The 57671-nt window shown below is 46.1% G+C and carries 48 protein-coding genes and 1 pseudogene; 19 read left to right on the forward strand and 30 right to left on the reverse strand.

Features of this window, described 5'->3' with window-relative positions; translation table 11 throughout:
• Positions 1–7593, reverse strand: a 7593-nt coding sequence (gene srfAA, locus V6D44_RS19035) for a surfactin non-ribosomal peptide synthetase SrfAA (RefSeq protein ID WP_333516804.1), incomplete at its 3' end; no start/stop codon positions are given.
• Between the two features lie 577 nt (positions 7594–8170).
• Positions 8171–8533 carry a transcriptional activator HxlR gene (hxlR, locus tag V6D44_RS19040; RefSeq protein ID WP_087993172.1) on the reverse strand — a complete coding sequence of 121 codons (363 nt, stop codon included), beginning with the start codon at positions 8531–8533 and terminating at the stop codon, positions 8171–8173.
• Positions 8534–8763: 230 nt separating this feature from the next.
• On the opposite strand from hxlR, the gene hxlA reads away from it, so the two are divergent.
• The 5 genes from hxlA to V6D44_RS19065 all read left to right on the forward strand — a co-directional run bounded on the left by hxlA (position 8764) and on the right by V6D44_RS19065 (position 12845).
• The gene (gene hxlA / locus V6D44_RS19045; protein ID WP_087993171.1) at positions 8764–9396 is read left to right on the forward strand and encodes a 3-hexulose-6-phosphate synthase; all 633 of its coding nucleotides are present in this window, start codon (positions 8764–8766) and stop codon (positions 9394–9396) included.
• A gap of 4 nt (positions 9397–9400) precedes the next feature.
• The gene (gene hxlB / locus V6D44_RS19050) at positions 9401–9958 is read left to right on the forward strand and encodes a 6-phospho-3-hexuloisomerase (protein ID WP_087993170.1); all 558 of its coding nucleotides are present in this window, start codon (positions 9401–9403) and stop codon (positions 9956–9958) included.
• A 113-nt stretch (positions 9959–10071) separates the two neighbouring features.
• Positions 10072–11796 (forward strand): methyl-accepting chemotaxis protein TlpC, encoded by a 1725-nt coding sequence (gene tlpC / locus V6D44_RS19055; protein WP_333516805.1) that lies wholly within the window; start codon positions 10072–10074, stop codon positions 11794–11796.
• A gap of 173 nt (positions 11797–11969) precedes the next feature.
• Entirely contained in the window at positions 11970–12419 is a 450-nt protein-coding gene (nucA, locus tag V6D44_RS19060) for a DNA-entry nuclease (protein WP_141113425.1), read from the forward strand.
• Positions 12420–12446: 27 nt separating this feature from the next.
• Positions 12447–12845, forward strand: a complete 399-nt coding sequence (locus tag V6D44_RS19065; protein WP_087993168.1) for a competence protein ComJ — start codon at positions 12447–12449, stop codon at positions 12843–12845.
• Positions 12846–12881: 36 nt separating this feature from the next.
• On the opposite strand, the gene bglC is transcribed toward V6D44_RS19065, so the two are convergent.
• The 7 genes and pseudogenes from bglC to V6D44_RS19100 all read right to left on the reverse strand — a co-directional run bounded on the left by bglC (position 12882) and on the right by V6D44_RS19100 (position 17141).
• The gene (gene bglC, locus V6D44_RS19070; RefSeq protein ID WP_087993167.1) at positions 12882–14315 is read right to left on the reverse strand and encodes a 6-phospho-beta-glucosidase; all 1434 of its coding nucleotides are present in this window, start codon (positions 14313–14315) and stop codon (positions 12882–12884) included.
• A 72-nt stretch (positions 14316–14387) separates the two neighbouring features.
• Entirely contained in the window at positions 14388–15116 is a 729-nt protein-coding gene (locus tag V6D44_RS19075; RefSeq protein WP_333516806.1) for an AAA family ATPase, read from the reverse strand.
• A gap of 19 nt (positions 15117–15135) precedes the next feature.
• Positions 15136–15477, reverse strand: coding sequence for a DUF3147 family protein (locus tag V6D44_RS19080; protein WP_333516807.1), 342 nt, complete (start codon positions 15475–15477; stop codon positions 15136–15138).
• On the reverse strand, positions 15465–15887 hold the full coding sequence (locus V6D44_RS19085) for a MarR family winged helix-turn-helix transcriptional regulator (RefSeq protein ID WP_333516828.1): 423 nt from the start codon (positions 15885–15887) through the stop codon (positions 15465–15467). Before V6D44_RS19085 ends, V6D44_RS19080 begins: the two co-directional genes overlap by 13 nt.
• A gap of 135 nt (positions 15888–16022) precedes the next feature.
• Complete coding sequence (locus V6D44_RS19090) at positions 16023–16355, reverse strand: YckD family protein (RefSeq protein ID WP_087993163.1); 333 nt, start codon at positions 16353–16355, stop codon at positions 16023–16025.
• A gap of 82 nt (positions 16356–16437) precedes the next feature.
• Positions 16438–16893: pseudogene (locus tag V6D44_RS19095) on the reverse strand (RDD family protein).
• A gap of 20 nt (positions 16894–16913) precedes the next feature.
• A complete protein-coding gene (locus tag V6D44_RS19100) occupies positions 16914–17141 on the reverse strand; it encodes a hypothetical protein (RefSeq protein ID WP_087993162.1) in 228 nt (75 codons plus the stop codon).
• A gap of 166 nt (positions 17142–17307) precedes the next feature.
• On the opposite strand from V6D44_RS19100, the gene V6D44_RS19105 reads away from it, so the two are divergent.
• On the forward strand, positions 17308–18171 hold the full coding sequence (locus V6D44_RS19105) for a transporter substrate-binding domain-containing protein (RefSeq protein ID WP_087993161.1): 864 nt from the start codon (positions 17308–17310) through the stop codon (positions 18169–18171).
• 9 nt (positions 18172–18180) lie between these two features.
• Positions 18181–18861: an amino acid ABC transporter permease gene (locus V6D44_RS19110; RefSeq protein WP_087993160.1), complete on the forward strand. Its 681-nt coding sequence runs from the start codon at positions 18181–18183 to the stop codon at positions 18859–18861.
• Positions 18862–19088: 227 nt separating this feature from the next.
• On the opposite strand, the gene zinU is transcribed toward V6D44_RS19110, so the two are convergent.
• From zinU to V6D44_RS19135, 5 genes are all read right to left on the reverse strand, one after another.
• Positions 19089–20282 (reverse strand): zinc metallochaperone ZinU, encoded by a 1194-nt coding sequence (gene zinU, locus V6D44_RS19115; protein WP_202328831.1) that lies wholly within the window; start codon positions 20280–20282, stop codon positions 19089–19091.
• A gap of 36 nt (positions 20283–20318) precedes the next feature.
• Complete coding sequence (locus V6D44_RS19120; protein ID WP_333516808.1) at positions 20319–21491, reverse strand: NAD(P)-binding domain-containing protein; 1173 nt, start codon at positions 21489–21491, stop codon at positions 20319–20321.
• A gap of 83 nt (positions 21492–21574) precedes the next feature.
• Positions 21575–22192 (reverse strand): L,D-transpeptidase, encoded by a 618-nt coding sequence (locus V6D44_RS19125; protein WP_253268810.1) that lies wholly within the window; start codon positions 22190–22192, stop codon positions 21575–21577.
• On the reverse strand, positions 22189–23103 hold the full coding sequence (folE2, locus tag V6D44_RS19130; protein WP_087993156.1) for a GTP cyclohydrolase FolE2: 915 nt from the start codon (positions 23101–23103) through the stop codon (positions 22189–22191). The genes V6D44_RS19125 and folE2 overlap by 4 nt, the downstream gene beginning before the upstream one ends.
• 112 nt (positions 23104–23215) lie before the next feature.
• On the reverse strand, positions 23216–24421 hold the full coding sequence (locus V6D44_RS19135; RefSeq protein WP_253268809.1) for an MFS transporter: 1206 nt from the start codon (positions 24419–24421) through the stop codon (positions 23216–23218).
• Positions 24422–24601: 180 nt separating this feature from the next.
• On the opposite strand from V6D44_RS19135, the gene nirB reads away from it, so the two are divergent.
• The 5 genes from nirB (at position 24602) to cobA (ending at position 33457) form a co-directional block, all read left to right on the forward strand.
• Entirely contained in the window at positions 24602–26917 is a 2316-nt protein-coding gene (nirB, locus tag V6D44_RS19140; RefSeq protein ID WP_333516809.1) for a nitrite reductase large subunit NirB, read from the forward strand.
• Positions 26918–26923: 6 nt separating this feature from the next.
• On the forward strand, positions 26924–29056 hold the full coding sequence (gene nasC, locus V6D44_RS19145) for an assimilatory nitrate reductase catalytic subunit NasC (protein WP_333516810.1): 2133 nt from the start codon (positions 26924–26926) through the stop codon (positions 29054–29056).
• Between the two features lie 120 nt (positions 29057–29176).
• Positions 29177–31594: an NADPH-nitrite reductase gene (gene nasD, locus V6D44_RS19150; RefSeq protein WP_333516811.1), complete on the forward strand. Its 2418-nt coding sequence runs from the start codon at positions 29177–29179 to the stop codon at positions 31592–31594.
• Between the two features lie 32 nt (positions 31595–31626).
• Positions 31627–31947, forward strand: coding sequence for a nitrite reductase small subunit NirD (gene nirD, locus V6D44_RS19155; RefSeq protein ID WP_087993151.1), 321 nt, complete (start codon positions 31627–31629; stop codon positions 31945–31947).
• 64 nt (positions 31948–32011) lie between these two features.
• Positions 32012–33457 carry a uroporphyrinogen-III C-methyltransferase gene (gene cobA / locus V6D44_RS19160; RefSeq protein ID WP_202328824.1) on the forward strand — a complete coding sequence of 482 codons (1446 nt, stop codon included), beginning with the start codon at positions 32012–32014 and terminating at the stop codon, positions 33455–33457.
• A gap of 29 nt (positions 33458–33486) precedes the next feature.
• On the opposite strand, the gene V6D44_RS19165 is transcribed toward cobA, so the two are convergent.
• A complete protein-coding gene (locus tag V6D44_RS19165; RefSeq protein ID WP_333516812.1) occupies positions 33487–34500 on the reverse strand; it encodes an NAD(P)/FAD-dependent oxidoreductase in 1014 nt (337 codons plus the stop codon).
• Positions 34501–34664: 164 nt separating this feature from the next.
• Here V6D44_RS19165 and V6D44_RS19170 point away from each other — a divergent pair, with 164 nt between their 5' ends.
• The 3 genes from V6D44_RS19170 to V6D44_RS19180 all read left to right on the forward strand — a co-directional run bounded on the left by V6D44_RS19170 (position 34665) and on the right by V6D44_RS19180 (position 37350).
• Entirely contained in the window at positions 34665–35519 is an 855-nt protein-coding gene (locus V6D44_RS19170) for an alpha/beta fold hydrolase (RefSeq protein WP_087993148.1), read from the forward strand.
• A gap of 96 nt (positions 35520–35615) precedes the next feature.
• Complete coding sequence (locus tag V6D44_RS19175; protein ID WP_202328820.1) at positions 35616–36500, forward strand: permease; 885 nt, start codon at positions 35616–35618, stop codon at positions 36498–36500.
• Between the two features lie 4 nt (positions 36501–36504).
• Positions 36505–37350, forward strand: a complete 846-nt coding sequence (locus tag V6D44_RS19180) for a TIGR03943 family putative permease subunit (RefSeq protein ID WP_333516813.1) — start codon at positions 36505–36507, stop codon at positions 37348–37350.
• A gap of 36 nt (positions 37351–37386) precedes the next feature.
• Here the strand turns inward: V6D44_RS19180 and putR are convergent, their stop codons facing one another.
• The 7 genes from putR to V6D44_RS19215 all read right to left on the reverse strand — a co-directional run bounded on the left by putR (position 37387) and on the right by V6D44_RS19215 (position 45843).
• Complete coding sequence (putR, locus tag V6D44_RS19185) at positions 37387–38622, reverse strand: proline utilization transcriptional regulator PutR (protein ID WP_087993146.1); 1236 nt, start codon at positions 38620–38622, stop codon at positions 37387–37389.
• A gap of 155 nt (positions 38623–38777) precedes the next feature.
• A complete protein-coding gene (gene putP / locus V6D44_RS19190) occupies positions 38778–40232 on the reverse strand; it encodes a sodium/proline symporter PutP (RefSeq protein WP_087993145.1) in 1455 nt (484 codons plus the stop codon).
• 91 nt (positions 40233–40323) lie between these two features.
• A complete protein-coding gene (gene pruA, locus V6D44_RS19195) occupies positions 40324–41871 on the reverse strand; it encodes an L-glutamate gamma-semialdehyde dehydrogenase (RefSeq protein WP_148962934.1) in 1548 nt (515 codons plus the stop codon).
• Positions 41872–41887: 16 nt separating this feature from the next.
• On the reverse strand, positions 41888–42799 hold the full coding sequence (gene putB, locus V6D44_RS19200) for a proline dehydrogenase PutB (RefSeq protein WP_087993185.1): 912 nt from the start codon (positions 42797–42799) through the stop codon (positions 41888–41890).
• A gap of 187 nt (positions 42800–42986) precedes the next feature.
• Entirely contained in the window at positions 42987–43769 is a 783-nt protein-coding gene (locus V6D44_RS19205; RefSeq protein ID WP_333516814.1) for a nucleotidyltransferase domain-containing protein, read from the reverse strand.
• 83 nt (positions 43770–43852) lie between these two features.
• On the reverse strand, positions 43853–44809 hold the full coding sequence (gene cah / locus V6D44_RS19210) for a cephalosporin C deacetylase (protein WP_333516815.1): 957 nt from the start codon (positions 44807–44809) through the stop codon (positions 43853–43855).
• A 59-nt stretch (positions 44810–44868) separates the two neighbouring features.
• Positions 44869–45843 (reverse strand): LysR family transcriptional regulator, encoded by a 975-nt coding sequence (locus V6D44_RS19215; RefSeq protein ID WP_087993142.1) that lies wholly within the window; start codon positions 45841–45843, stop codon positions 44869–44871.
• 115 nt (positions 45844–45958) lie between these two features.
• Here V6D44_RS19215 and V6D44_RS19220 point away from each other — a divergent pair, with 115 nt between their 5' ends.
• On the forward strand, positions 45959–46717 hold the full coding sequence (locus V6D44_RS19220; RefSeq protein ID WP_333516816.1) for a class I SAM-dependent methyltransferase: 759 nt from the start codon (positions 45959–45961) through the stop codon (positions 46715–46717).
• A 24-nt stretch (positions 46718–46741) separates the two neighbouring features.
• Here V6D44_RS19220 and V6D44_RS19225 read toward each other — a convergent pair whose 3' ends face one another.
• A complete protein-coding gene (locus tag V6D44_RS19225; protein WP_087993140.1) occupies positions 46742–47302 on the reverse strand; it encodes a shikimate kinase in 561 nt (186 codons plus the stop codon).
• A 268-nt stretch (positions 47303–47570) separates the two neighbouring features.
• Between V6D44_RS19225 and tmrB the strand changes: the two genes are divergently transcribed.
• Entirely contained in the window at positions 47571–48164 is a 594-nt protein-coding gene (gene tmrB, locus V6D44_RS19230; protein ID WP_087993139.1) for a tunicamycin resistance ATP-binding TmrB, read from the forward strand.
• A 50-nt stretch (positions 48165–48214) separates the two neighbouring features.
• On the opposite strand, the gene nadE is transcribed toward tmrB, so the two are convergent.
• Entirely contained in the window at positions 48215–49033 is an 819-nt protein-coding gene (gene nadE, locus V6D44_RS19235) for an ammonia-dependent NAD(+) synthetase (protein ID WP_333516817.1), read from the reverse strand.
• A gap of 128 nt (positions 49034–49161) precedes the next feature.
• Complete coding sequence (locus V6D44_RS19240) at positions 49162–49758, reverse strand: DUF1989 domain-containing protein (protein ID WP_202328810.1); 597 nt, start codon at positions 49756–49758, stop codon at positions 49162–49164.
• A 127-nt stretch (positions 49759–49885) separates the two neighbouring features.
• Here V6D44_RS19240 and V6D44_RS19245 point away from each other — a divergent pair, with 127 nt between their 5' ends.
• Entirely contained in the window at positions 49886–51226 is a 1341-nt protein-coding gene (locus V6D44_RS19245) for an amino acid permease (protein WP_087993136.1), read from the forward strand.
• A 1-nt stretch (position 51227) separates the two neighbouring features.
• Here V6D44_RS19245 and V6D44_RS19250 read toward each other — a convergent pair whose 3' ends face one another.
• The 3 genes from V6D44_RS19250 to V6D44_RS19260 all read right to left on the reverse strand — a co-directional run bounded on the left by V6D44_RS19250 (position 51228) and on the right by V6D44_RS19260 (position 53225).
• The gene (locus V6D44_RS19250; protein ID WP_333516829.1) at positions 51228–51977 is read right to left on the reverse strand and encodes a YqcI/YcgG family protein; all 750 of its coding nucleotides are present in this window, start codon (positions 51975–51977) and stop codon (positions 51228–51230) included.
• An 80-nt stretch (positions 51978–52057) separates the two neighbouring features.
• Positions 52058–52687 (reverse strand): LysE family translocator, encoded by a 630-nt coding sequence (locus V6D44_RS19255; RefSeq protein ID WP_010331361.1) that lies wholly within the window; start codon positions 52685–52687, stop codon positions 52058–52060.
• Between the two features lie 73 nt (positions 52688–52760).
• Positions 52761–53225, reverse strand: a complete 465-nt coding sequence (locus V6D44_RS19260; protein ID WP_087993135.1) for a MarR family transcriptional regulator — start codon at positions 53223–53225, stop codon at positions 52761–52763.
• Between the two features lie 112 nt (positions 53226–53337).
• Here V6D44_RS19260 and bmr3 point away from each other — a divergent pair, with 112 nt between their 5' ends.
• Positions 53338–54876: a multidrug efflux MFS transporter Bmr3 gene (gene bmr3 / locus V6D44_RS19265; RefSeq protein ID WP_333516818.1), complete on the forward strand. Its 1539-nt coding sequence runs from the start codon at positions 53338–53340 to the stop codon at positions 54874–54876.
• A gap of 43 nt (positions 54877–54919) precedes the next feature.
• Here the strand turns inward: bmr3 and V6D44_RS19270 are convergent, their stop codons facing one another.
• Both V6D44_RS19270 and V6D44_RS19275 read right to left on the reverse strand, forming a co-directional pair.
• Positions 54920–56545, reverse strand: coding sequence for an L-lactate permease (locus V6D44_RS19270; RefSeq protein ID WP_333516819.1), 1626 nt, complete (start codon positions 56543–56545; stop codon positions 54920–54922).
• 31 nt (positions 56546–56576) lie between these two features.
• Positions 56577–57542 (reverse strand): L-lactate dehydrogenase, encoded by a 966-nt coding sequence (locus tag V6D44_RS19275; RefSeq protein WP_202328804.1) that lies wholly within the window; start codon positions 57540–57542, stop codon positions 56577–56579.
• Between the last annotated feature and the right edge of the window lie 129 nt (positions 57543–57671).

A 57671-nucleotide genomic window follows, 5' to 3' on the forward strand; every position in this document is an offset into this window, starting at 1 on the left:
GAGAAGCGTTTGTTTTTCTGTTTCGGTGACGAGTGACAGGCTGGAAAGCGGCTGGTTCGGGTTGTCGGTGACCGCGTCTAGAAGCTGCATCCAGTATCGCTTCCATCGTTCGATTGTTTCCGGCTTAAACAACGCTGTATTGTATTCAAATACGAACGTAAGCCCTCCGTCCGTTTCATCAGCCGTCAGCGTGATATCAAACTTGGCCGTTTTCCGTTCAAACGGATGAGGCTCAAGCTGAATCCCTTTCATCGTCAGATCCTTGATGTTCGCATTTTGCATTGAAAATACGGCGTCGAATAGCGGATTTCTGCTCGTGTCACGCTGAACCTGCAAGTTTCCGATCAGGTCCTCAAGCGGGTAATCCTGCGCATCAAAAGCATTGAGCGCGGTTTCTTTCACTTCACTGAGATAGTCAGCAAACGTCTTTTCACCCTTCGGATACGTACGCAGCGCCAATGTATTGACGAACATTCCGATAACGCGGCTGACGTCTGTTTGAGAGCGCCCGGCTACAGGTGAACCGACGATAATATCGTGCTGACCGCTTAGCTTCGATAAAAACGCACTGTATGAAGCCAGAAGCACCATGTACAGCGTGGAATCCGTTTCTTTTGCAAGTCTGCGCAGAGCATCAGCTTTTCCTGCTTCTAATGAAAATGCAATGCGGTCTCCCTCAAATGTTTGAACGGCAGGCCTGCTGCAGTCAGTCGGAAGCGTCAGCACTGGCAGCTCTCCGTTCAGCTCCTTCAGCCAATGATCCTCTTGCTTCTTGTAAAGCTCGGACTGAATGAACTGCTGCTGCCACACGGCATAATCCTTATATTGAATGCTGAGCGGCTCAAGGGTTTCTCCGTCGTACAGCTTCGAAAGCTCCTCAATCAGCACGCCTACAGACGCTCCGTCTGAAATAATATGGTGCATATCAAACAGCAGCAGATGCTCAGTTTCGGAAAGCTTGATCAGCCCCATTCTGAACAGCGGAAGCCGATCGATTTGGAAAGGCTTGATAAATTCAGAAACGATCCGCTCTGTCTCTTCTTCTGCGGCTTCGAAATAGGCCATCTCACATTCAGCTTCTTCCCAGATCCGCTGCACCGTTTCTCCATTTTTTATTTCAAACGTGGTTCTAAAGGCTTCATGACGCTGCATCAACTGCTGCATGACGCTGTTAAGCCTTTCAACATCAAGCTCACCTGCAAGGCGCAGAACCGCAGGCATGTTATAGCTCGTTTGCGCTCCTTCAAGCTGTTGGAGCACGTACATCCGTTTTTGCGGTGAAGAAACAGGATACGTATCTTGTTTCTTTGCCGGGCTGATGCTGATGGCCGCCCCTTTTTCAGAAGAGACAATCACCTGTGCTAAGCCCTCAACCGTCGGTGACTGGAAGAGATCTTTGAGTGACAGCTCAACACCCAGTTCCTGATGAACCAGGGCAAGCATCTTCATGCCTGCTAATGAATGTCCGCCGATATCAAAGAATTGGTCATAAACGCCGACCTTTTCAGCCTGAAGCACCTGCTCCCAAATGTTTGCGACTTTTTGTTCCGTTTCATTTCGAGGCGCTACATATGACACACCTCTTGAGACGCTGGCATCAGGAAGCGACAGCGCTCTCCGGTCGATTTTTCCGTTTCCGGTCAGCGGCAGCTCGTCCATTTGAATAAACACCGCAGGAACCATGTAAGCCGGCAGATCCTTCGCCGCATGCTCTCTCAGCTCTTGAGATGAGATTTCTCCCTCTGCGACAAAATACGCGCAGAGCAGCTTGTCTCCCGCTCCTTGATCAACAGCAAGCACGACAGTCTCCTGCACGCGATCGTGGGTTTGCAGCTGATGTTCGATTTCCCCAAGCTCGATGCGCTGTCCGCGAATTTTCACCTGATGGTCGATCCGCCCGATAAATTCGATGTCGCCATTCGGCAGCCATCTGGCAAGGTCACCTGTTTTATACATGCGTTCGCCGGATGTAAACGGATGTGGAACGAACTTCTCCTCAGTCAGTTCGGGACGGTTGTAATAGCCTTTCACGAGGCCTTCGCCGCTGACGCAAAGCTCCCCGGCGATCCCGGCAGGCTGCGCGTGTCCCGCCCGGTCAAGGATGTATACTTCCGTATTGCTGACCGGTTTTCCAATCGGTACAGACAGCGTGTGCTCCTCCAATTCATTAACCGGATGATATGTCGCGAAAACCGTGCTTTCAGACGGTCCGTACATGTGAAGGAGCTTGCCTTTTCCAACCGTTTGCAAAGCCTTTCTTACATGCTCAACCGAAGCCCGCTCCCCGCCAAACATAATCTTGCGCAGCGTTGACAAGCACGCCGGATTCATGTCGACAAGCAGGTGGAACAAAGCCGTTGTAATCATGAGAATGCTGATGTTCTCCCGCTCAATGACACGAGACAGGCGAGCCATATCCAGAACGGTTTCTTTCGGTATCAGCACAAGCTTGGCTCCGTTTAACAAAGAACCGAACATATCAAACATAAACGCGTCAAACACGTAATTGGAAAGCCCGAGAATCGTATCCTGTTCTGTAATACTGAGATAATTCGTTTCCTTCACCGTGCGCAGAATATTGGCATGTGTCACGATATTTCCCTTTGGTGTCCCTGTCGTTCCTGACGTATACGTCAGGTTGGCCATTGCCGTTGACTGAAGAGGCAGTGCGAGATTTTGCGCATCAGCATGATAGCTTTCTTCCTCATCTGCAAGTACGATAACGCCGCCAAATTCGGCTTCTTCTGCTAAAGCCTTTAATTTTTTCTGGGTGAGAAGCACCTTCGCTCCGCTGTCGCGGAAGAAATGCTGCATCCGCTGAACCGGATGTTCCGGATCAATCGGAACATAAGCCGAGCCAGCTTTTAAAACCGCGAGAATCGACACAATCATGTCCATTGACCGCTCGCATAAGACAGCCGCTGTTCTTCCTTCTCCCGCTCCACAAGAAAGAATTCCGCGGGCTAAACGATTGGCCCGTTCATTCAGCTCACGATAAGTGAGTGATTCGCCTTCATATTGAAGTGCAGGATAGTTTGGCGTTTTCGCTGCTTGCTCTTCAAACAGCTGAACAATCGTTTTGTCTTTCGGATAAAGTGTTCTTCCCGGGTTAAACTGCTGAATTTGCGAAGCAGCCTCCTCTTCAGAAAGAAGCTTGTATTCAGATATCTGTTTCTCAGGCTCAGCCGCGGCATCTTCAAGCACACGCGCAAAATGGTTGAGCAGCCTTTCAGCCGTGCTTTGTTTAAACAGCTTCGTGCTGTAGTCCAAATCAAGCTCAATGCCTTCATCCGTTTCTCTCGCCTGTACCGTCAAATCAAATTTGGCAATCTTGAAGTTGGTCTCATGAACAGACAAGGCCAGATCGCCGACAGACGGAATGCCCTCTGTCGCATTTTGAAGGCTGAACATCGTGTCAAACAGCGGATGTCTGCTTACATCACGCGGAATGTTCAAGTCTTCTACAAGCCACTCAAACGGATAGTCCTGATGAGAAAAGGCATCCAGCACCTGTTTACGGACACGCGTGATCAAATGGGTAAACGTCTCGTCCTGCTTCACTTCACTGCGTATCGCGAGCGTATTGACGAACATCCCGACAATGCCCTCTGTATCAGAGTGGTTTCTGCCCGCTGACGGCGTTCCGACAATGATGTCATCCTGTCCCGTATACTTTGACAAAAGCGTATAGTAAGCGGACAGCATCACCATATACAGCGTGGCGCCATTTTGTTCAGCCAAACGATTTAAACGATCCTTTAATCCCGCATCCAGCTTGATTGACACCCGATCCCCTTCAAAACTTTGAACAGGCGGTCTCGGATAATCGGAAAGCAGCTGAAGCACCGGAAGCTCGCCCGCAAAGACTTCCTTCCAATACGCCCCGTCCTTCCGGTATCCTTCAGCAGCCTGGCCGCTTTGCCACACGGCGTAGTCCTTATACTGAAGACGAAGTTCAGGAAGCTGTTCGCCTTTGTATATCCGTGCTAACTCCTCCAAAATAATGCCGATGGACACACCGTCAGAAATCAAATGATGCATGTCAAACAGAAGCATATGACGGTTCTCTTCAAGCTCCATCAAGCCGATTCTGAACAGCGGCGCTTTCGCCAGATCAAATCTCCGTACGAATGAAGTCATTATTGCCTCTTCGGATCGGCCGCCTCTTTCAATCACCTCGATGTTGAAATCGACGCTGTCATGAATTTTCTGACTCGGCGTGCTGTTTTCAAGAACAAATGATGTCCTCAAAGACTCGTGGCGGCGGATTAACCCCTGAAATGCGCGCTCCAGCTTTTGAACCTCTAAAGGTCCTTCCAAAATCGCTGCCGCCGGCATGTTGTAACCGACACCCGCATCCTCAAACTGGCTGACGATATAAGTTCGCTGCTGTGCCAACGAAAGCGGATAATGCTCCTGTTTTTCCGCAGGTTTAATCGCTGAAAATGTCCGGCTTTCTCTGTGTTCGGCTTCCTCTGCAAGAGCCGCAATCGTCGGATGCTCAAACAAGTATTGAAGCGGAATGTCAGCGCCTGTTTCCTTATGAATCTTTGTTAAAAGCGTCATGGCCTTCAATGAATGGCCGCCCGTTTCAAAGAAATTGTCAAAGATCCCCGCCTTCTCAACATTCAGCACGTCCTGCCAAATGGCTGCGATTGCGTTCTCCGTCTCATTGCGCGGCGCCGTATAGGCCGTGCTGCTGACCGCCTTCACCTCTAGTGCAAACAGCTGGCGGCGGTCGACTTTGCCGCTTGGCGTGAGCGGGATTTCTGTCATTTCAGTAAAGTAAGCCGGCACCATATAGTCAGGAAGCTGTCTGGCCGCATGTTCCCGCAGGCTGGCCGGAGCAAATTTGCTGCCAGGCTTCTGCACAACATATGCGGAAACCTCAAGATTTCCCTGTTCGTCAGGACGTGCCAAAACAACGGCTTTCGCAACGTCTGGCGCCTGCTGAATCACAGCCTCAATTTCCCCAAGTTCAATCCGGTATCCGCGGACTTTTACTTGGTCATCCTCTCTTCCTAAGTATTCGATTGTTCCATCTGGCAGCCAGCGCACCACGTCTCCGGTCCGGTACATGCGATCGCTTGGGACAAATGGATCTTGTAAAAACTTTTCAGCCGTCAATTCAGGCAAATGCAAATAGCCTCGGCCGACACCATCGCCAGCGATGTAAAGCTCGCCCGCCACGCCTTCCGGCTGCAGCCGGCCTTTTTGGTCTAAAATATATAAGCGGTTATTCCCCAGCGCTTTCCCGATCGGCACATACGCTGATTGAACAGCACTCTCCGGGATAACCGGATGAACGGACGCGTCAACACACGTTTCAGTCGGCCCGTACACATTGGTCAAACACGGCGACGCGCCTGCTTCTTTAAACAGCTTTAGCAGCTTGTCCGCAACAACAGACGATAGGCCCTCTCCTCCGATCAGCATATGCTTCAGTTTGAGGCCGCTGAGATCGCCCGCCGCTATCAGCATTTGCAGGTGGGCCGGTGTCCCGTCCGTTGCCTCAATGTTGTGCCTGCGATAATACGCGGCAAGCGCAGACCCGTTCGTCACTGTTTTCTTCGGTACGATGTAAAGAGTCTGTCCCAAAAGAAGCGACGCGAAAATCTGCTTCACTGACGCATCAAAGTGGAACGGCGCAAGCAATGCCATCCGCAGCGTTTGGCTGCCGTTTTGGTAAATCGTCTGCTGCAAAGATTCAACCAAGTGATGGACCTGGCGATGCTCGATCATAACGCCTTTCGGACGTCCGGTTGTTCCCGATGTGTAAATAATGTAGGCAAGGTTCCGTGCGTTTATATCAGCAGCCGGAATTTCGTCTGCACCTTCCGCAATCGCCTGATCAAAATCAATCAGCTCAGCATCAGTTGCAGGAGCCGCAATCCCCGATTCAGTCAGGATGACATCCGGCCCGCAGTCCTCCAAAATATATTGCACGCGTTCCGCCGGAAATCCGGGATCAATTGGCACATAGGCTCCGCCGGCCTTTAAAATCCCCATGATAGACGTAATCATCCGTTCAGAGCGTTCAATCAGAACCGCGACAGGTCTGTCCGGGCCAACCCCTTTCTGTTTCAGCACATTGGCGATGCGTGCAGATTGTTCATGTAACGTTCGATAGGACAATGTTCGATCTTCAAAAACAACAGCCGGGTGATCAGAAAGCAGTTCAGCCTGTTCTTGGAACAGCTCTGGAATCGTCATGCCCTTGCGATAGCTGACAGGTTCACCGCCGGCCCTCGCAAAGAGCTTCTCTTTTTCCGCTTCAGAAATCAGCGTTAATTCATCAATTGTATGATCTGGATGCGATAACGCATTCTCGAGCATCGTAATCATGCGTTCACAAACAATGTTGATTTCTTCACGTGAAAACAAATCAGTGCGGTAATCAAAATCAATGGTAAGCTTCCCAGTATCCCATCGATCCTTTACATGAATCGAAACATCATTTAATCCGCTTCCGCTGAAAATCGGTTCAGTCAAAAAGGCAAGTTCTTCTTCTTTCTGCCACTGCATCACCTGATATTCAAGAGAAACCGTAAACAGCTTGGTCAGAGAGCTCTTTGTTTCACGCAAATCGTTGATCAGGAGGTTATACGGGTACTTTTGGTGACGAAGTGTTTTCATGAGATCCTTCATCCGGTCTTTGACAAAGTCTAAGAACGCCTGCCCGCCGTCAATGTTTGTCCGGAGCGGAACTGTGGAAACAAACATGCCAAGCATCTGCTTCTCTTTCGCATTTGTCCGGTTGCCCATAAAGGTTCCCGTCACGACATCATTCTGGCCGCTGACTCTGTACAAATAGGCGGCAAGCACCGATTGAAACACTGAAAGAACACTGACCTTGTTTGCCTCACAAAACGATAGGATCTGCTGATGAAGCGCTTCAGGCACATCCTTAGAGAACCTCTCAGCATCTAAACTCCCTCCACCGGAAGCATTCCCTTTTAGAGAAACAAGTTCAGGCACCGTTTCAAATTGCTTGTTCCAAAACGCCTTGTCCTTTTCAAACCGCTTTGATTGAGCATAATCCTGTTCAGATAAAACATGATCGATAAATGAATGCGAGATTCCTTCGTTTGTTTCTGAGCGGCCCGCTAATTCTAAATAAATGCGCATAATCGCATTTCCAAGAATATTCATAGAAATCCCATCAGAAATCACATGATGAACATTTACGTAAAACCACACTTCATTTTCCTTGATGGTGAAGGTGGAAAAACGGAATAAGTCACACTCGTACAGCGGCAAAGGCTTTTTTGTTTCCTCCCGGCTCCATTGTGAAATAAACTCTATCGCATTCGAATCTCCAGTGGTGTCAGTATGTTTTATATCAACAGGCCGATACTCGCTTATATATTGAACAGGCTCCCCATTTTCATCGAGCCGCAAACGAAGGCGCATGGCGTGATTTCTGCGGATAAACTCTTGAATCGCCTGCTCAACCAGCACCCAGTCAACCTTTTCAGTTGAAACCAGCTTACCAATCCCCGCAAGATTTGAAATACTTGTATGAGGATAAAATTTTTCTGTATACCAAATTCGTTTTTGCGCATCCGTTAAAGGGTAAAAAGTTATTTCCATATTGTCATACCTCCCCTAATCTTCAATAAGCAGTGAACATGTGCAGCGTATTTCCCTTTCTTAACCATATAAGCGTTTAATTCTTATGAACTAACAGCCGAAAAAGCCCAAAGTACTACGCTTAAAAAGCAGTGCATCCAAACAAAAAACAGATTGCCGCTATCAAAACGGCTGCCATCAATCATCTTTGCAGTGTTTAACACAAGCGGATAAAGACCGCAAAACCCTTCATCCTAACCCGAAACATTTTTGGCTATTTATTCATTGTTTTCAATATTTTTTTACATTGCTACCGTTCACTTTAAATGAAAAAAATGTTTTTATCACCGAAAAATAGGTGAAAAGTTTCATGCGGGATACCGAAAGATTCCAGTTTATTTACTGGGATATTTTTGCGTGATGCCGCAACAATTTCCACTTAACATTATTTACAGAAAAATAAAAATTCTTAAAACGTATTGCTCCTTTCAATTTCTTTATTTTGCCGAAAGTCATTTACAATTATTTACATCACATCTGTTACCGCGCAAAAACCGAAAAACAGGCAAAAAAAAAAGACACCCCTGCGAAGAGCGCCTTACAATGATTCCTTAATGACATTTTTATCGATATCAATCAATTCCATATAACCTTTCCCCCACTCATACATCGCATCAAGAATAGGCATCAGGCTTTCTCCTTGCGGGGTCAAGGAATATTCAACCTTCGGCGGGACAACCGGATACACTTCTCTGTGAACAATCATATCCTGCTCAAGCTCTCTCAGCTGATTCACGAGGATCTTCTGTGTAATATCAGGAATCAAAGCTTTTAATTCATTGAACCGTTTTGTACCTTCTTTTCCTAAATGCCACAAAATGAGCATTTTCCATTTACCGCCGATCACTGCAAGCGTTAATTCCTTCTCACAGTTAAACTTTTTGTCGTCCATCCGGCTCAAAAGTAATCCCCCCTTAGCATACTTTTTATATGTTAGATACGTATCATCACTTACTTACTTTTTTGCAGACTCCTTTTTATTATACTCACTCATAAAACCAAGCGAAAGTAATCTGATTGCCTCTTCTCATAGTATCCTCCAAGTAACTAGTTGACTTTAAAGTGCCTACTTCTCATCAAAAGAGAGAACCTATAGAATGAAAAATAATTCGAAAAGGGAGTGGATCAACAATGGAATTACAGCTAGCATTAGACCTCGTAAATATCCCGGAAGCCATCGAGCTCGTCAAAGAAGTGGAACAATACATCGACGTGGTAGAGATCGGAACACCGGTTGTCATTAATGAAGGCCTCAGAGCCGTTAAAGAAGTAAAAGAGGCATTTCCGCAATTGAAGGTTCTAGCAGACCTAAAAATCATGGATGCCGGCGGATACGAGATCATGAAAGCGTCGGAAGCAGGCGCTGACATCATCACCGTTTTAGGGGCTACAGACGATGCAACAATTAAAGGAGCAGTAGAAGAAGCTAAAAAACAGAAGAAGAAAATCTTAGTGGACATGATTAACGTAAAAGATATTGAATCCCGTGCGAAAGAAATTGACGCACTCGGTGTTGACTACATCTGCGTCCACACTGGATATGATCTTCAAGCAGAGGGCAAAAACTCTTTCGAAGAATTAACGACTATCAAAAATACCGTTAAAAACGCAAAAACCGCAATTGCGGGCGGCATCAAAATTGATACATTGCCAGAAGTGGTCAAACAAAAGCCTGACCTTGTCATTGTTGGGGGCGGAATTACAAGCGCAGCCGATAAAGCGGAAACAGCTTCAAAAATGAAGCAGCTTATTGCCCAAGGATAATGATATGAAAACGACTGAATACGTAACGGAAATTCTTAACGAGTTACACCGTTCAGCGGCTTATATTTCTGATGAAGAAGCAGATCAGCTTGCCGATCACATTCTCTCTTCCAATCAAATTTTCACTGCGGGAGCGGGGCGGTCTGGCCTGATGGCAAAATCCTTCGCAATGAGATTGAGGCACATGGGCTTCAACGCTCATATCGTCGGTGAGATTCTCACTCCCCCGCTTCGCAAAGGAGATCTCGTCATTATCGGTTCAGGATCAGGCGAGACAAAGAGCCTGATCCATACAGCAGCAAAAGCAAAAAGCTTACACGGGGCTGTTGCCGCTTTAACCATCAATCCGGAATCAAGCATTGGCAAACAAGCGGATCTCATCGTTAAAATGCCCGGTTCTCCTAAAGACCGGTCAAACGGAAGCGATAAAACCATTCAGCCAATGGGTTCATTATTTGAGCAAACTTTACTGCTATTCTATGATGCAGTGATTTTAAAACTCATGGAGAAAAAAGGACTCAATTCTGAAACCATGTTCACTTACCACGCAAACCTAGAATAGTGTTACACAACCGGCCTGGCGATCAGGCCGGTTTTTATATTTTCTAAAAATAAACCTATAGATCCAAAAACCCGATAAGTAATATGACCCACAAATCATAAAAAGGAGGAATTATGTTGATAAAACAACTAAAGCTTAAGCTCGGAACTAAAATTCTCTGTCTCGTTTTCGTGATTATTCTTTTGTTTTCGATATCAGTCGGTACTGTAATGCTTAAGGACATTACAGACAGCATGAAACAAATGGCGACTGAAAAAGCGAAAGGCGATCTCGCTTTAAGCAGCGTTTATATTGATGATATCATTTCAGGGGACTGGCATGTAAAAAACAATGAGCTTTATAAAGGGCAAACACTAATCAACGGAAATGAAGATATCGTTGATCTGCTTGGCGAAAAAACAGGTGATACCGTTACTATTTTCCAAGGAAATACTCGTGTTGCAACCAATGTCATGAAGAACGGCGAAAGAGCTGTTGGCACTCAGGCTTCTAATGAAGTTACTGACGCTGTTTTAAAGAATGGAAAACGATTCTACGGACAAGCAGACGTAGCAGGCTCTTCTTATCAGACGGCATACATGCCTTTAAAAGATCAAAACGGGAATATCATCGGCATGCTGTATACAGGAGCCAATCAAAGCATTTTAGCATCACTTACGCAATCACTCTTCACTCAATTCGTTATCGTTCTTGTTATCGTCATTATTGTATCAGTCATCCTTGTCCTGCTTTTCACCAGAAGGATCAATAAGCGGCTGAACACTTTAAAATTCGCCTTTGAAAGCGCCGGAAACGGAGATATGACAATAGAGGTGTCAGACCGATCCGGTGACGAGCTATCAGAACTCAGCGTCTATTACAATAAGATGAGAATGAAACTGAACGATACCATCCAGACTGTGCAGCAATCAGCCCTTCAGCTTGCATCCGCCTCTCAGCAGCTCTCAGCCGGAGCAGAGGAAACAAATCAAGCTTCAGAAAAGATCACAGAGGCTGTACAGCACATTGCAAACGGGGCTCAGCATCAGATCAACCGAATTGAAAACAGTGAAAGCTCACTAAAACAAGCTTCAGCAGACATCCGGGATATTTCTTCAAATACGGCTGCAATCGCTGACAAAGGACAGCTTGCGCAAACAAAAGCCGACATTGGGCAAAAGGAAATTCTAAATGTACAGGCACAAATGGATGCGATTCACCATTCGATTCAGAAAAGCGGAGAAATCATACAGCAGCTGGACGGCCGCTCTAAACAAATTGAACACATTTTATCCGTCATCACCCAAATTGCCGATCAGACAAACCTCCTTGCGCTAAATGCAGCGATTGAAGCTGCCAGAGCCGGTGAACATGGCAAAGGCTTTGCAGTTGTTGCCGATGAAGTACGTAAATTAGCGGAAGAATCTCAACAATCTGCGGGACAGATTTCAAAACTGGTTACAGAAATACAAAATGATATGAACCTATCTGCTAGATCTGTTGAGCATGTGAAAACAGAGGCTGCAGAAGGTGTCACTATGATTCAGCGCACCAGAGATGCATTTAAGGAAATTGGAGCCGCAACAGGTGAAATCAGCGCCGAGATTAGTGATTTATCAGCATCGGTATCAAACATTTCAGCCAGTGCGCATAGCATAAACGATTCCTTTGCAGCCAATACGGTCGACATAAAAGAATCTACAGAAAATACCCGGCAGGCGGCTGCACTAACAGAAGAGCAATTTGCTGCAATGGAAGAGATTACTGCCGCTTCTGAAACGCTATCCCAATTAGCTGAGGAGCTTACCGGTATCATAAGCCAATTTAAAATGATTGATCAACCTGAAAACGGCCGATGACTCAGTATCATTATTGTAAATTAGAAACAGCATATTACTAAAAACAAATATTTCGACCTGCTAAAATTACAATTTCAGCAATAAAATAAGTGTAAAACAAAATTTTTCAACCTTTACACCAAACGCTTTCTGGATTACTCTTGGGTCAGTTTTAAAGTTGCTAAAAGCGGGAGGTGAACATCACGATGGACATCATAAAAACTTTACTTCTCGTCATCGTCGTCATAGCAGCTGCAGCTGTCGGCCTGATAAAGGGGGACTTTTTCCCAACTGATCAAAAAACGTCTCAAACGAAAGAATATGACGAAACAATCGCCCTCCCTTCTGACCGTTATCCCGAAACGGCCAAACATATTAAGGATGCGATAAATGAGGGGCACTCAGATGTGTGCACCATCGACAGAGACGGAGCTGAAGAACGCCGCGAGCAATCATTAAAAGACGTACCTCCTAAAACGGGGTATGACAGAGATGAATGGCCAATGGCCATGTGCAAAGAAGGCGGTGAGGGGGCTTCTGTAGAATATATTTCCCCCGCTGACAACCGCGGTGCAGGCTCTTGGGTTGGGCATCAGCTTACCGATTATCCCGACGGCACAAAGGTTTTATTCGCAATTCAGTAAATATGTTAAAAGAGGAGGAACAGCACATTGATCAAGTCATGGAAGCCGCAAGAACTGTCGATTTCATATCATCAATTTACTGTATTTCAAAAGGATTCTGCACCTCCTGTAATGGATTGGACTGACGAAGCCATTGAAAAAGGATATGCTTCGGCGGACGGAGCCATTTCCTTTGAAGCGCAGAGAAATGCAAAGGCCTTTATTCTTTTGCGTCTTAACAGTTCAGAAACTGTAGACTCCTACGAAAAAAAAGTGACTGTTCCCTTTCATGTCACAGAGAACGGAATTCAAATTGAAAGTATTATGTCTAAAAGGCTGTCCTTTGATCTTCCTAAAGGAGACTATCAATTGACATGCTGGACTGTACCGGCTGAGAGGTCAGATTTTCATGCCGACACTTATATTATTGATGCTGTTTCTGTGTAATGAAAAAGCCCTGAGAGAATGACTCTCAGGGACTCTTTATAAACTTTCTCCATTCGTCTTAATCAAATTCTGGTACCAATAAAAGCTTTTTTTCTTCAAGCGTTTTAAATCATGTGTATGTTCTTCATCGCGATTGACATAAACGAATCCGTATCTTTTTTGGTAGCCGTTCAGCCAGCTTAACAGATCAGTAAATGACCAGCTGCAATAGCCGATCACATCGACACCGTCGCTGATGGCTTGTCTGCATTGCTCAAGATGCGAACGCAAATAATCGATTCGATAATCATCCAGCACAGTACCGTCTTCAACCTTATCAAACTCACCTAAACCGTTTTCTGTGATAAACACTGGAAGCTGATAACGGCTTGTAATGCGGCGAAGGCCGGTACGCAATCCAATTGGGTCAATTGTCCAATCCCAGTTGCTCGTTGTCAGGTGCGGATTTTTTTTCGTTTTGAATACCCCGGGTATCCCTGTTTCCTGATTGGTCCCCTTTTGGCCTGTTGTATTCATTTTCCCTTCAGACACACCATCAAGCGGATTTCGTTCATAGGTGATGGTCTGATAATAATTGACACCTATAAAATCAGGCGTCCCTTTCGCAAGCAGCTCCATATCTCCCGCTTCGATTGTTGGTGCCCAGCCCTGTTTTTCTAAATAACGGAAAGGAATTTGCGGGTAGGTTCCCCAGCTGTACATATCCAGCCACCAATTGTTCATAAATTCTTCAGCATTTTCAAATGCCAGTATATCCTCTGGATGGCTTGATAGAGGATAAGCTGGCGAATAAGCAAAGCTCGGACCAATTTTGCCTTCAGGAACATATTCCCTAAAAGATTCAATGGCTTTCGCATTTGCCAGAAACGCAATGTGGTTTGCTTCGTAAAAACGTTTTCTGTCTTTCACTCCAGGCGGATGCATGGCTGTAATAAAGCCGTGATTAAAATTGTAGTTCTGTTCGTTTAACGTAACCCAGTATTTCACTCTGTCTCTATAGTGCTTATAAAGAGTAATACAGTAGTTATTAAAGTCCTCTATGATGTTTCTTGATTCAAAACCGCCATACTCGTCCATAAGCGCCTGAGGCAAATCCCAGTGATATAAAGTCAGAACCGGCTCGATGTTATGAGAAAGCAATTCATCAATCAAATGATCATAAAACGCTAGGCCCGCTTCATTGATCTCCCCTTTTCCTTTTGGAAAAATCCGCGGCCAGCTGACGGAAAATCGATACGCTTTTAAGCCCATCTCAGCCATCAGAGCGACATCTTCTTTATAACGGTGATAATGGTCAACCGCAATATCGCCGTTGGTTCCTTTAAACGTTTTGCCCGGTATTTTTGTAAACACGTCCCAAACAGAAGGGCCTTTGCCTTCTTCGTTCCAAGCGCCTTCAATCTGGTACGCTGCAGAAGCAGAGCCCCACAAAAAATGTTTCGGAAAAGATTCTGGATGCTGGTGGATCATAGTGTTTATCACTCCTGAACTATTTGATAAACCTATCATAGGTTATGAAACGCGTTTCATATCAACTCGATGTTAATCGCGGAACAGCTCAGCCAATATTTTTTCTCTTTGTCCAAGAAAATATCGTGTTAATTGAACATGTTCTGTATTCTCATACTCTGTATGATGTATTCTTCCACCATCAAAGCTTAAAATATTAGCATTGGGATATCCCAACAGGATCGGAGAGTGAGTCGCAATGATCATCTGTACATTTCCACCCTTCACCAAATCATATACAACTCTCAAAAAAGCGAGCTGCCTAGCCGGAGAAAGTGCCGCTTCCGGCTCATCTAAAAGATAAATCGATTTTTCTTTAAAACGATGACGGAATAGAGACATAAAAGACTCTCCATGTGATTGCTTGTGCAGCGGCCGCCCTCCATAAGAACGGTATGGCTGCGGAGCATCTTTTTCCATCTCATCAAGATGAAGAGAAAGATGATAAAACGATTCAGCTCTTAAAAAGAAGCCATTTGTTACCTTTGGAAGCCAAGATAAGCGTATGTGATCTCCTAAAAGAGAGTCTGACTCCTGTAATTCATAGAGATTATTTCGGCTTCCTCCCGCTGTATTGAATTCACACTTATCCGCTATCGCTTCAAGCAAAGTAGATTTACCAGATCCATTTTCCCCCACAAAAAAAGTCACTTGGCTAGTAAATAAAACTTCATTTAATTGACTTATAGCCGGGATAGAAAAAGGAAATCTGTCAAAGTCCGAAATCTTATCTCGAAGAAGAGTAACCTTTTTTAAAAACATGGCATCTCCTTTCTATCACTCAGTTACATAATATATTGAGAAAAATCTTCTGTATCCATAAAAACACAACCCATCCTAGTATTCCAACGCATAACGCTAACCAGAACGGCACATGTATTTTCAGCAAAATCGCCAAAATAGCGAGTAAACAAACTGTAGCAGGGATTCCAGTAAGCACACCCGATGCAAATTGACTTAATTGAGCTGTTTTTCCCCCCTGTACTTGCATCCAAAAAAGACTTAATAAACTGACCAAGGGTAAAGCGGCAATAATCCCTCCATAGGTCGGATGTCTTTTTGATATTTCAGTAACAAAACCGATAATCAACGCTGAGATGATTACTTTGCTTAAAACTGCCATTGTTTAGCTTCCTTACTTAAAAGTTCAAAGGCCTGTTCAAGTAATTCCTTTTCTGATGTGCTCATTCGTTCAATGATTTCTTTTAACTTCTCTTTATCTAGCTGTGTATGCTGTTCAAGAACAGACCTTCCTTCTTGTGTTAAGAAAACTAAAACCTTTCGTTCATCTTGGTGACTTCGCCGTTTAGCTACAAATCCCTTTTGAATTAAACGTTTAGTATGCTCTGACGCTGTATTATGAGAGACAGACAAGTATTCAGCCAAAGCACCTATTGTTGATTCGCCTTGCTTTTCAATATGCTGCATAAGACGTATTGCTTGGTGAGAAATATTTTCTTTATGTTTGTAATGTAATAAATAATAAATATCTGTCCACTGCTGATTTAGTTTAGCTATGAAATCCATTTCCATCATATACACCCCTTTATATCGCATTATACGATATAACTGATAAGTACGATACTACTTTCTACAATTACACCTATTGATTACTAGCAGCTTTTTTACAATAAAAAAGCATCCAATTCCCATTGGATGCTTACCGTCTTAATGTCTTTTTTCAAATTTATGCGGATGGGGGTGAGCCTTTGGAACAAAGCCGTTTTGTTTCATCATTTCAAAGTGTTTGTCCATGTGATTTTTGATGTGTTCTCCTCTTTCTTTAGGCAGGACACCGTATTGTACGTACTTTGAAATAACGTCTTTGCGCTTTTTGAGTATGTCTGCTTCGAGCTGTTCAATTTCTTTCTTTTCCTGTTCTGTCAGTTTGACATTTGCGGGTGGCTGCTGCTGTTTTTCAGCCGCTTCAGCTGTACCGGACAAAGAAATGACAGCCACAGCGATGAACATTGTGATGATGTTGTTTTTCATTCGTTTCATCCAATTTATTCCTCCAATCCTATTTTTCATATGTTTTGCTGCATTGCATTTTTTATGCATCCAAAATAAAAAGAGCGAACCATTATTCGCTCTTTCCGATCTGTTCGTCCAGTATAAAGTTCTTCTTCACCCGGTGCCGCGTAAGTGACATACGTTCCCGAGATTAAATCATGCAGTGTCCGTTTGTCTTCTCGCACGCCGATCAGAATCAGGCTGGCGATCAAGCCGAGTCCGAAGGTTAAGGTGTAAACCAGGCCGGCAACAATAATCCGCAAAAACATCGTTAGAAGGCTGACTTGTGATCCGTCTTTTTTTACGATTCTGATACCGCAGATTCTTTTTCCGATAAGGTAGCCGTTCCAAAACACAGGCAGCAAAATAGAGTACAGCAGAACAATCAAGCTGATGAACATGCTGTCGTTCGGGTCTTTTCCTGTAATCAGCCAATAGATCAGCAAAAGAGGCACCGAGACAATCATATAATCCAGCAATGAAGCTCCAGTCTGATCCAGAATCCTGCTGGTTTGTAAATATTCAATTTGACTCCCCATTATGTCTTCAATATGACTTTGATGTTCCATCTTCTTTCTTGTCGACTATAACATATGCCTTAGGAGCATCAGCAAGATTTAACTTTATCCGGGAGACCGATTTCATACTTCTTCCCCATGTCATACAGCAGTGGCAGCAGATGAATGACGGATGCCCGGCACATCGGTGCGGATACGTATAATGGCCTGAGATCAGCTCAACATGCTCTTTCCCTTGGTATGTCAATGCATTCATCCTTGAACAACTCCTTTTTTATCCCCCTTCCTTTCATCACCGCATTTAAACGCCAAAACGCTTTTGTATACACAATTCGAACTTTTTGAAAACGTCATCAACATATTGCAACCCTCTATGTTCAATGCTATCTTTTTAGTTGATTAACAGATTGGGGGAAACAAAGGTGAAATCATTCATGCAATCAAAAGCCGTTATATTCAGTTTCACAATGGCTTTCTTTCTTATATTGGCAGCTTGTTCCGGCAAAAATGAAGCCGATTCCAAGGATACAGGCTGGGATCAGATTAAAGACAAAGGGAAGATCGTTGTCGCTACATCCGGTACGCTTTATCCCACTTCTTATCACGAAACCGATTCTGGTTCCGATAAGCTGACGGGCTACGAGGTTGAAGTTGTTCGCGAAGCGGCAAAACGCTTGGAACTGAAGGTTGAATTTAAGGAGATGGGCATTGACGGGATGCTGACAGCTGTCAACAGCGGCCAGGTTGACGCAGCCGCAAATGACATCGACGTAACGAAAGACCGAGAGAAGAAGTTTGCGTTTTCCACTCCATATAAATATTCATATGGCACAGCAATTGTCCGAAAAGACGATTTATCAGGGATTAAAACCCTTAAGGATTTAAAAGGGAAGAAAGCGGCTGGCGCGGCTACAACTGTCTACATGGATGTAGCGAGAAAATACGGCGCCAAAGAAGTGATATATGATAATGCGACCAACGAGCAGTATTTAAAAGATGTTGCCAACGGACGCACTGATGTCATTTTAAACGACTATTACCTGCAGACACTTGCGCTCGCAGCATTCCCGGATCTCAACATTACGATCCACCCGGACATCAAGTACATGCCGAATCAACAGGCGCTTGTCATGAAAAAAAGCAATGCGGCACTTCAGAAAAAGATGAACGAAACACTGAAAGAGATGAGCAAAGATGGCACTTTGACTAAGCTCTCGAAACAATTCTTCAATAAAGCAGATGTATCAAAGAAACTGGATGTCGACGTTCAGGACGTTGATTTGTAATCGGACGCCATGATAAATAGTATTCAGTGGGAATATATTTTCAACACGAAGCTGGCGATTGAATCGTTTCCTTATGTCATACAAGGCATTGGATACACGCTGCTCATCTCTTTTGTGAGCATGTTTGCGGGAACGGCGATCGGCCTGTTCATATCACTCGCCAGAATGTCTACACTTGGCTTGTTAAGATGGCCGGCGAAGCTCTATATCTCCTTTATGCGAGGCGTTCCGATCTTGGTCATCTTGTTTATCCTTTATTTTGGATTTCCTTATATCGGCATTGAATTTTCCGCTGTTACGGCCGCTTTAATCGGCTTTAGCCTTAACAGCGCCGCCTACATTGCGGAAATTAACCGTTCAGCCATTTCATCCGTTGAAAAAGGACAGTGGGAAGCCGCATCCTCGCTCGGCCTTTCCTATTGGCAGACGATGAGGGGCATTATTTTGCCGCAATCGATCCGTATTGCGCTGCCTCCGCTTGCCAATGTATTGCTTGACTTAATCAAAGCGTCCTCTCTCGCTGCGATGATCACAGTGCCGGAATTGCTCCAGCATGCGAAAATCATCGGCGGCAGAGAGTTTGATTACATGACCATGTATATTCTGACCGCTCTCATCTATTGGGCCATCTGCTCAGCAGCGGCAGCTTTTCAAAATATCCTTGAGAAGAAATACGCTCATTATGTTTAAACAAACGTTTCATTAAAAAAAGCCGCTCCGCAGGAGACGGCTTTCAGATTATTGACAAAATCCTAAAACGGTTTTCGTTTTAGGATTTTGTTTTCTTTTCAGACCCTTGAAGTCGGTGACAGCGGCGTTTGAGCAGGACGCTCCAGCATTTAGACGCTGATCTTTTTTAATGTGAGCACCGGCGCGCAGGCTTGACAACGAATGCGGGGGTTGCCAACACGCTGTTTCTATTGATTCAGCTTCCACTTGAACGGGTCCTCAAACAGCGACCAATCTGAATCAAATTCATATTCAGTCAACAGGCATTGATCAAGCTCTTTCGTAATCTCTTCTTCATCCAAATCTGTTCCGATCAACACTAGCTGTGTCAGTCGGTCACCGAATTCCGGATCCCAGTCCTCCAGAATTTCCGGTTCCTGCTGTTTGACTTGCTCCTGTTCCAGCTTAGGCAGCGCCGCCACCCAATAGGATACAGGCTCAATCGTAACGGACGGCCCGGCTTGCGACATCAGCAAAGCAAGGTTGTTATGAGATGCACACCAGACGATTCCTTTGGCGCGAACCACGTTCTTTGGCATTTGATCCATCCAGCGATAAAACCGTGTGGAATGAAACGGTAAACGTCTCTTATACACAAATGAAGAGATGCCGTACTCTTCTGTTTCCGGGGTATGTTCCGCATGACCCGCAGTCAGCTCTTGAATCCAGCCGGCCGATCCGCTCGCTTCCTCAAAGTTAAATAATCCTGTATGCAAAATCTCCTGCGGTTTTACATTTCCTTTGACGGATCGAATGAATTTTGCCCTAGGCTGCAGTGTGCGAAGAACTTTTTCAAGCTGCTCGAGCTCTTGCTCGCTGACCAAATCACATTTATTTAAGATCAGAACATCACAAAACTCGACTTGGTCGATCAAGAGGTCGGCAATTTCTCTTTCATCCCCTTCTCCCAATGCTTCTTTGCGGTCCAGCAGGCTATCGCCTGACTGGTAATCATGCCAAAAACGGTTGGCATCAACCACTGTCACCATCGTATCCAGCTGACAGAATTTTGTAAGGTCGATTCCCATCTCTTCATCGATATAAGAAAAAGTCTGGGCCACCGGAATCGGTTCGCTGATTCCCGTTGATTCGATGACGATATAATCAAACCGCCCTTCCTTCGCCAGCTTCTCGACTTCAATTAATAAATCTTCGCGAAGCGTACAGCAAATACAGCCGTTTGACATTTCCACAAGCTTTTCATCTGTTCTGGAAAGGCCTCCTTCCTGCTTAACCAAACCCGCGTCAATGTTCACCTCGCTCATATCGTTGACGATGACTGCTATTTTTAAGCCTTCGCGATTTTGCAAAATGCTGTTCAGCAATGTTGTTTTTCCCGCTCCAAGATAACCGCTCAGTACGGTAACCGGAATTTTTTTCATGGTAATGTCCTCCTTATAAAATAGAATGATTACGATTTAAATTGTATGCTTCGCCGTATGTGCAATGGTGTAAGCAGCTTTTCGCGCTCCGGAAATATTTCTCGCTGTCGGCCCGATTTCTAATTCAGCCAAGGCTCCCATTACGTATAATCCTTTTCCCCATTGCAAATCCTGGCCGACAATCGGAAAACCGCAGCCTGCATACGGCAATTGCTCCGCTTCCGCCGCTCTCTGTACCCACTCGAACCGGCTGATGTCCGAAGTAAAACCTGTTGCCAGTGCGATACGCTCATATTCGTATAGCGATTCGCTGTTCTTACCGTGTATCTGTATCTTACCGTCAACTGTTTTTTGGCAAGAATCAATGTCATCCTGAATAACTTTTACTCTGCCCTCTTCCCTATAGACAGCAAGCGTTCTTGAAATGTCCTTTGGAAAAGAGCCGCGATGTCTCGCGCTTGTGATCCATTGCCTTCTCTTTTGATAGTCTGACGTTTTACTGAATGCTTTCATATATTTCGGACCAAGCCAGCCCGGATCACTGTCAAAGTCATAGATTCGGAACGGATGCCTCACTAGCATCGTGACATCATGCCCGTCATCCGCGAGTTTTATGGCGTAATGAGCCGCCGTTATCCCTCCACCCACAATTGCGATTTGCACACTTTCATCCCTAACATCATACACGTCTCTGTCAAACACATGATAAATGCCGTCATTCTGAAATGGTTTTGCCCACTCCGGCCAAGAAGGCTGATGAGAAAAACTCATGGCTAAAACCACTCGTTCCCCCGTGAGTGTTCCAGCGGCATCTGTCTCCGCTTCCCATAACCCATTTTTCCTTCTCAAATTTGTCACCATGCCTGTTTTCCACGCTCGATCAATATGTAACTCGTCCAGCACAGTCTCGCAGTGCTCATTGAAGAGCGACAGCGAGGGCCTCTTATATCTACCGAAAAACACTTCCGGCCATTGGCTTTTATCCGCATACATTTGCAGGCTGAACGGCTCTGTGTCTACGTGATGAACCGAAGGAGAGCGCAAATATTTCATCTGAATGCGGGCTGTGTTTCGTTTCCAGCATTCAAGAGGCCGTTCATGAGGATCAATGATGGCAAGATCCTCAATTGTTGCCTTTCCGCTTTTCACCAGATGCACAGCCAAGGTTGAGCCTTGGATGCCACCGCCAATGATCAGCCATTTATACATGAGAGAATCCCCTCTTTCCAAAACGTAATTGTTACGATTTAAATCGTATGTTCTTTTTTCATTTTTGTCAACCACCTTTCCATTCAGCTGATCACAACTTTCGTATGGCCAGGGATGTTTTCATATATCCATTTCGCATCCGGGATGGTCAGCCTGATACAACCATGAGATGCTTTCGTTCCTAGTTTTTCAGCTTCTTTTTCAATGACTTTTTTATCCTTTGTCATTGGCACGCTGTGAAATAAAAATTCGCCATGGTTTTTCCATGAGACCCAGTATTCCGCGCCTTCCTGATATCCTTCGGAGAAAAACCATTCTCCCCGTTCAGGTTCGATATGAAAGGTGCCCTTTGGCGTAGCGTCATCCTTTGTTTGATCAAGTCCTGACGAGACAATCATTGTATATAGGGTTTTGCTTTCTTCTTTGATGTAAGCCTTCTGCTTTTTCACATCCACATCAATCCAGACATGCTTCTGCTTGATATCCGGGTATTCACCGCCTGAAGGCTTTGTCCAATCAATGCTTGTTTTTTCTGTTTTTTGATCGGACGTTGCGTGCTCTTCCATTTTCTTCTTATCAGCGCTTACTTGTTCTTCCGTTTTCTTTGTATCGGCACTTGCGTGTTCTTCCGCATGGCCAGAGCAGGCTGACAGCAGGCAGGCCGGCATCAGGACCGCAGCAATGAATAATGAGAGTTTCATATTTGATCCACCTGTTTCGAAAAACGCAGCTTCGCATAGGCATCGTGGAGATGGATCGATTCTTCATTGCGGCATTCAATCTCAAAGGCTGACACCCATTCAAGCTCATACAAATCAGCGGCAATCAGCCGGGCGAGATCCTCAACAAATCTCGGGTTTTCATACGCCGTTTCCGTTACGGCTTTTTCATCAGGGCGCTTCAGCACCGGATACAGTCTCGCGGAGGCATTTGATTCCGCGGCGTCAAGCAAATCGGCTTTAAAATCGCTTGGCAGCGATGCAGCCTGATGAATATCAACCCAAATGCTGACTGTTCCCCTCTGATTATGAGCACTGTATTCACTGATTTCCTTGGAACAGGGGCAAAGGGTCGTTACTTTCGCTGAGATGCCGGCACGCTGTTCAAACGGCTGATCTTCTTGATAGGTGACAGACATCAATATGTCAGCATGCATCAGGCCCGATTTCTCAAGCTTCGGACTTTTCCGTTCGAAAAACCATGGAAACCTCACTTCGACTGAAGCTGATGACTGACCCATATTTTCTGCAAGCTCTTTCGTAAATTGCTGAAGAGAGCAAAATGAGAGAACCCAGCCGTTTTGATGATAGACTTGCAGCAGCTCTGTTAACCGGCTCATGTTGATTCCCTTTTGATTTCTCCGCAAATCACAAGTCATTGTAAAGTTCGCAGCCGTTGTTTGCTCAGCAGGCGCCATGGCAGAAGTGATTGTGACCGGATGGGACACATTAGCGACACCTACATGCTGAATGTCAAAAAAATAATCCTTCCTGATATTTTGCAAATCCTTCATTTTCTCTTTTTCTACAGGTTTTTCGCCTTTCATCGGACTGACCGACCCAAAGTATTGAAGACGCTCCGGTTTTTCCGGCAGCAGCGTGTGTTGATTCAATCAGAAAACCCCTCTCAACAAATCGTAATAATTACTATTTATTTTGATCGGTTCAGCGATTAAAATCAAGAGAAAATAAAAAAGACACGCACAAATGCGTATCCGTGAAAATCTAAACATCCGCCGGGCTGCTTTCCGCGCTCCAGCTTTTTCTCCAGTAATAGCCTGCGGCAAGCACGAGCGCAAACGCCAGCAGTGCGATACAGGAAAATGTAATAAATCCGATAGCATATGAGCCTGTCATCTGTTTTAGCGACCCTAAGATGTTCGGCAGGAAAAAACCTCCTATGCCGCCGGCCGCGCCGACGATTCCCGTCACCATGCCGATTTCTTTGCGGAAGCGCTGCGGCACGAGCTGGAATACTGCCCCGTTGCCCATTCCGAGCCCCATCATGCCGACAAACAAAAGAACGATGACCATCGAAAGAGACGGCAGGCTGCTGACCCCGGCCATGCACAGGGCCACGACGACAAACAAGACAGAAAGCACTTTTGTGCCGCCGACACGATCTGAAATCCAGCCCCCGACAGGCCGGAAAAAACTCCCCGCCGCCACACATAATGTAACAAAATCGCCCGCGTGAATTTTTGACAGCTGGTATTGATCGACGAAGAAAATAGATAAAAAGCTTGATAGTCCGACAAATCCCCCGAATGTGACGCTGTACAGCAGGCAGAAAAACCATGTTTCCTTCTGCCCGAACACATGCAGGTAGTTTTTGAGCGGCTGCGGCGCCGGCTGTGCAGGAGAATCCTTTGCAATGGATACAAAAAGAATAAAGACGATCAGCAAAGGAATAAGCGCAATTCCCATGACAATGTGCCAGCCGAACTGCTCCGCAAGACGCGGGCCAAACAGGGTTGCAAACAAAGTGCCGCTGTTCCCCGCGCCAGCAATCCCCATCGCAAGCCCCTGCAAATGAGGCGGATACCACCGGCTTGCCATAGGCAGCGCAACGGCAAAGCTTGCCCCCGCCACGCCAAGCAGAATCCCGATGGCATACAGCTCAGGCAGCGAACGGCCGCCAAATGTCCCCCACAGCAGCGGAATCATTGTCACCAGCATCCCGACCACTGCCGTTTTTTTCGGTCCGATTCTATCCGTTAAAATACCGAGAAGGATACGAAACACAGATCCTGCTAAAATCGGCACGGCCACCACAAGCCCTTTCTCAAAAGGAGACAGGCCAAAATCCTGAGAAATATAAACCCCCAGTGCCCCAAGCATAACCCATATCATAAAACTCACATCAAAGTATAAAAAGGAACAGAGTAAAGTGAGTGGATGACCGCTAGTTTTCAGTTCCGACAGCTTCATAAGATTCCCCTTTCTTGACCCTCGATTATTTTAAATTTTCTGAATTAAGGATATATGAGCATTTTTTTCTAGAAAAGACATGTGTAAGCTTTTGTGACACGTTTAATGCGTTAACAAAGCATTTTGACATAATTTTTAATAAGAGAAAACTTACACGCTGCAATAAAGGAGGTCTGGTACATGAAGAAACAAAGACTGGTGTTGGCAGGAAACGGAATGGCCGGCATCCGCTGTATTGAAGAAGTCTTAAAGCTGAATCGCCAAATGTTTGAGATTGTCATTTTCGGAAGCGAACCGCATCCCAACTACAATCGGATTCTCTTATCCTCTGTTTTGCAGGGGGAGGCGTCACTCGATGACATTACACTGAACAGCAAGGATTGGTACGCCAAGCACGGGATTACCCTTTACGCGGGCGAAACGGTTGTTCAAATTGATACAGATCAGCAGCGGGTCATCACGGATCGCAAACGAACCCTTTCTTATGACAAACTCATTCTGGCAACAGGCTCCTTCCCCCATATTCTCCCCATTCCCGGGGCGGACAAAGAAGGCGTCTATGGATTTCGGACAATAGAAGACTGCCAAGCGTTGATGAGCATGGCCGAACACCATCAAAAAGCAGCGGTGATCGGAGCCGGCTTATTAGGGCTGGAAGCTGCAGTCGGGTTAAAGCATCTCGGCATGGATGTCAGCGTCATTCACCACTCCTCCGCCATCATGCAAAAACAGCTCGATCACACCGCGTCGCGGCTGCTGCAGACGGAGCTGGAACGGAAAGGCTTAACCTTTCTTTTGGAGAAAGAAACCGTATCTATTTCTGGTGCCGCGCGGGCAGACGGCGTCCGTTTTAAAGACGGCTCTTCACTGAAAGCAGACTTGATTGTGATGGCGGCTGGCGTGAGGCCGAATATTGAATTGGCTGTATCCGCCGGAATCAAAGTGAACCGCGGGATCATCGTGAATGACTGCATGCAGACGAGCGAACCGAATGTGTTTGCAATCGGGGAATGCGCCGAGCATAACGGAACGGTGTACGGCTTGGCGGCACCCCTTTATGAACAGGGAAACGTTCTCGCCAAACATATTTGCGGCGTTCCGTGCGAAGGATATCAAGGCTCATCACCATCTGCCGCTTTAAAAATAGCCGGAATTGATGTGTGGTCAGCCGGAAAAGTTCACGAAGATGAACGCACGACGAGTATTAACATCTACGATGAACAAGCAGGCATCTATAAAAAAGCACTCTTTGAGGATGACAAACCGGCCGGCGTTATTTTGTTCGGAGACACACGTGACAAGCAGCGGCTTCTCGACAGCCTGCTCAAACAACGAGATATCTCCATTGTCAAAAAGCAGATCATCGAACCGGAGAAAACCGGCAGATTATTTGAATCCATGCCCTCCAGTGAAACGATTTGCCAATGCAGCTCAGTGACGAAAGGCGCGATTGAAGAAGCGGTGCACACGAAAGGCTTAACAACTGTTGAGGATGTCAAACACTGCACCAAAGCATCCGGCTCCTGCGGAGGATGCAAGCCGCTTGTTGAAGACTTTTTGAGGTACATGGCCAGCGGCGAATATACAGAGCCCGCCGATACACCTGCATTTTGCGCATGCACCGATTTGACGGAAGACGAAATCATTGCTGAGCTTCAGCGCAGACCATTCACTGATCCTGCAGAAGCGATGAGCCAGCTTGGCTGGAAAACGAAAAACGGATGCCGCAAATGTGTCCCGGCGATTCAATACTATCTGGAAAAGCTGCATGCCGGTTTTGTTCAGCCGGAATCATCCTCAGAAGACACATGCATCCTCATACCGCAAATGTACGGCGGGATGACAAACGCGGAGCAGCTAAGAAACATCGCCGACATCATCGAAGCATACAGCATCCCTGACGTATCCATCACTCACAGCCAAAGACTGAAGCTTTCCGGGATCAAGCCGGCGGAGCTCCCGAACATTAAAAAAGATCTGAAAATGCCCGTTTGCACCCATGAACACCGTCGCGCGCTGCAAAGTGTCAAAGCATGTACATGCGGGCAAAACCGGTCGATTCAGCAGCTGGCAGCCCAGATTGAAAGACATCTTGAGATGCTTTCCATGCCCGCTTCCATGTCTATCAGCTTATCATGTGAAACAGACTGCACCGATGCCGCCATACAAGATGTCGGGGCGATTCGAACGCAAGCTGGCTGGGACATTTACATCGGCGGCGTCCGGGGAACTCATGCCCGTTCCGGAGCTCTGTTTTGTGTGACAGACAACGCAGACAGCACTGCCGGCATGATCAAAGGACTGGTTCAGTATTACCGTGAAACGGCTCATTACTTAGAAGCTGTTCATCAGTGGATGGACCGTCTCGGGATCGTTCATATCAGAGAAGTGCTATTTGAAGAGGACCTTGGGACACAGCTTCTGGAAAACCTCCAAACAGACCTGTCACTGATTCAAAACCCGCCTATACAGGCTGGCGCACATAAGAAAGGATGAGGCATTTTGACTGAACGACTGCTTAGATATTTCCGTGATAAACAGCAAGACATCCAATCAGAAAAAACGTATGACACCCAATGCCCGTTTTGCAGTATGCAGTGCAAAATGCAGCTCGTGGAACAAACCATCGTCACGCGGAAAAAGTACACAGCGATCGGGATTGATAACCCTACGACACAGGGCCGGTTATGCCTGAAGGGCATGAACGCCCACCAGCATGCCTTGAACTCCTCCCGCATCACCCGGCCGCTGCTGAAGAAAAACGGCGAATTTCTGCCTGTTTCCTGGGAAGAAGCACTGAATCACATCAAAGACCAAGTGACGATGATCCAAGCAGAACACGGCCATGACGCCCTGGCTGTATACGGAAGCGCCTCAATTACGAATGAAGAGGCGTATTTGTTAGGGAAGTTCGCACGGGTTGGCTTACAGACAAAATACATCGACTACAATGGGAGGCTATGTATGTCCGCCGCTTCAACCGCAGCCAATCAAACATTCGGTGCGGACAGAGGTTTAACGAATCCCTTATCAGACATCCCCCACACCCGTGTGATCATTCTGGCCGGCACCAATATCGCGGAATGCCAGCCTACGATGATGCCGTATTTTGAAAAAGCGAAAGAAAACGGCGCTTACATCATTGCCATTGATCCCCGTGAAACACCGACAACAAAAATCGCCGATCTTCATCTGAAAATCAAACCCGGCACAGACGCCGCCCTTGCCAACGGTCTCGTCAAAATCATCATCGACGAACAGCTCGTAAACGAAAATTTCATTCGATCACGAACAAACGGTTTCGAGGAGCTGAGGAAGCATACTAACGCGTTGAGCCTGAATGATATCGCCGAACAGACGAGTGTCCCGCTGGCGCACATGCGAAAAGCCGCTGTAAAGTTTGCGAAAGAAACGTCCGGCATGCTGTTTACAGCCCGCGGGATTGAACAGCAAACCGATGGAACAGCGGCTGTAAAGGGCTTTTTAAACATGGTGCTGATCACAGGAAAAATCGGCAAACCTTATTCGGGCTACGGAGCGATCACCGGACAAGGCAACGGACAAGGCGCAAGAGAGCATGGCCAAAAAGCCGATCAGCTTCCGGGCTACCGTTCTATCGAAAATGAACAACACCGTGCGCATATTGCGAAAGTGTGGGGAATTCATCAGGATGAACTCCCGCGAAAAGGTGTCTCGGCCTATGAAATGATAGAAAAAATCAATGACGGCGACATCAAAGGACTGTTCCTTATGTGCTCCAACCCTGCTGTCTCCAGCCCAAATGCAAATTTCGTAAAAAAAGCTCTGAGAAAACTGACATTCTTTGTTGCGATCGATTTGTTTATGTCTGAGACTGCGGCATACGCAGATGTGATTTTGCCCGCCTCCTCTTATTTAGAAGATGAGGGAACCATGACAAATGTCGAAGGCCGCGTGACATTAAGAGAAGCAACCCGGCCATGTCCCGGTGAAACAAAGCATGATTGGCAGATTATTTGTGACATCGCATCCGCTCTCGGGAAAGGCCGCTACTTTTCTTACACGTCAGCTAAGGATATTTTTAATGAATTGAGAGAAGCGAGCCGAGGCGGGATTGCCGATTATTCAGGCATCACATATGACAGGCTCAGACGTGAAGGCGGCATTCATTGGCCATGTCCGGAACCTGATCACCCCGGAACAGGACGCTTGTTTGCGGACTCATTTGCCCATCCGGATCAAAAAGCGGCACTAAGTGTGATTCCAAACGAACCGGCCGTTCCAAAAGAGAAGCCGACAGCCGATTATCCGCTTTATTTAACGACAGGCCGAGTCATGTCTCATTACTTAACAGGCGTTCAAACGAGAAAAAGCGCCGCCCTTGCCGCGAGACATTTTGAATCATTTATGGAAATACACCCGCAAACTGCGGCATCCTTCCATATCGAAGACCGTGTGCTCGTAAAAATAGAATCACCGCGGGGAAGCATCACCGTCCGCAGCAAATTATCGGAACAAATCAGAAAAGACACCGTTTTTGTTCCCATCCACTGGGCAGACGCTCAAAATGTGAATGATTTAATCGGCGAAGCCTTAGATCCAGCCTGTAAAATGCCCGGTTTTAAAGTATGCGCCGTCCGAATCAGACCTTTTTAAATTTTTCATAAAATTTTTAGAACTTTTCGTATATTTTGTTACATTTTATAACATGTATCTTAAATATTCCTTTTCGCTGTGCTACGCTAGAAAAAACATTGATAAGGAGCGGATCATCTGATGGGAAAAAAACAACTAGTTCTTGTTGGAAACGGAATGGCCGGGGTAAGGGCCATTGAAGAGATACTGAGTGTTGCAAAAGACGAGTTTCAGATCATAATTTTCGGTGCCGAACCGCATCCCAATTACAACCGAATCCTTTTGTCAAAAGTGCTTCAAGGCGATACCGACATTAAAGATATTACGTTAAATGATTGGGACTGGTATGAAGAAAACAATATTCAATTGTATACAAATGAAACAGTCATCAAGGTGGACCCGGAAAACAAAACGGTCATCACAGATGCAGACAGAATCCAGCCTTATGACGAATTGATTCTGGCGACAGGCTCTGTCCCTTTTATCCTTCCGATTCCGGGCGCAGACAAAAAAGGCGTCACCGCTTTCCGGGACATAAAAGATACAGACACGATGCTCGCCGCGTCAAAACAATATAAAAAAGCAGCCGTCATCGGAGGAGGCCTGCTCGGTTTAGAAGCCGCCCGCGGACTGCTGAATCTCGGCATGGAGGTATCCGTCATCCACCTCGCGCCATTCCTGATGGAACGACAGCTTGACGCAGCTGCGGGACGCCTGCTGCAAAACGAGCTAGAAAAACAAGGAATGACATTCTTGCTTGAAAAACAAACCGAAGAGATTATCGGTGATGGCCGTGTTGAAGGCCTCCGCTTTACAGACGGCACAAGCATTGAAGCAGATTTAGTCGTCATGGCCGTAGGCATCCGCCCGAATACAGCGCTCGGAGCCGAAAGCGGCATTCCGGTGAACCGCGGAATCATCGTCAACGATTATATGGAAACTGAAATCCCGCACATTTATGCGGTCGGCGAATGCGCTGAGCATCGGGGGATCGCATACGGGCTCGTGGCGCCGCTCTATGAACAGGCAAAAGTGCTGGCGAAGCATATGTGCGACATCGAAACAAAACCGTATGAAGGCTCCGTTCTCTCCACTCAGTTAAAGGTATCAGGCGTCGAGGTCTTCTCTGCCGGTGACTTTGATGAATCAGAGGAGAAAAAAGCAGTTAAAGTCTTCGATGAGCAGGACGGCATCTATAAAAAAATCGTCCTGAGGGGCAATCAAATTGTCGGTGCTGTTTTATTCGGCGACAGCAGCGAAGGCAATCGCCTGTTTTCTATGATTCAAAAAGAAGCCGACATCACTGAAACCTCTAAAATATCAATCTTACAGCCTCTCAACCAAGAAGCAGGCACAAGCATTACCGCGGCGATGAGCGACGATGAAATCATCTGCGGCTGTAACGGCGTGTCAAAAGGTACGATTATTCAAGCCATACAGGAAAAAGGTTGCTCGTCAACGGACGAGATCAAAGCATGCACCGGTGCATCCCGTTCATGCGGAGGCTGTAAACCACTCGTAGAAGAAATCCTCCAGCATACACTCGGATCAGACTTTGATGCGTCAGCGCAAAAAGAAGCGATTTGCGGCTGCACGACATTGTCGAGAGATGAAATCGTAGAAGAAATTAAAGCCAAAGGGCTGTCACATACAAGAGAAATCATGAACGTACTCGGCTGGAAAACGCCAGAAGGCTGTTCCAAATGCCGGCCGGCTTTGAACTACTACTTAGGCATGATCAATCCAACCAAATACGAAGATGACCGGACTTCCCGCTTTGTTAACGAACGAATGCACGCCAATATTCAAAAAGACGGAACATATTCAGTCGTGCCCCGGATGTACGGCGGCGTGACCAACTCCACAGATTTGCGTAAGATTGCCGATGTCGTCGACAAATATGAGATCCCGCTCGTTAAAATGACCGGCGGCCAGCGAATTGATCTCATCGGCGTGAAAAAAGAAGACCTTCCGAGGGTATGGAAAGATCTCGATATGCCGTCAGGCTACGCGTACGGGAAAACGCTCCGCACAGTAAAAACGTGCGTAGGCGAGCAATTCTGCCGCTTCGGCACGCAAGACTCCATGGCACTGGGCATTGCGCTTGAGAAAAAATTCGAAGGGCTGAACACGCCTCATAAAGTGAAAATGGCCGTGTCTGCCTGCCCGCGAAACTGTGCGGAATCCGGCATTAAGGACCTTGGCGTTGTCGGCATTGATGGAGGCTGGGAGCTTTATGTCGGCGGAAACGGCGGAACTCATTTACGTGCCGGCGATTTGCTGATGAAGGTGAAAACAAATGAAGAAGTCTTAGAATACGCAGGCGCTTATCTGCAATACTACCGCGAAACCGCAAACTATCTGGAGCGTACATCCGCATGGCTTGAGCGCGTCGGTTTATCCCATGTCCAATCCGTGTTAAACGATCCGGAAAAACGGCAGGAGCTGAACGACCGAATGAATGAAACACTCTCTGTCCACAAGGATCCGTGGAAGGGCTTTTTGGAAAATAAACAAACCTCTAAAGAATTATTTGAAAACGTCGTGACCACATCATAATGACAAAAAACAAACATGAAGGAGGAATGAACATGGTAAACAAAGGCGCAACAAAAGTATGGATCGGAAAAATTGAAGAATTGCCTGAACAATTAGGCAAAACAGTGTATATTGAAGATAAGGAACTCGCGGTTTTTAAGCTTTCAAACGGAAGCGTCCGTGCCATCGAAAACCGCTGTCCGCACAAGGGCGGCGTTCTGGCGGAAGGTATCGTCAGCGGCGAATATGTTTTTTGCCCGATGCACGACTGGAAAATCTCCTTAGAAGATGGAACCGTCCAAGCACCGGATCACGGATGCGTCAAAACATACGAAACGCTGATCGAAGGAGAACATGTTTATCTCGTATATTGATCAAAAGACCGGATCACTTTTCAAGTGATCCTTCATTTTTACAGTGACGGAAGGATGACATGACATGAAGAACGGAATCGTATATTTCGTGGGAGCAGGCCCCGGCGATCCGGGGCTGCTCACCATCAAAGGGAAACAGGCGCTGGAGAAAGCAGATGTTATTTTATATGACCGGCTCGCCAACCCGAAGCTGCTCGAATTCGCATCACCAGCCTGCCAATTTATTTATTGCGGAAAACTGCCAGACCGCCATTTTATGAAACAAAGAGAAATTAATGCCCTGCTGGTTGAAAAAGCATCAAAAGGATTAACCGTCGTCCGTTTGAAAGGCGGAGATCCGAGCGTATTCGGCAGAGTCGGTGAGGAAGCAGAAGCTCTCTATGAGCACGGCATCCGCTATGAAATGGTGCCGGGTATCACCTCCGGAATTGCAGCGCCGTTATATGCGGGCATCCCCGTCACGCATCGGGATTTCGCATCATCTTTTGCCATGATTACAGCACATGATAAATCATTAAAAGGAACGCCGAATCTCGATTGGGAAGGGCTTGCCAGAAGCGTTCAAACCCTTGTCTTTTACATGGGCGTTAAGAATTTGTCTTATATTTGCCAGCAGCTCATTGCGTACGGAAAATCTCCTTCCGTTCCTGTCATTGTGGTCCAATGGGGAACGTGGGGCCGCCAGCGGAGTGTGAAAGGCTCGCTTGTGAACATTCAGCAGAAAATACAGGAACACCAGATCACAAACCCTGCGATTATCGTCATCGGGGATATCGTCAATTTTCAAACACACAGCTGGTTTGAGAGCAAACCGCTCATCGGCCAGCACATGATGGTCGTCACTCATGGCAATGATGAAGACCAGCTTGCAGACAAGCTGCGTGCTTCCGGTGCCGATGTCATCGAGTGGCCGAAATGGCGGACCGAAAACATGCCTGTCAATGAAGAGATTCTTCGAAAGATCGGCACCTTTGAAGACATTGTTTTCACATCGCGCCGTGCGGTTTGTGAATTTTTCCAAGCGCTGGCATCCAAGAAAATCGACGTACGCCAGCTGACAGCCCGACTGAGTGCGGCATCTGAACAGGCAGTGACAGAGCTTGAAAAACGGGGCTTTCTCGTCTCCGCCACTCAGCCTGATTCAGAAAAACGTCTTGTTGTCGGGAGCCGCCATTCAGTGGAAAACGTGCAGAAGCATGAGTCCTGTACGTTTTATATCACCCATGAAAACGTCATAGATGACCGGTTCACCCACATGATTCAGCGAACCATCAGTGAATCTCCGCTGCATATGGTCATTTGCCCGAGCAAGCCGTCCGTTCAGCAATTGATCAGCGCAGGCGAACAAATTGGTATTTCGCCGGAGCCATCAGCTAACCGACCTCCTATCGTCTGCATAGGCGATGACTCAACTGCCGATGCTTATGGATTCACAGCGGTCCAAGAGCAGGATGAATTATTTGCTTTAATTCAAAATCAACAGGCGGAAAAAAAGCTCATTCACAGCTAATTGCGGCAGCCCTTTTCTTAAGGGCTGTTTTATTTATGCACCAATTTTTTGTGATGGGTTGAATACATCGCCATATTCTCGGCCTTAGGGTCCAAATATGCCTTCGCGCTGTTGACCGCTGTCGGGCCTTCCGTAAAGCCGCCGGCAATCAATCTCAGCTTGCTTTCATAAAAAGCCGCGTCACCCGCCACAAACACACCCGGAAGATTCGTCCGCATATGTCTGTCAGCTTTCACCCTGCCTTCTTCAATCTCCAGCCCCCACTCCTTCATCGGTCCGAGATCAATTTTGAAGCCATGATTAACGATCAGCTCGTCAACCTCTATGTTTTCCATCTGGCCAGATGACTCAGTATGACAAATCGTCACGTTTTGGATACGCTCCTCATCGCCGCTCAGCTGCTCCAGACAATAAGGAGTGAGCACCTGCACCGATGATTGCTTCATCTTCGTCACGCTGCTTTCCATTCCGCCGAATTCCTCACGCCGGTGAACGACAGTCACAGAAGCCGCAATCGGTTCCAGCTCATTAGCCCAATCGACCGCAGTATCTCCGCCGCCTGAAATCACGACCCGCTTCCCTTTAAACGCATCAAGCTTCTCCACTCCATAATGAAGATTTTTGCCCGCGTACCGGGTTGCATCCTCACTGTCAAACTCATTGACCTCAAGCGTTCCCATGCCGACAGCTAAAATCACGGTACGTGTATAATGCTTTTCTCCTTCAGAGCTTGTCAGCGCAATGGTGCCGTCTTCCAAGCGTTCAAATCCGGTCACACGCTGATTCAGCACGATGTCAGGATCAAACGTCGCCGCCTGCTCCTTCAGCTGCTCGATCAGCTGCTTTCCCGCAATCCCCGGTATTCCGCCGATATCCCGAATGATTTTCTCAGGAAAGAATAAAGATACCTTCCCTCCGAGCCGCGGCAAAAATTCGATTACTTTCGTTTTCAGCTCCCGCATCCCGCAGTAAAAAGCCGTAAACAGCCCGATCGGCCCTCCGCCTATAATTGTGACGTCATACACCTGTTGATTCTCAGCCATCCGTCCTGCCTCCCGTTCACATCTATATCAAAATCGTTTTAATTGAGAATGAATATCAATAAAAAGTATATCATATTTCACGAGCCTGTGTTTATTCATTTCTGCTCCTTGTGATAAATTGTTGAAAACCCTATAATAGGCAGAAAAACAATTGGGAGAAACAGATGAAAAGACGAGTTGAAACGATCACTTTCGAAGGACATACACTAGAATATTCTGTTACAGGCAAGGGAGCTCCCATTCTTGTCATGCATGGCGGGCATTCAAATTGTTATGAGGAATTCGGGTACACGGCGCTGATTGAGCATGGGTATTCCATCATCACGCCTTCAAGGCCCGGTTACGGACGAACGTCAAAAGAGATTGGAAAAAGTCTTGCTGACGCCTGTCGTTTCTATGTAAAACTATTAAGTCATTTACAAATCGACAGTGTCCATGTCATAGCCATCTCAGCAGGAGGGCCGAGCGGCATAAGCTTTGCCTCACAATATCCGGAAAGGGTGAACACTCTGACCCTGCAATCCGCGGTCACCAAAGAATGGCTCACTCCAAAAGACATTGAATATAAAATGGGGAGAATCCTCTTCCGCCCGCCGTTGGAAAAGCGGATATGGAAGCTGATTTCTTATTTGAATAACGCCTTCCCGCGTTTGATGTTTCAAGCCATGAGCCCGCAATTCAGCACGCTTTCGTTTCAGCGAATCAAGTCCATGATGGATGAAAAAGACATAGAAGCATTTCGGAAAATGAACAGCCGGCAGCGCTCCGGTGACGGATTTCTGCTAGACTTGTCACAAACCGCCGCTATCTCTTCAAAGGAGCTGCAGGCCATCCCGTGCCCCGTACTGATTATGCAGAGTGTTTATGATGGATTTATCAACAAGTCACATGCACATTATGCAAAAAAACACATTCCTGACGCTGCTCTCCATTTGCTTCACTCATGGGGGCACCTGATCTGGCTCGGGAAAGAAGCTGCTGAAACAGATAGAATCATACTCGAATTTTTAGAATCCTAAACAAAGTGAAACAATTTTTCCTCCTCCTCCGTCAAACAAGCAGTGCCTTTTTTCTGATATGATAAAAGGCAGCTTAACATGAGCGGAGGTTTTATTGTGACAGCACAATCATCTTTTCTTCAGCTGAATTCTATTTTTATCAGCATTTTAATAGAAGCCATTCCGTTTATTCTGATCGGCGTCATCCTTTCCGGAATCATTCAAATGTTTGTTTCTGAAGAAATGATTGCAAGGATCATGCCAAAGAACCGCTTTCTCGCCGTTTTATTTGGTGCGCTAGCCGGCGTATTATTTCCCGCCTGCGAGTGCGGCATTATCCCGATTACAAGGCGGCTTCTGCTAAAGGGGGTTCCTCTGCATGCGGGCGTTGCTTTCATGCTGACCGCGCCGATCATCAATCCTATCGTCTTATTTTCTACTTTTATTGCGTTCGGGAACAGATGGAGCGTTGTCTTTTATCGGGGCGGACTGGCGCTCGCGGTATCGGTGATCATTGGGATTATCTTATCCTATCAATTTAAAGATAACCAGCTTTTAAAGCCTCATGAACCCGGGCATCACCACCATCATCACCACACCCTGCTGCAAAAGCTGGGAGGGACCTTGCGTCATGCCATTGAAGAATTTTTCTCCGTGGGGAAATATTTAATTATCGGCGCCTTTATCGCAGCCGCTATGCAGACGTATGTCAAAACATCCACTCTGCTTGCGATCGGGCAGAATGATATATCCTCTTCCCTTGTGATGATGGGGCTGGCGTTTGTCTTGTCGCTCTGTTCAGAAGTTGATGCGTTCATCGCGTCTTCCTTCAGCAGCACATTTTCATTAGGATCGTTAATCGCCTTTCTCGTCTTTGGTGCGATGGTGGATATTAAGAATCTATTGATGATGCTTGCGGCCTTCAAAAAACGATTTGTTTTCCTGCTGATTACGTACATTGTCGTGCTCGTCTTAGCGGGATCACTACTGGTAAAGGGGTGATTGGATGTTTCGTCTATTGGTGCTGATGGGATTTACGTTTTTCTTTTATCATCTGCATGCCTCAGGAAATCTTACAAAATATATCAATATGAAATATGCCTATCTTTCCTTTATTGCGATCTTCCTGCTGGCCATACTGACAGCCGTTCAAGCATATGTATTTATCAAGTCGCCTGAAAAAGGCGGGCATAATCATGATTGCGGATGCGGCCATGATCACGAGCATGAACAAAACAAGCCATTTTATCAGCGTTATTTGATTTATGTTGTTTTTCTTTTCCCTTTGGTGTCGGGTATTTTCTTCCCGATTGCGACGCTTGACTCATCCATTGTCAAAACAAAAGGGTTCTCGTTTAAGGCGATGGAGAGCGGAGACCATTACTCGCAAACACAGTATTTGCGGCCTGATGCCAGCCTTTACTACGCGCAAGACAGCTATGATAAACAGATGAAACAACTGTTTAAGAAATATTCCAGCAAGAAAGAGATTTCGCTGACCGATGAAGATTTCCTAAAAGGCATGGAAACCATATATAACTATCCTGGCGAATTTCTCGGACGGACGATTGAATTTCATGGATTTGCGTATAAAGGAAATGCGATTAACAAAAACCAGCTGTTCGTGTTGAGGTTTGGCGTCATTCACTGTATCGCTGATTCCGGCGTTTACGGGATGCTTGTGGAGTTTCCGAAGGACATCAACATCGAGGATGATGAATGGATTCATATTAAGGGCACGCTGGCCTCAGAATATTATCAGCCTTTCAAATCAACGCTTCCTGTTCTGAAAGTGACCGACTGGAACACCATTAAAAAGCCTGATGATCCTTACGTTTACAGAGGATTTTAAGTGAAGACGAAACCAGTACACGGACTGGTTTCTTTTTTATTTCTTTTTCATCAGCATCAAATCGAGATAGAGCTGGCATCGTGTCCTAAAATCGCTTAAATTTATCGACGTCATTTCAGTAATCTGTTTGATGCGGTAATTCAATGTATTCTGGTGAATAAACAGCTGTTCTGCTGCTGGTTTTGTTTTGCAGTTGTTGAGAAGATAGATTTCCAGCGTTTTCAGCAGCTCGGTGCTGCTTTCTTGGTCTTTTGCTTTTAATAAAGCCAAATCCTTATTCTCGTATTTTAAAAATTTATTTTTCTGTTCAATGCTTTCTAAATAACGGTAAATGCCGAGTTTTGCATATTCATATGGAATGTTTTCCTGATTGCCGGTGATTTCCGCGGCTTTGATCACTTCAAGCGCTTCTGTGTAGCTCTTGCCAAGCTTTAAAAGGTGATCATATTCGTTTCCGATACCGATATAAATAGGGGTGGGAATTCTTTGAAAGTGAAAATGTGTTAACAGCTTGTTAATAAATTCAGAAGCTGCCGAGGAGACGGAGCTTTTTTGGGAAAAACTCGCTACGACGATGACAATATTTGAATCAATCGTTAAGACATGACTGACTTTATCCCGTAAATTTAGGTACGACCTGATATTTTCCTTTAAATCCTCAACCGCTTCCCCATCCCCATTCGCGGCGTGCAGGATGACAACTGAAAACATGGAAGGCAGCACGGTGTTAATCCTTTCGGCTTCCCGTTTGAGTTCCTTCTCAGAGGTAAATTGCTGATAGATCGCCCGTTTGACAAGATCTTCTGCTTTTTCTTCCTTTTCCTGTTTCAGCTTGTTCGTTTTATAAATGATTTTCCCGACATGGAAAGAGGTCTCATACAAAAAGTCGAGTTCTTCTTCCGTCAGATTTTGGTCCAGCTCCTGAACCCAGATGTAGCCCATGACATCCCCTTTGTGTTTCGCACTCACGACCACTCTCTGGTTTAACCCAATGCTTTCAATTTTATTGACGCGAAAAGGCTCAGGTTCTGTTTTCAGTTTTTCAATGACTCCATCCTTCAGAAATCTCTCAAAAATCTGAACCGGGCATTTTTTTGAAAAAATAGTCTGCTGGTTGGCAGAATCAAAATGGTTAATATAGTAAGAATTATAGGCTAACAAAAAGAAATCTGCGCTTTCCAGTATGACTGGTTTTTGCAGTTCATAACTGATGAAGTCAATCAGCTTATCGACATCTGAAAATGAAAAAACTCTCTCTAAAAGCTCTTCCATACCTTTTTCTCCTATACTTTTTTTTACTTTAATCATATCCATACGGGGTCTATTTGTATAGAAAAAAAATACGTTTGTTTCCAAAAGAAAAAAACGGCCCGTTTAAAAGGAGAAAAGAGGAAAAAGGGACAGCCCCTTCCTCCTCCTTTCGATCTTTATTGTGACATTGTATCTTGGTAGTCTTTAAACTGGTCTGCGACAGCTTGTGACGGAGCCTGCGTCAATATACTGACGATAAAGACAGATAATAGGCTCGCAGCAAAACCAGGTATGATTTCATACAGAAAATCCGAAAGACCGGCATTCGCCCAAATGATTACAGTTGCTGCTCCCACAATCATGCCGGCGAGTGCCCCCCATTTAGTCATTCGTTTCCAAAACAGACTGAGCAGTACAACCGGCCCGAATGATGCGCCGAAGCCAGCCCACGCGTAGCTAACCAATCCAAGGATCGTATTATTTTTCTCCCAAGCTAGGAATAACGCGATGACAGAAATCACAAGCACAGCCAAACGGCCCAAAAACACCAGCTCTTTATCAGAGGCTGAGCGCCTGAACATCGACTTATACAAATCTTCTACCAAAGAGCTTGATGTCACAAGCAGCTGGGAAGAAATTGTACTCATAATCGCGGCCAAAATAGCTGATATCAGAAAACCTGTAATAATCGGATGGAACAAAATATTCCCTAATTGAATAAAGATCGTCTCTGGGTCCTTCAGTGTCATGCCATTCTGATGGTAATAAGCGATTCCGCCCAAACCGGTCAGCACAGCGCCGACTGCCGACAACATCATCCAGCCCATTCCGATTCTGCGCGCTTTTTTGATCTCTTTGACAGACGTTATTGCCATAAAACGCACAATGATATGCGGCTGTCCAAAGTATCCCAAACCCCATGCAAACAAAGAAATAATGCCAAGGACGCTTGTTCCTTTGAAAATATTAAACATATCTGGATCAACAGACCGGATTTCAGTAACTGCTTCACTTGTTCCTCCCGTGTGGAAAAACGTAACGATCGGAACAAGAATGAGTGCGGCAAACATAATGATCCCCTGAACAAAATCTGTCCAGCTGACTGCCAAAAAGCCGCCAAACAGAGTATATGCCACAACAACACCAGTCACAACCCACAAGCCTGTATGATATTCCATCCCCAAAATACTGTTGAATAAAACACCGCCGGATACCATTCCAGACGAAACATAAAATGTGAAGAAGACTAAAATCACAATCCCTGAAAACAATCTAAGAAGCTTTGTTTGATCTCCGAAGCGGTTTTCTAGGAATCCGGGAATTGTGATGGAATTCCCCGCTTGTTCCGTATAGGTTCTCAGCCGCGGCGCGACGTAGAGCCAGTTCGCCCATGCTCCAAGACAAAGTCCGAACGCAATCCACACACCGCTCAGACCCGTTGAAAACATAGCGCCCGGGAGCCCCATCAGCAGCCAGCCGCTCATATCGGCAGCGCCGGCACTGAGAGCGGTTACGGCCGGTCCCAAAGAGCGTCCTCCCAGCATGTAATCCGTCAGATTCGACGTACGCTTGTAAGCAAAGTAGCCGATCAGCAGCATCCCCGCCATATAAATACAAATCGAAATAATCAGCTGTGTGTTTTCTATGGCACTTCCTCCTCTTTTTTATGGTATATGGATGAAATGGACATCCCCGCAGGGAGGATGCCCATTTAGTCCCGCTTTAGAACATTTCACTGATCGTTTTAGCCTGCATGTGCAGTGCCAAGTAATCCGGCCCGCCTGCTTTTGAATCCGTTCCGGACATTTTGAAGCCGCCGAACGGATGGTAGCCGACGATAGCGCCTGTACAGTTGCGGTTGAAGTACAGGTTTCCGACATGGAATTCCTGTTTCGCACGCTCGATGTTTTTGCGGTCGTTTGTAATAACAGCGCCTGTCAAACCGTACTCAGTATTGTTTGCCACTTCTAAAGCTTCATCAAAGTTTGACACTTTAGAAAATGCAACGACAGGCCCAAAAATTTCTTCCTGCATGAGTCTTGCTTTCGGATCAAGGTCAGCGAAGATCGTCGGTTTGATGAAGTATCCTTTTGAATCGTCACCAGTGCCGCCGCTTACTAAACGTCCTTCCTGTTTTCCGATCTCAATATAGCTCATAATTTTATCATAAGAACCTTGGTCAATGACAGGCCCCATATAAACATCCGCACTGTCAGGTTTTGCTGTCACTTTAGATTCCGTAATTTCAATGACACGCTTCAATACTTGATCATACACTTTTTCATGGACAACTGCACGTGAACCTGCAGAACATTTTTGTCCCGCAAAGCCGAACGCTGACTGGAAGATCGATTGTGCAGCAAGTTCAACATCTGCATCTTCACAAACGACAACTGTATCTTTTCCGCCCATTTCAGCAATAACACGTTTTAAGTGCTGCTGGCCCGGCTGGACTTTCGACGCGCGTTCGAAAATTCTCGTACCAACTTCTCTTGATCCCGTAAATGTGATAAGGCTAGTTTTCGGATGGTCAACAAGGTAGTCACCGACTTCCGCCCCGCTGCCAGGAACGAAGTTGACTACACCTTTCGGCAATCCAGACTCTTCAAGCACTTCAACGAATTTTGCAGCAATGACAGGTGTCGCGCTCGCAGGTTTAAGAACAACTGTATTTCCAGTAACGATCGGCGCCACTGTCGTGCCAGCCATGATCGCAAACAAGAAGTTCCAAGGCGGAATAACAACTGTTACACCAGTCGGCGTGTATACATATTGGTTTTTCTCGCCTTCACGGCTGTTGACAGGTTTGCCTTTTGCCAGTTCGATCATTTGGCGTGCATAATATTCCATAAAGTCGATCGCTTCAGCCGTATCAGCATCTGCCTCGTTCCATGGCTTCCCTGCCTCTTTTACAAGCAAAGCGGAGAATTCATGTTTTCTTCTGCGGACTTTGGCAGCAGCGCGGAAAAGGACAGCCGCTCTTTCTTCCGGAGACGTGTATCTCCAATCCTCGAATGCTTTCGCAGCCGCTTCAATTGCTTGCTCAGCGTGCTCTTGAGAAGCTTTTGACACTCTGCCGACGACTTCTTCTTTATCAGCCGGGTTGATCGAAACGATTTTCGCTTCTGTTTCCACTCTCTCGCCGTTAATGACAAGCGGATAGTCTTTTCCTAAATATTCGCTTACCGTCGCAAGCGCTTTTTTAAACTCTTCTACATTGTTTTGATCCTGGAAATTTGTAAATGGCTCGTGTTTGTAAGGTGTTGTCATGATAATCTCTCCTTTTTTACTTCTTTGTCATTCCTTTGAGAGCAAATGCAATGTTTGACGGACGTTCTGCAAGGCGTCTCATAAAGTAGCCGTACCAATCTTCGCCGTATGGCAGGTAGACTCTCATGTTATAACCTTCTTTTACGAGGCTGAGCTGGGTTTGCGACCGCATGCCGTACAGCATCTGAAATTCAAACTTGTCATTGGCGATGCCATTTTCTTTGGCAAGCTGCTTTGTATAGTCGATCATTTTGTCGTCATGTGTGGCAATCGCTGTATAGTGACCGTTTAAGAGCTGCTTTCGGATGATTTTTTTATAATTTTCATCGACATCGCTTTTCTCCGGGAAAGCTACTTTTTGTGATTCTTTATAAGCTCCTTTTACAAGGCGAAGGAACGGGTTTAAAGAATCCAAATCGTCAATATCACTTTCCGTTCGGTACAGATAGGCTTGCAGCACTGTGCTCACATACTCGTATTTCCTTCTGAAATCCTTGAAAACATCAAGTGTTTTCTGGCATCTGACTTCATCTTCCATGTCGATGGTGACCATGATTTTATGCTTCTCGGCCGTCTGAAGGATTTTCGTCATATTTTCATACACCAGATCCATATCTATATCGAGACCTAAAGACGTCATTTTTAAAGAAACTTGTGAGTTCAGCTGCTGATCCGCAATCGTCGCAATGGTTTGAATGCACTCTTCCGTACGCTCCCGCGCGACCTCTGCGCTGTCTACAAACTCTCCTAAATGATCGACAGTAACTGACAAGCCTTGGCTGTTAAGCTGTCGAATCGTCGGGATTGAACTGTTAAAATCATTCCCTCCGATAATTTTACCCGCTGCTACCCGGCTTCCCCAGTTCTTTGCCATTTTATTGAGAAAGCCGCTTTTGGATAAAAATAAGAAAAAATCTCTTGTGATCACTTCCAACCTCAACACCCCGCAATCTAAGAAGTATTTGTATGAGTTAATTGTAAATGGACAAAACCCACGTTCACAATATTCTCAAAATACAAAGATTCTGATTATTTTTGTGGATTTACCACAATCAGATAGTTAGAAAGTCGGGGAATCGTGTCGAATAAAGGGGAAAAGGAAGCGACAAAAAACATCAGCTTCCTCCATCCTTCCATACTTCTTCAACCGTATTCAAAAGCAAACGATTCAGTTCAGGTGTCATATCCTTTTGTTCTGCTTTCAGCGTTTTTGCTGCTTCCATGATTCTTTCGATTTCCGTTTCAATAAACTGATGAATAACATGAATTCGCGCTTCAAGATCAAGCTCTTCGCCTCTTCTTTTCCGTTCAAGCAAGGTTTCCATTTCTGCCTTCAGCTCAGAATCAGTAACAAGTTCATTCATCAAAACAGTAAAATCCATTGGCGGAATGGTTCCGTGCTTTTCAATCCATTTGCAAGCCAAGATAGGCCGAAGCACGTAGAAATACTTTTTGATTTTGACCTCTTGCCCTTGAAGGTAATCCTTGACGTTCCTTTTCGCCATATTGATATAGTGATACACGCTGGCTTCGGGCTTAAACGCCTCCGTCCGCAGCTTTCTTAGCTGCTCTGCGGTTGTAAATGCTTCGTAATACACAATGTCTGAGGACAGCCATTCAAGGAGCGGCGGGTTTGATTTTTTGAAGAGGCGCAGCGTCTTTCTCAGCTCCCAGCCGCTGATATCCAGCAAATCGTGAATCGGTTCCTCAATGACATCACGCTCCTGCTCAATTGAAAAATACCATTCCTTTTTCGGCACATAAATAAAGCGGACATCGTAATCACTGTCCTGGGACGGGAATCCCCAGGCGCGGCTTCCTGATTCAACGGCATATACGATTTTGACTCCGTATGACTGCTCGATTCGTTTTAATTCATCAATGATCCTTTGTTTCATATCTATTCGTCTCCAGTCTGGTTTCATTCCGGCAGTTTGCAGAAAAAAACCGCCTGATGATGTGCGGCGGCTTTTCATATTTATCAGCCTTTCAGATGCTGCTTAAAGAAAGCAAGTTTTTCCGTTTGAAAGGCAGGGATATATTCATGCCCGAAGTAGCGGTACACCTTCAGCTCTTTCTCTGTCTCCAAGTGATTGTAGGCGGCAAACACGGTGGACGGCGGGGTGACCTTGTCAATCAGGCCGATCGACATCAGGACAGGCACCTTTACTCGGTCAGCAAGATTCATAATATCGAAATATGAAAGTGTCTTCATCGCCTGCTCTTCTGTTTCCGGGCTGCCATTTCTTCTGAAGAAGGAATTGATTTCAAGGTACGGCTGTTCAAGCGCCACATCAATGGCCCGTTCAAAGTTGCTTAAATAAGGATAATCGGCAGCCGCGGCTTTCGGAATGTCTGACAGAGCTGCTGCGGCAATTGTTAAGCCGCCGCCTTGGCTTCCGCCTGTCACACCTATTCTAGTTTCGTCGACTTCGTCAAAACTGCTGATGACTTCAAGCGCGCGGACGGCGTCCAAATAAACGCCGCGGTAATAGTATGTATCTTTATCAAGAATACCTTTCGTCATCCAGCCTAAAGCGTGACCATGCGGAGAAATACTCGTATCCTCGCTGCTCTGCTGCCCGCGGACAAGCATGCCGAATGCCGCGTATCCGTGAAGCGCCCAATTCACCATTTCATGAATCTCACCGTCATAGCTTGCGTTGTAGCCGTGATATTTGACGATCGCCGGATGCGGGCCTTCCTTGTCAGGCACCGCGTACCATCCGGCAATGCGGGCATTTCCATAGCTTTTATATGTGAGGCGGTACACCTTAACCCCCTCAGCAGGATAATCAACCGGCTGTAAATCAGGTGCCGCTTGGACTTTTGCAAGTTCATTCAAAGACGATTTCCAAAACTCAGAAAAATCTTTCGGTGCTGTTTTTTCAGGCTTATACGCTTGCAATTGGTCGAGCGGCATATCGAATAGTTGCATTTCCGATTATTCCCCTTTGTTTTATTAGTTTTAGTTTGTATTCTATACTACCACGTTTTCTAAATATTTTCACTTTTGTTTTCCAAACAGCCTTCATCAAACGTTTGTTTAAGATTTTCCCGGCTCATTTCCATAAAAGCCTGAGCTGTCAGACTGACATATCGGTTCTTTAAAAATACAAAGACAAGGGTTCGGGATGGCGCTGATTGAATAGATAAATAGATTACACCCGGGTCCTTATCCCTTCTGACCATATTCGGCGCCATTGTCACACCTAAGCCGTTTGCCACAAGAGATTGCGCGGTTTCAATATGGCTCGTCTTAAAGGCAGTATTCGGCTTAAAGCCGCTTTCCGCACAGAGATCGAGAACTGTCCTTCGAAAACCGAAGCCTTCTTTTAACAGAATAAAAGGCACGTGCCTCGCCATTTCAAGGGGCACGGACGGCTGGCGGCCCTCCTCTCCTTCCAGCGCTTTCTCAATCAGCGCGGTCATTTCCGGAGGCATCCACCTTTGTTTTTCCTTAGGCACCGCGAGAACAATCGGTTCCGTGAGCAAGGGTGTAATGGCGAGCCGTTCATCCTCGATCGGCAAGGACAAAACAGAAAGGTCAACCTCTCCCTTTGCCGTCATTTCCTCTAATGAAGCAGGGTCTTTTTCAACAAGCTGAACCTCTACATGAGGATAGCGCGCCAAAAACTGCTTCAGCAGAGGCGGAAAGAGATATCTCCCCGTGACAGCGGGAATCCCGATGGAAAGCTTATGCCCAAGCCCCTGCGACCGCTCCTGCATCTCCCGGAGCAAATCATCTCTGGAACGAATGATGTCCTCGGCTTTTTCAATGAAACGCCGGCCGTGGGGTGTCAGGGTAACAGAGCCGTGGGATCTGTGGAAAAGGGTAAGCCCAAGCTCAGCCTCAAGCTTTTTGATTTGCTGGCTGAGAGATGGCTGAGCGATATGAAGATGCTCCGCCGCCTTTGTAAAGCTTTGGCGCCGGGCGATTTCCGCTGCGTATTCCATCACTTTAATATCCATTTCAGCCTCCATAGGTTAAACCTATCGTTTTTATCATTTTTATATCTTGGACGAATCATAACAGAAATTGCTAACATAATCCATATCATCAAACAGAAAAAAGGAGCTGGTTGACATGACAAATGAAACGCCGTTTTCGAAAAACGCCGAGATGTATCGGGATGAGAAGGTATTTGCCGAGGGGGAAGATTTGGGTATTATGATCAAAACGGCGCAATGCCGGGCTGATGATCGGGTGCTGGATATCGGAGCGGGTGCCGGCCATACGGCGCTGGCATTTTCCCCATATGTACAGGAGTGCGTCGGCATTGATGCGACGATAGAAATGGTAGAGGTTGCGGCCTCCTTTGCGCAGGAAAAAGGAGCGGGAAACGTACGCTTTCAGCAAGGAACGGCGGAATCGCTCCCTTTCCCTGACGACTCATTTGATATCATCACCTGTCGATACGCGGCCCACCATTTTTCAGATGTCCGTAAAGCCGTCAGCGAAGTTGCACGTGTGTTGAAAAAGGGCGGGCGTTTCCTCTTGGTCGACCATTACGCGCCTGAAGATCTCGTTCTTGATGAGTTTGTCAATCACCTGAACCGGCTCCGAGACCCTTCCCACGTGCGGGAAAGTTCATTATCAGAATGGCAGTCAATGTTCACCGCTCATCAGCTGGGCTATCAAGAAGTCCAAAAGTGGAACTTGCCGATTCAATACGAAAGCTGGATTAAACGGGGCGGAACCCCTGCCGATCGAGAAAAACAGATTATCAGCCATTTACATCAGGCATCAGACGAAGCAAGTGACACGTTCTGTATCAAATTGAATCAAAACGGACAGCCCGACTCCTTTTGCTTAAAAGCGATTTTGATTCAAGGCGTAAAATAAAAAGCCGTGCGCTCCGCACGGCTTTTACATTGGCTGATAAAGATCCCAGCCGATTTTCAATGTCTCCGCAATATAATCGGCGACCTCTTCAGGAGAAAGGTTGTCTGTTGCGACTTTTGAATTGTGTTTGTCGTAAATGGCTTTTCTTTCGTTAAACAGCTGTTCCATGTCATCCATTGAACGGTTGTGCAGCACAGGGCGGTTCTCGATCAATAAGTCCGCTCGCTGCTTCCAGTTCTCCCATGACAGGTCTAGATGAAGCACGAGACAGTTTTCCAGACAGCACGTTCTGATTTCCTCTTGTTTAAATGACCCGCCCCCCAGAGATACGATTTTGAATCGTTTATGATGGCAAATGTCTAAAATATATTCCTTCTCCGTTTTCCGAAAAAAATCTTCACCCTTTTTCTCAAACATCTCAGGGATCGACATATTGAAATCTTTTTCAATCTCTTGGTCTATATCGATAAAATCTCTATATAATTTTTTAGCGACCAATTGGCCGATTGTCGTTTTTCCTACACCCATGAATCCGATCAGGACGATATTTCTTTCTCTTACTGGGATGGCTCGTTTAGCGTTCATCTTCGGCGAAATCCTCCTAAGGAATGAAATTTTATATTCATTATATGCTTATTTTACGAATATTTATATAGATACCGGCTTGCCCGTCCTTTTGGCGGCGCTTTTGCCTGAATGACATTCATTGTACAACATTTTTACAGATATTTTAATACGTCGACGCAAAAAAGCATTAAAATCTTTCAAACTCACTGCTTTTATTGTTTTTCCTGCTGACTCTTCGTTCGAAGGGCCTTTTTTTTGTATCATAAGTGAGAAGGGGGAAATGGAGATGATCATTTGGATAAACGGGGCGTTCGGTTCCGGAAAAACACAAACAGCCTTCGAACTGCATAGAAGGCTGAAACCGTCTTACGTGTATGATCCTGAGAAAATGGGATTTGCGATGCGCTCCATGATACCGCCGGAGATCGCGGAGGACGATTTTCAAAGCTATCCCTTATGGCGGGCGTTCAATTACAGCTTGCTTGCCTCCCTGACCGATACATACCGCGGCATCATCATTGTGCCTATGACGATTGTACACCCTGAATACTTTAATGAGATCATCGGCAGGCTTAGACATGACGGCCAGACGGTTCACCACTTTACACTAATGGCTTCAAAGGAAACCTTGTTAAAACGGCTGCGCACAAGAGCAGAAGGACAAAACTCATGGGCCGCCAAACAAATCGACCGCTGCATTGAAGGATTGTCATCACCAGTCTTTGCGGATCACCTCCAAACAGACAACATGTCGATTCAGGATGCGGCAGAAACCATTGCCGCGAAAGCCAAGCTTACATTAGACCCTGATACGAGAGGCAGCCTCCGAAGGTTCACCGACAGATTGATGGTAAAGCTGAATCATATCCGCATCAAATAAAGATCCTGCACATGAACAAAAGCCCGCTCCGAGAGCGGGCTTTCTGGGTCTTATTTCCACCAGTCATCAAACATAGAAGCCGGAACCTGGCGTTTATGTTCAGTCATGCTGTAGCGTTTTTCCAGCGCTTCTGACACTTTCGCTGATACTTCTTTTCCTTCAAGATAATCATCAATCTCTTCGTAGGAAATGCCCAGCTCTGTTTCATCCGTCTGCTGCGGTTTTTCGTCGAGCAGATCGGCAGTTGGTTCTTTTAAGTATAGGCGTTCCGGTGCACCCAGCTCTTTCAGCAGGCTTCTTCCCTGACGCTTTGTTAAGCCTGTCAGCGGCAGGAGATCTGCGCCTCCGTCACCGTATTTCGTAAAGAAACCAGTTACGGCTTCGGCCGCATGGTCTGTTCCAATCACAAGAAGGCCTTCTTGGCCGCCGATCGCGTATTGAGCAATCATTCTCGTTCTCGCTTTTACGTTCCCTTTATTAAAGTCTGTCAGCTTATCGCCTGTCTCTTGCTGATATTGATCTGCAAAAGCGCTGACTGTTGATTGAATGTCAAATTTCCAGGATTTGTCCGGCTTGATGAATTTCAGAGCGAGCTGGGCATCGTCTTCATCCTGCTGTGTGCCATGCGGAAGACGGACCGCGATAAACTGAGCGTCTCCGCCCTCTTCGCGAATGCTTTCCACGGCAAGCTGGGCAAGGCGCCCGGCAAGAGATGAATCCTGTCCGCCGCTGATTCCCAATACAAAGCCTTTAGCGCCGGTTTTCTTTATATACTGCTTTAAAAAATTGATTCGGTCCTCAATTTCTTGTTTTGGATCAATTGAGGGCTTCACATGTAATTCACGCATAATCGTTTCCTGCACACTCATCCTACTCATTCCTCCTGTACAATCGCTGTTTCTTATTTGATCATTTCCCCAACTGAATGGAAATGAATCATCGTTATGTATCCCTATTAAATATAGCATAGGTTTTCATTTGCAGTGAACAAGAGAGATCAGCTGACTTCCACCCGTATTGACGTTACACTGTCTCCATTACACTTTCCTTTTTCGATCGGACAGGAAGAAAACGCGACAATCAAATCCGTTTCCGCTCTCAGCCTTACATAATCGCCGGCATTCGAAAGCGGCGTTTCCACAGACAGGTTCCCTCTCTCATCAAGGACAGTATTCATAAAAATCGCAAATGGGTAATGCATGTGAGGCTTCGGTACGCCAAACTGCTCAAGCGCCCGGTTCATATTGTCATAGCACGTATCCTGAAACTCATCCTTTTGCTTGCCGTATAACAGCCTGTTCATATCAGGTCGGCAGGCGGGAAGCAGGAGATCATGTTTGCCGACCGTATCCTCAATCAGCGTCAGCATCGGTTTGTACAGATTGGAGTAGAGATGGTCATTGACCTTCACATGAATAGAATGATTGGCATCAATGGTCGCGCCCTGATCAAGGTGCTCATAAAAATCTTTGGCATGGTACGCGACAAAATCTGCTATCTGCTGCCCTTCTACATCAATCACCTTCAAAACCTGCCCCTTTTTCAGCTTCAGACCAAGCCCTTTTTTCGGCTCAATAATATATTGCTGTGTCATTGCTTCGCTCCTTTTTTCATTAGTATGGGCGTTCGCCGCCTTCTCCATGTAAAAAGAGGCAAAAATCCGATGTATATAAGCTTCAGGCGGGTCGCAATCTAACCTTAGATAAAAGGGGTTGAAATTGATGAGTCAAACAAAAAAAGACCAGCAAAAAGGAAACTTGGCTTGGTGGCAGCTGTCATTAATCGGGATAGGATGCACAATCGGAACAGGATTTTTTCTCGGTTCCAGCATTGCCATAGTGAAAAGCGGTTTTTCCGTTCTGCTTTCATTTCTGATTGGGGCAATCGGCACGTATTTTGTATTCGAGCAGCTTGCCAAGCTGTCGGCAAAGCAGCCGGAAAAAGGCTCGTTTTGCGCGTATGCAAGAAAAGCATTCGGCAGATGGGCCGGGTTCAGCAACGGTTGGGTGTATTGGTCATCAGAAATGCTGATTACCGGAAGCCAGCTGACAGCCATTTCGCTATTTACGAAGCATTGGTTTCCACAAGTCCCGCTATGGGTGTTCGCTTCAATCTACGCGGTACTTGGGCTTCTGATTATTTTCACCGGGCTGTCTGTTTTTGAGAAGACTGAAAACGTACTGGCAGTCATCAAAACAGCCGCTATTTTTATGTTTATTGTGATTGCCATCCTGGCATTATGCGGCATCTTATCCGGCGGAAAGCACGATGTACAAATTCCAAATAAGACGAGTGAGTTTTTCCCATACGGCGCCATGGGGCTGTGGACAGGTTTAATCTACGCGTTTTACGCCTTTGGCGGAATTGAGGTCATGGGGCTGATGGCGGTTCACTTAAAAAAACCAGAGGAAGCGTCAAAATCAGGGAAGCTGATGCTGGCGACACTGGCGGTTATTTATATTATTTCGATCGGACTGGCTTTGCTGCTGGTTCCATTAGACACGTTTACACAGCAGGACAGCCCGTTCATTACGTCGCTAAAAGGATACAACCTTAAGATTATCCTCGATATTTTTAACGGAATTTTCATTATCGCCGGGTTCTCGACCCTAGTCGCTTCCCTTTTTGCGGTTACGACATTGCTTTGTACGATGGCTGATGACGGCGACGCGCCGAAATGCTTTACCTTAAAGGAAGGCAAAAAAATATGCTGGCCGGCGCTGGGGCTGACGTTTGCAGGGCTTATTTTATCCATCATACTGTCTTTAGTGCTGCCCAAAAACATTTATGAGCACATGACCACAGCAGCGGGGCTTATGCTTTTATACACTTGGCTGTTTATCTTGTTCTCCAGCAAAAAGCTGACAGATCCCGAGGGCATGGGGAAAACGCAAATTTATTCAGCGATGATTCTGATTGCTGCGGCTGTGTCCGGCACACTGTTTGAAAAATCAAGCCGGCCCGGTTTTTTTGTGAGTATAGGTTTTCTCACGATTATTGCGGTCGTTACAGTGATCTATCAAAAAAAGCAGGGACATAAAGACCGCCCTGCCAGCTCGTGATTTATTTCATTTTGTTGAACATGTTCTTCAAATAAGAAAATGGGCACTTCGACACCTGCTTTTCGTCGTCACGGAGGAAATACTGTTTCCATTCGCGATTATCCTTTCCTCCGTACCAGCCTAAATGCGGATGAATCGGAGCTTGATCATAGGCTTTCAAACGAGAGCGGATCAACCTGCTCATGTTGCGGCCAAATGCGGTTGATCCATTTAACTCTTCAAACACCCACCTTGGCTGAAAAGCGATCATAAAATAAGGAAAGCTCCGGCTTCTCCTCGCCTCATGCCCCGGTGTAGCGCAGAGCAGAAAATAAGGCTCACCGTCAAAACAAAACTCCCATTTGTAATGCTCGGGATCGGTCGGAATGTCTTCCGGCCACTCTTTTTTATCTTGATCGCTTAGTCTATTCAAGAAGCACCAAAACAGCTCTTCATACGCTTCAACCGTATAGTGCTCAGCCAAATCCTCCGGTGTGTCAAACAACACGATGAGAGAAGCGTATTTTCCAGTGTCCCGTGAAATCCTTCCGTACTCCGCAAGCAATGGAGCCAGTTCCTCCGCCGTACCGTTTTCCCGCGGATCTCCGGCAAACGCAATGCGGAGCTGGTCAGTCAGAAACGCCTGCCGTCCGGGAATGCATGGAAACGTATCCGCGCCATCGGCCACAGTTTCTGCCAGAAGCTCAAAAGCGATTCTTTGCCATTCAAGAAGCTCTTCTTGATTACGTTCCAGAAAACTTTTGGTGTACATCCCATCCACATTGATCCACCTCCAGTATCATCTGGATACTATATTAAAACCAGAAGCGGCAGGTGACTGTCCTTGATGAATCAGCCCAATAACTGTTTGATGCCTTGATAACCGAAGTAACATCCAAATACAAGGAGAGACACACCAGCGATTCCGGTCAATCCTCTCAATAGCTTTTCATGAAGCAGATTTCTGAACATGCTGGCTGTGATCGCCATGCAAAAATCCCAGATTAAAATGCCGATCATGATACCGGAGCTATAGATGAGAAGCTGATTCATATCGTAGGCCTCTGCTGTTTTCGCAAGTATGCTGCCGTAAATCCCAAGCCAAAACAGGATGCTCAATGGATTTGACAGTGAAATGAGAAAACCCGAAGCGAATGTTTTCTGGTACGACGCTTTTCCTCGTGAGCTTCGCACATCCATCGGTTCTCTGACATTTTTCAGCGTTTCAATTCCGGTATAGGTCAGAACAAAAAAGCCGAAGAGCCACAAAAACGTTTTCACAAATGGAGCGGTCAAAAACTGTGACAGCCCGAAATAAATAAAAAGCATGTACAGTCCGTCCGCTGTCATGGCGCCTAAACCAAAAACCCACGCATGCCAAAAACCGTTTTTAATTCCTTTGTCTATTTGCGCCGCATTCACTGGTCCCACAGGCGCAGACAAGGACAGTCCAAGCACAATATAGCTCAAAAAAATGTTCACCGGCCCGTACTCCCTTCTCTTACGTAACTTGTACAATTTATTCGGGAACGGGCCAAGCTATGCACAATTTCGCTTACTGTTTCAGACGTTCAAGCTCTTCCTCCATAATATCGGCGGCTTTTCTTACGAAACTGAAAATGAGTTCCAGTTCCTCTTCGGTATAGTCGCGGCATAAATCCATCGTAGACTCCGACAGTGAACGAAACAAATCTTTTACATGTTTTTTTGAAGCGGTCAATGGGACAATTATGACTCTACGGCGATCACTAGGGTCCTTTTCACGAGCCACATACCCCGCTTTTTCCAGACGGTCAACAAGCGCCGTGACCGAACCCGTGCTGAGGCCCGTCTTTTTCCCCAGCTCTCCAGCCGTCATTGGCCCTGCTTCATTTAAGATGTCAGCTGATTTTAAATCGGTGGGAAACAGACCGAGAGCTTGAGCGGCTGCTTGGTGAAACAGAACCGTTCTTGTGCCCAATTTCCGAAAAAGCTGAACGGCAGTCCTTTCCAACTCACTTCTGGAATTTCTTGTTGACAACTGACAATCCTCCCTATAAAATCGAATTTATCTTGATAATCGAGATATTCGATGACCAAACTATTATCATGATATCAGAACTTACATAGAAAAGTAAGAGGAGGTAGAACAAATGGACACAACATTAGCAAAGCAGGCTTCCACCAAATTTGTGGTCCTCGGTCTCCTGCTGGGCATCTTGATGTCTGCGATGGACAATACGATTGTTGCCACCGCGATGGGCAGCATTGTAGCCGATCTTGGAAGCTTCGATAAATTCGCTTGGGTAACGGCGTCCTATATGGTGGCAGTCATGGCCGGAATGCCGATTTACGGCAAGCTTTCCGATATGTACGGCCGAAAACGCTTTTTCCTGTTTGGACTTATTTTTTTCTTAATCGGGTCGGCTTTATGCGGGATTGCACAGACGATGAATCAGCTGATCATCTACCGGGCCATTCAGGGTATTGGAGGCGGCGCGCTCCTGCCAATTGCTTTTACCATTATCTTTGATTTGTTTCCGCCGGAAAAACGCGGTAAGATGTCCGGCATGTTCGGCGCTGTATTTGGATTATCCAGTGTTCTTGGACCGCTGTTAGGCGCGATCATTACAGACGCGATCAGCTGGCACTGGGTGTTTTACATCAATGTGCCGATCGGCGCATTGTCATTGTTTTTCATTATTCGCTATTACAAAGAATCTCTGGAGCACAGAAAGCAGAAAATTGACTGGGGCGGCGCGATTACTTTGGTCGTATCCATTGTATGCCTGATGTTCGCCCTTGAGCTTGGCGGCAAAACATACGATTGGAATTCGATTCAGATCATTGGCTTGTTTATTGTGTTCGCCGTTTTCTTCATTGCCTTTTTTATTGTGGAGAGAAAAGCGGAAGAGCCGATCATTTCTTTCTGGATGTTTAAAAACCGATTGTTTGCCACAGCGCAGATTCTCGCTTTCCTGTATGGCGGCACATTTATTATTTTAGCGGTATTTATTCCGATTTTCGTTCAGGCGGTTTACGGCAGCTCTGCGACAAGCGCAGGCTTTATTTTGACGCCGATGATGATTGGATCAGTCATCGGAAGCATGATCGGCGGGATCTTCCAAACGAAGGCAAGCTTCCGCAATTTGATGCTGATATCTGTCACGGCTTTCTTTATCGGCATGCTGCTTTTATCCAATATGACACCGGAGACGGCACGGGTATGGCTGACAGTCTTTATGATGATTACCGGCTTTGGTGTAGGCTTTAATTTTTCCCTGCTACCGGCGGCATCGATGAACGATCTTGAACCTCGCTTTCGGGGGACGGCCAACTCTACAAATTCATTTTTGCGGTCATTCGGCATGACCTTGGGCGTCACCATTTTCGGAACGGTGCAAACAAACGTGTTCACAAACAATCTGAGTGATGCCTTCAGCGGTATGAAAGGCTCAGCAGGCTCAGGCGCCGCGCAAAATATCGGCGATCCGCAGGAGATTTTCCAAGCGGGAACACGCTCCCAAATTCCTGATGTGATCCTGAATCGCATCATTGACGCGATGTCATCAAGTATCACGTACATCTTTTTGCTCGCTTTGATTCCAATTATCCTCGCGGCGGTTACCATTTTGTTTATGGGAAAAGCCAGAGTGAAAACAACAGCGGAAATGGCGAAGAAAGTAAATTAACACGAAAAAGCAGTACATGGCTGGCATGTACTGCTTTTTTTGATTACACTCCTAATCTTGCTAGAATAAATGTCCATATACAAATGATCAATAACAGAATGAGGCTGTACGCCACTGTCCGCTTAAACAGTTTAGATTCCTTGCCTGTCTGGCCGACCGCTGCGGCGGCGATTGCAATGGATTGAGGAGAAACGAGTTTCGCCATCACCCCGCCCGCCGTATTTGCGGCTAACAGCAAATCAGAACCAGCACCGATCTGCGCTCCGGTAACAACCTGCAAATGTCCGAACAAAGCGTTATTGCTGACAACAGAACCAGTAATGAACACGCCGATCCAGCCGAGAACAGGACTGACAAACGGGAACAAGTCTCCTGTTTTGGCCAGTGCTAACCCAATTGAAGAGCTGAGCCCTGCGAAGTTGGCCAGATTGGCAAACCCCATCACAAAGCAGATCGTCATAATCGGCACCCACAGCTCTTTTCCTGTCTCCTTCATGGACGCAAAGGCATCCCGACAAGAGAAATTTTTGCTGAACAGGCCTGTCACGATGACCGCCGCTAAAATCGCTGTACCAGTAGCTGACAGCAGATCGACTTTAAAGACTGCATCTAACGGCGTGGCGGATGGCGTAATCGGCGGCATTTTCATCATTTGCTGATGCAGAAAAGGCATTTTAAAAAGAAGCGTTGTTTGATACAACAGTCCGCCTTCTTGAAAAAGCGCTTTGAAAGCAGGAAGGCTCCAGATTGTGATCGCCGCAGTTAAGATGTAGAAAGGAGACCACGCTTTCGCAATGTCAGCGGTACTGTATGCCTTATTCTCACCAGCCTCGCCGGCTCCTTCCTCCCGGTAAATCTCTTTCGGCTGCCATTTGCGAAGGAAGAGCGCAAGCCCGCCCATGCTGAATAGGGCCGCCAAGATGTTTGCTAATTCCGGCCCGAGCACCGCCATTGTCAGTGTCTGAACCGCTGTATACAGCCCGCTCACAACCAATAGGGCAGGCCAAGTCTGTTTGATTCCTTTCATTCGGTCTAATAGGAAAACAAGCAGAAACGGAATCAAAAATGAGATGATCGGCAGTGTCCACATCAATGTCCGTGACAGCTCAAGAGCGGACAAATCACCAATCTGCGCCCCTGTGATCACAGGAATCCCAATCGCCCCAAAGGCTCCAGAGGCTGCGTTCGCAATCAAGCAGAGCGCCGCCGCTTTTAACGGTTTAAAACCAAGTTCGACAAGCAGCGCCGCACTAATCGCAATCGGAACACCAAAACCGGCCGCGCCTTCCAAAAACGCGTTAAAACAAAAACCAATTAATAATAGCTGTAACCTTTGGTCAGGCGAAATGCCGGCAATGCTGGAACGAATAATAGTGAATTTTCCGGTTTTCACTGCGATTTTATACAGCCACACCGCCATCAGGACGATATAGCCAATCGGCCACAGCCCGCTTCCGATTCCCAGCAAAACAGAAGAAATCGCTTTTTCTATCGGCATATGAAATGCCAAAACGGAGACGATGAAACTGACGGCTAAGGTAAGAAATGCCGCGAGAATGCCTTTCATTTTAAAAACAGTTAAAGCCAAGAGAAAAAAGAGAATTGGAGTGAGCGCCACAAGTGCGCTCACATACTCGTTTCCAAACGGATCATACAGCTGCTCAACCATTGACAATCAGCCCTTTACTCTATAGTTGCGATTAGTTGACCTTTAGTTCTGCAAAATGAGGTTTTAAAATGTTTTTGAGAACGCCGGCGCTGTGAAGAAAATGTTCTTTTTCTTTCTCATTTAAGTTCAGCTCAGTGATGCCTGCAATTCCTCCGCGGTTGACGATTGCCGGAACGCCGATGTACACGTCATCTGTGCCGTATTGTCCGTCCAGATATGTGCTGACAGTTAAAATACTGTTTTCATTATGAAGAATGGCTTTTGTAATGCGGGCAAGACTCATCGCAACACCGTAATAAGTCGCGCCTTTTTTCTCAATGATATGGTAAGCGGCGTTTTTCACGTCATCTACGATCTGGTCAAGTTCCTCTTGTTTATATGCATTATTTTTCTTAACAAGTTCACTAACCGGCATACCGCCGATATTCGCGTGGCTCCAGACAGGAAGCTCTGTGTCGCCGTGCTCGCCGATAATATGCGCGTGCACGTTTTGAGGCGCTGCACCAAAGTATTCGCTCAGCATGTAACGGAATCTGGCAGAATCTAGTGTTGTGCCGCTTCCGATCACTCGCTCTTTTGGCAGGCCGCTGAATTTCCATGTCGCGTAAGTCAGAATATCAACCGGGTTTGTCGCGATTAAGAAAATACCGTCAAATCCGCTCGCCATCACTTCACTGACGATTCCTTTGAAAATCTTTAAATTCTTTTCTACTAATTCAAGGCGTGTCTCACCAGGTTTTTGGTTTGCTCCGGCGCAGATGCAGACAATATCAGCATCCTTGCAGTCTTCATATGTTCCGTAAGATGTTTTGACCGGTTGCGGCGCAAACGCCTTTCCGTGGTTTAAATCCATTACATCGCCCATTGCTTTTTCTTTATTTAAATCAATGACCACAAGCTCATCTGTGATCGCTTGGTTCGTTAACGCAAATGCATAACTGCTTCCAACAAAACCCGCTCCGATTAAAGCTACTTTATTTACATGTTTATTCATCATTAATCATCCTTCCAAGGGTTGTTTTTCTTCGGTGTTTGTTTGTGAAGTATTTCACATTTATATTGTGCAACATTTCACAAACTTTTGCAAGAGAAAAGATTTGTCTGATTTATGAACAAAAAAGAAACC

This window comes from Bacillus sp. 0209A (genome assembly GCF_036765095.1).
Lineage (GTDB): Bacteria > Bacillota > Bacilli > Bacillales > Bacillaceae > Bacillus > Bacillus subtilis_G.

What these genes read in the sequence shown, in the direction of transcription:
- nirB (WP_333516809.1), top strand. Translation starts at nt 24,602, where the DNA reads ATGAAGAAACAAAGACTGGTGTTGGCAGGAAACGGAATGGCCGGCATC.
- putR (WP_087993146.1), bottom strand. Translation starts at nt 38,622, where the DNA reads ATGGAAGAGCTTTTAGAGAGAGTTTTTTCATTTTCAGATGTCGATAAG.
- nasD (WP_333516811.1), top strand. Translation starts at nt 29,177, where the DNA reads ATGGGAAAAAAACAACTAGTTCTTGTTGGAAACGGAATGGCCGGGGTA.
- nadE (WP_333516817.1), bottom strand. Translation starts at nt 49,033, where the DNA reads ATGAGTGTGCAGGAAACGATTATGCGTGAATTACATGTGAAGCCCTCA.
- V6D44_RS19245 (WP_087993136.1), top strand. Translation starts at nt 49,886, where the DNA reads ATGAGTCAAACAAAAAAAGACCAGCAAAAAGGAAACTTGGCTTGGTGG.
- V6D44_RS19215 (WP_087993142.1), bottom strand. Translation starts at nt 45,843, where the DNA reads ATGGATATTAAAGTGATGGAATACGCAGCGGAAATCGCCCGGCGCCAA.
- cah (WP_333516815.1), bottom strand. Translation starts at nt 44,809, where the DNA reads ATGCAACTATTCGATATGCCGCTCGACCAATTGCAAGCGTATAAGCCT.
- V6D44_RS19275 (WP_202328804.1), bottom strand. Translation starts at nt 57,542, where the DNA reads ATGATGAATAAACATGTAAATAAAGTAGCTTTAATCGGAGCGGGTTTT.
- V6D44_RS19125 (WP_253268810.1), bottom strand. Translation starts at nt 22,192, where the DNA reads ATGAAACTCTCATTATTCATTGCTGCGGTCCTGATGCCGGCCTGCCTG.
- cobA (WP_202328824.1), top strand. Translation starts at nt 32,012, where the DNA reads ATGAAGAACGGAATCGTATATTTCGTGGGAGCAGGCCCCGGCGATCCG.
- V6D44_RS19180 (WP_333516813.1), top strand. Translation starts at nt 36,505, where the DNA reads ATGTTTCGTCTATTGGTGCTGATGGGATTTACGTTTTTCTTTTATCAT.
- V6D44_RS19240 (WP_202328810.1), bottom strand. Translation starts at nt 49,758, where the DNA reads ATGACACAGCAATATATTATTGAGCCGAAAAAAGGGCTTGGTCTGAAG.
- V6D44_RS19135 (WP_253268809.1), bottom strand. Translation starts at nt 24,421, where the DNA reads ATGAAGCTGTCGGAACTGAAAACTAGCGGTCATCCACTCACTTTACTC.
- V6D44_RS19220 (WP_333516816.1), top strand. Translation starts at nt 45,959, where the DNA reads ATGACAAATGAAACGCCGTTTTCGAAAAACGCCGAGATGTATCGGGAT.
- V6D44_RS19110 (WP_087993160.1), top strand. Translation starts at nt 18,181, where the DNA reads ATGATAAATAGTATTCAGTGGGAATATATTTTCAACACGAAGCTGGCG.
- tlpC (WP_333516805.1), top strand. Translation starts at nt 10,072, where the DNA reads ATGTTGATAAAACAACTAAAGCTTAAGCTCGGAACTAAAATTCTCTGT.
- V6D44_RS19170 (WP_087993148.1), top strand. Translation starts at nt 34,665, where the DNA reads ATGAAAAGACGAGTTGAAACGATCACTTTCGAAGGACATACACTAGAA.
- bmr3 (WP_333516818.1), top strand. Translation starts at nt 53,338, where the DNA reads ATGGACACAACATTAGCAAAGCAGGCTTCCACCAAATTTGTGGTCCTC.
- zinU (WP_202328831.1), bottom strand. Translation starts at nt 20,282, where the DNA reads ATGAAAAAAATTCCGGTTACCGTACTGAGCGGTTATCTTGGAGCGGGA.
- V6D44_RS19270 (WP_333516819.1), bottom strand. Translation starts at nt 56,545, where the DNA reads ATGGTTGAGCAGCTGTATGATCCGTTTGGAAACGAGTATGTGAGCGCA.
- V6D44_RS19250 (WP_333516829.1), bottom strand. Translation starts at nt 51,977, where the DNA reads ATGTACACCAAAAGTTTTCTGGAACGTAATCAAGAAGAGCTTCTTGAA.
- V6D44_RS19205 (WP_333516814.1), bottom strand. Translation starts at nt 43,769, where the DNA reads ATGAAACAAAGGATCATTGATGAATTAAAACGAATCGAGCAGTCATAC.
- hxlB (WP_087993170.1), top strand. Translation starts at nt 9,401, where the DNA reads ATGAAAACGACTGAATACGTAACGGAAATTCTTAACGAGTTACACCGT.
- V6D44_RS19090 (WP_087993163.1), bottom strand. Translation starts at nt 16,355, where the DNA reads ATGAAACGAATGAAAAACAACATCATCACAATGTTCATCGCTGTGGCT.
- V6D44_RS19225 (WP_087993140.1), bottom strand. Translation starts at nt 47,302, where the DNA reads ATGAACGCTAAACGAGCCATCCCAGTAAGAGAAAGAAATATCGTCCTG.
- hxlA (WP_087993171.1), top strand. Translation starts at nt 8,764, where the DNA reads ATGGAATTACAGCTAGCATTAGACCTCGTAAATATCCCGGAAGCCATC.
- V6D44_RS19120 (WP_333516808.1), bottom strand. Translation starts at nt 21,491, where the DNA reads ATGTATAAATGGCTGATCATTGGCGGTGGCATCCAAGGCTCAACCTTG.
- V6D44_RS19100 (WP_087993162.1), bottom strand. Translation starts at nt 17,141, where the DNA reads ATGAATGCATTGACATACCAAGGGAAAGAGCATGTTGAGCTGATCTCA.
- nirD (WP_087993151.1), top strand. Translation starts at nt 31,627, where the DNA reads ATGGTAAACAAAGGCGCAACAAAAGTATGGATCGGAAAAATTGAAGAA.
- V6D44_RS19075 (WP_333516806.1), bottom strand. Translation starts at nt 15,116, where the DNA reads ATGTTTTTAAAAAAGGTTACTCTTCTTCGAGATAAGATTTCGGACTTT.
- pruA (WP_148962934.1), bottom strand. Translation starts at nt 41,871, where the DNA reads ATGACAACACCTTACAAACACGAGCCATTTACAAATTTCCAGGATCAA.
- bglC (WP_087993167.1), bottom strand. Translation starts at nt 14,315, where the DNA reads ATGATCCACCAGCATCCAGAATCTTTTCCGAAACATTTTTTGTGGGGC.
- tmrB (WP_087993139.1), top strand. Translation starts at nt 47,571, where the DNA reads ATGATCATTTGGATAAACGGGGCGTTCGGTTCCGGAAAAACACAAACA.
- V6D44_RS19080 (WP_333516807.1), bottom strand. Translation starts at nt 15,477, where the DNA reads ATGGCAGTTTTAAGCAAAGTAATCATCTCAGCGTTGATTATCGGTTTT.
- V6D44_RS19165 (WP_333516812.1), bottom strand. Translation starts at nt 34,500, where the DNA reads ATGGCTGAGAATCAACAGGTGTATGACGTCACAATTATAGGCGGAGGG.
- V6D44_RS19085 (WP_333516828.1), bottom strand. Translation starts at nt 15,887, where the DNA reads ATGGAAATGGATTTCATAGCTAAACTAAATCAGCAGTGGACAGATATT.